At 66.1% G+C, this 57456-nt stretch carries 52 protein-coding genes and 1 tRNA gene (2 of these 53 cut by a window edge); 25 read left to right on the top strand and 28 right to left on the bottom strand.

The genetic code is table 11. From position 1 onward, the window contains the following. The 5 genes from ACIBW7_RS22565 to ACIBW7_RS22545 all read right to left on the bottom strand — a co-directional run. Positions 1-306, bottom strand: the 5' portion of a protein-coding gene (locus tag ACIBW7_RS22565) for a lytic transglycosylase domain-containing protein (protein ID WP_397049259.1). The gene continues 420 nt to the left of window position 1, outside the view; only the first 306 of its 726 coding nucleotides appear in the window; it begins with the start codon at positions 304-306; the stop codon falls past the left edge of the window. Between the two features lie 211 nt (positions 307-517). Then, on the bottom strand, positions 518-2116 hold the full coding sequence (locus ACIBW7_RS22560; RefSeq protein ID WP_397049257.1) for an ABC transporter ATP-binding protein: 1599 nt from the start codon (positions 2114-2116) through the stop codon (positions 518-520). After that, entirely contained in the window at positions 2113-2988 is an 876-nt protein-coding gene (locus ACIBW7_RS22555) for an ABC transporter permease (RefSeq protein WP_397049255.1), read from the bottom strand. Before ACIBW7_RS22555 ends, ACIBW7_RS22560 begins: the two co-directional genes overlap by 4 nt. 44 nt (positions 2989-3032) lie before the next feature. Beyond that, positions 3033-3956, bottom strand: coding sequence for an ABC transporter permease (locus ACIBW7_RS22550; RefSeq protein ID WP_397049253.1), 924 nt, complete (start codon positions 3954-3956; stop codon positions 3033-3035). Continuing rightward, entirely contained in the window at positions 3956-5473 is a 1518-nt protein-coding gene (locus tag ACIBW7_RS22545; protein ID WP_397049251.1) for an ABC transporter substrate-binding protein, read from the bottom strand. Before ACIBW7_RS22545 ends, ACIBW7_RS22550 begins: the two co-directional genes overlap by 1 nt. Positions 5474-5787: 314 nt before the next feature. On the opposite strand from ACIBW7_RS22545, the gene ACIBW7_RS22540 reads away from it, so the two are divergent. From ACIBW7_RS22540 to ACIBW7_RS22515, 6 genes are all read left to right on the top strand, one after another. Beyond that, positions 5788-6981, top strand: coding sequence for a TauD/TfdA family dioxygenase (locus tag ACIBW7_RS22540; RefSeq protein ID WP_397049249.1), 1194 nt, complete (start codon positions 5788-5790; stop codon positions 6979-6981). Further along, positions 6953-7963, top strand: coding sequence for an ornithine cyclodeaminase family protein (locus ACIBW7_RS22535; protein WP_397049247.1), 1011 nt, complete (start codon positions 6953-6955; stop codon positions 7961-7963). Before ACIBW7_RS22540 ends, ACIBW7_RS22535 begins: the two co-directional genes overlap by 29 nt. A gap of 161 nt (positions 7964-8124) precedes the next feature. Further along, positions 8125-9474: an alanine racemase gene (locus ACIBW7_RS22530; protein WP_397049947.1), complete on the top strand. Its 1350-nt coding sequence runs from the start codon at positions 8125-8127 to the stop codon at positions 9472-9474. Between the two features lie 51 nt (positions 9475-9525). Beyond that, positions 9526-10557 carry a PLP-dependent cysteine synthase family protein gene (locus ACIBW7_RS22525; RefSeq protein ID WP_397049245.1) on the top strand — a complete coding sequence of 344 codons (1032 nt, stop codon included), beginning with the start codon at positions 9526-9528 and terminating at the stop codon, positions 10555-10557. A gap of 151 nt (positions 10558-10708) precedes the next feature. After that, the gene (locus ACIBW7_RS22520; protein ID WP_397049243.1) at positions 10709-12133 is read left to right on the top strand and encodes an MATE family efflux transporter; all 1425 of its coding nucleotides are present in this window, start codon (positions 10709-10711) and stop codon (positions 12131-12133) included. A gap of 45 nt (positions 12134-12178) precedes the next feature. Next, positions 12179-13093 (top strand): putative PEP-binding protein, encoded by a 915-nt coding sequence (locus ACIBW7_RS22515; protein WP_364471323.1) that lies wholly within the window; start codon positions 12179-12181, stop codon positions 13091-13093. On the opposite strand, the gene ACIBW7_RS22510 is transcribed toward ACIBW7_RS22515, so the two are convergent. Further along, positions 13075-13650 carry a TerD family protein gene (locus ACIBW7_RS22510; protein ID WP_040695304.1) on the bottom strand — a complete coding sequence of 192 codons (576 nt, stop codon included), beginning with the start codon at positions 13648-13650 and terminating at the stop codon, positions 13075-13077. The two genes, ACIBW7_RS22515 and ACIBW7_RS22510, sit on opposite strands and share 19 nt — an antisense overlap. A gap of 75 nt (positions 13651-13725) precedes the next feature. Continuing rightward, the gene (locus tag ACIBW7_RS22505) at positions 13726-14169 is read right to left on the bottom strand and encodes a hypothetical protein (RefSeq protein ID WP_063036657.1); all 444 of its coding nucleotides are present in this window, start codon (positions 14167-14169) and stop codon (positions 13726-13728) included. A 710-nt stretch (positions 14170-14879) separates the two neighbouring features. Here ACIBW7_RS22505 and ACIBW7_RS22500 point away from each other — a divergent pair. Next, entirely contained in the window at positions 14880-16331 is a 1452-nt protein-coding gene (locus tag ACIBW7_RS22500) for a stealth family protein (protein ID WP_397049945.1), read from the top strand. Here the strand turns inward: ACIBW7_RS22500 and ACIBW7_RS22495 are convergent. From ACIBW7_RS22495 to ACIBW7_RS22470, 6 genes are all read right to left on the bottom strand, one after another. After that, positions 16282-17232, bottom strand: coding sequence for a phosphodiesterase (locus ACIBW7_RS22495; protein ID WP_397049240.1), 951 nt, complete (start codon positions 17230-17232; stop codon positions 16282-16284). The two genes, ACIBW7_RS22500 and ACIBW7_RS22495, sit on opposite strands and share 50 nt — an antisense overlap. A 172-nt stretch (positions 17233-17404) precedes the next feature. Further along, positions 17405-18496: a glycerol dehydrogenase gene (locus ACIBW7_RS22490; RefSeq protein WP_397049238.1), complete on the bottom strand. Its 1092-nt coding sequence runs from the start codon at positions 18494-18496 to the stop codon at positions 17405-17407. 131 nt (positions 18497-18627) lie between these two features. Next, positions 18628-19260 (bottom strand): MazG family protein, encoded by a 633-nt coding sequence (locus ACIBW7_RS22485; protein ID WP_397049943.1) that lies wholly within the window; start codon positions 19258-19260, stop codon positions 18628-18630. Positions 19261-19448: 188 nt separating this feature from the next. Continuing rightward, on the bottom strand, positions 19449-23063 hold the full coding sequence (gene mfd, locus ACIBW7_RS22480) for a transcription-repair coupling factor (protein WP_397049236.1): 3615 nt from the start codon (positions 23061-23063) through the stop codon (positions 19449-19451). A gap of 217 nt (positions 23064-23280) precedes the next feature. Next, positions 23281-23928, bottom strand: coding sequence for a TetR/AcrR family transcriptional regulator (locus ACIBW7_RS22475; protein ID WP_364341149.1), 648 nt, complete (start codon positions 23926-23928; stop codon positions 23281-23283). 181 nt (positions 23929-24109) lie between these two features. After that, positions 24110-24724 carry a TetR/AcrR family transcriptional regulator gene (locus ACIBW7_RS22470; RefSeq protein WP_397049941.1) on the bottom strand — a complete coding sequence of 205 codons (615 nt, stop codon included), beginning with the start codon at positions 24722-24724 and terminating at the stop codon, positions 24110-24112. A gap of 419 nt (positions 24725-25143) precedes the next feature. On the opposite strand from ACIBW7_RS22470, the gene ACIBW7_RS22465 reads away from it, so the two are divergent. From ACIBW7_RS22465 to ACIBW7_RS22435, 7 genes are all read left to right on the top strand, one after another. After that, positions 25144-25214: transfer RNA gene (locus ACIBW7_RS22465), tRNA-Gln, on the top strand. Positions 25215-25330: 116 nt separating this feature from the next. After that, a complete protein-coding gene (gene glmU, locus ACIBW7_RS22460) occupies positions 25331-26821 on the top strand; it encodes a bifunctional UDP-N-acetylglucosamine diphosphorylase/glucosamine-1-phosphate N-acetyltransferase GlmU (protein WP_397049234.1) in 1491 nt (496 codons plus the stop codon). Beyond that, positions 26818-27798 (top strand): ribose-phosphate diphosphokinase, encoded by a 981-nt coding sequence (locus ACIBW7_RS22455; RefSeq protein WP_397049233.1) that lies wholly within the window; start codon positions 26818-26820, stop codon positions 27796-27798. The genes glmU and ACIBW7_RS22455 overlap by 4 nt, the downstream gene beginning before the upstream one ends. 115 nt (positions 27799-27913) lie before the next feature. Next, the gene (locus ACIBW7_RS22450; RefSeq protein WP_397049231.1) at positions 27914-28489 is read left to right on the top strand and encodes a hypothetical protein; all 576 of its coding nucleotides are present in this window, start codon (positions 27914-27916) and stop codon (positions 28487-28489) included. A 57-nt stretch (positions 28490-28546) separates the two neighbouring features. Continuing rightward, on the top strand, positions 28547-28807 hold the full coding sequence (locus tag ACIBW7_RS22445) for a hypothetical protein (protein ID WP_397049230.1): 261 nt from the start codon (positions 28547-28549) through the stop codon (positions 28805-28807). Between the two features lie 27 nt (positions 28808-28834). Continuing rightward, on the top strand, positions 28835-29392 hold the full coding sequence (locus ACIBW7_RS22440; protein ID WP_397049228.1) for a hypothetical protein: 558 nt from the start codon (positions 28835-28837) through the stop codon (positions 29390-29392). Between the two features lie 76 nt (positions 29393-29468). After that, positions 29469-30119 (top strand): DUF2461 domain-containing protein, encoded by a 651-nt coding sequence (locus ACIBW7_RS22435; RefSeq protein ID WP_397049226.1) that lies wholly within the window; start codon positions 29469-29471, stop codon positions 30117-30119. On the opposite strand, the gene egtD is transcribed toward ACIBW7_RS22435, so the two are convergent. The 4 genes from egtD to egtA are packed head-to-tail and all read right to left on the bottom strand — an operon-like array spanning position 30116 to position 34673. Further along, on the bottom strand, positions 30116-31087 hold the full coding sequence (gene egtD / locus ACIBW7_RS22430) for an L-histidine N(alpha)-methyltransferase (RefSeq protein WP_397049224.1): 972 nt from the start codon (positions 31085-31087) through the stop codon (positions 30116-30118). The two genes, ACIBW7_RS22435 and egtD, sit on opposite strands and share 4 nt — an antisense overlap. After that, entirely contained in the window at positions 31084-31917 is an 834-nt protein-coding gene (gene egtC, locus ACIBW7_RS22425; protein ID WP_397049222.1) for an ergothioneine biosynthesis protein EgtC, read from the bottom strand. Before egtC ends, egtD begins: the two co-directional genes overlap by 4 nt. 28 nt (positions 31918-31945) lie before the next feature. After that, positions 31946-33286 (bottom strand): ergothioneine biosynthesis protein EgtB, encoded by a 1341-nt coding sequence (gene egtB / locus ACIBW7_RS22420; RefSeq protein WP_397049220.1) that lies wholly within the window; start codon positions 33284-33286, stop codon positions 31946-31948. A gap of 55 nt (positions 33287-33341) precedes the next feature. Beyond that, positions 33342-34673 carry an ergothioneine biosynthesis glutamate--cysteine ligase EgtA gene (egtA, locus tag ACIBW7_RS22415; protein WP_397049217.1) on the bottom strand — a complete coding sequence of 444 codons (1332 nt, stop codon included), beginning with the start codon at positions 34671-34673 and terminating at the stop codon, positions 33342-33344. A gap of 267 nt (positions 34674-34940) precedes the next feature. Between egtA and ACIBW7_RS22410 the strand changes: the two genes are divergently transcribed. Together ACIBW7_RS22410 and ACIBW7_RS22405 are read left to right on the top strand one after the other, a co-directional pair. Further along, the gene (locus ACIBW7_RS22410) at positions 34941-36119 is read left to right on the top strand and encodes an aminotransferase class V-fold PLP-dependent enzyme (protein ID WP_397049938.1); all 1179 of its coding nucleotides are present in this window, start codon (positions 34941-34943) and stop codon (positions 36117-36119) included. Next, a complete protein-coding gene (locus ACIBW7_RS22405; RefSeq protein ID WP_397049215.1) occupies positions 36119-37036 on the top strand; it encodes a ribonuclease Z in 918 nt (305 codons plus the stop codon). Before ACIBW7_RS22410 ends, ACIBW7_RS22405 begins: the two co-directional genes overlap by 1 nt. A gap of 87 nt (positions 37037-37123) precedes the next feature. Here ACIBW7_RS22405 and ACIBW7_RS22400 read toward each other — a convergent pair whose 3' ends face one another. After that, positions 37124-37702, bottom strand: coding sequence for a TetR/AcrR family transcriptional regulator (locus ACIBW7_RS22400; protein WP_397049213.1), 579 nt, complete (start codon positions 37700-37702; stop codon positions 37124-37126). A 113-nt stretch (positions 37703-37815) separates the two neighbouring features. Here ACIBW7_RS22400 and ACIBW7_RS22395 point away from each other — a divergent pair, with 113 nt between their 5' ends. Next, positions 37816-38493, top strand: coding sequence for a lysophospholipid acyltransferase family protein (locus ACIBW7_RS22395; protein WP_397049936.1), 678 nt, complete (start codon positions 37816-37818; stop codon positions 38491-38493). 123 nt (positions 38494-38616) lie between these two features. Then, positions 38617-40254 (top strand): fatty acyl-AMP ligase, encoded by a 1638-nt coding sequence (locus tag ACIBW7_RS22390; protein WP_397049211.1) that lies wholly within the window; start codon positions 38617-38619, stop codon positions 40252-40254. 18 nt (positions 40255-40272) lie between these two features. On the opposite strand, the gene pth is transcribed toward ACIBW7_RS22390, so the two are convergent. Together pth and ACIBW7_RS22380 are read right to left on the bottom strand one after the other, a co-directional pair. Further along, positions 40273-40854: an aminoacyl-tRNA hydrolase gene (gene pth, locus ACIBW7_RS22385; protein WP_397049209.1), complete on the bottom strand. Its 582-nt coding sequence runs from the start codon at positions 40852-40854 to the stop codon at positions 40273-40275. Positions 40855-40878: 24 nt separating this feature from the next. Next, positions 40879-41484 (bottom strand): 50S ribosomal protein L25/general stress protein Ctc, encoded by a 606-nt coding sequence (locus tag ACIBW7_RS22380; protein WP_397049207.1) that lies wholly within the window; start codon positions 41482-41484, stop codon positions 40879-40881. Between the two features lie 302 nt (positions 41485-41786). On the opposite strand from ACIBW7_RS22380, the gene ACIBW7_RS22375 reads away from it, so the two are divergent. Next, a complete protein-coding gene (locus ACIBW7_RS22375; protein ID WP_397049205.1) occupies positions 41787-43430 on the top strand; it encodes a peptide chain release factor 3 in 1644 nt (547 codons plus the stop codon). 10 nt (positions 43431-43440) lie between these two features. Here the strand turns inward: ACIBW7_RS22375 and ACIBW7_RS22370 are convergent, their stop codons facing one another. Beyond that, on the bottom strand, positions 43441-43995 hold the full coding sequence (locus ACIBW7_RS22370; RefSeq protein WP_397049203.1) for a nuclear transport factor 2 family protein: 555 nt from the start codon (positions 43993-43995) through the stop codon (positions 43441-43443). A 100-nt stretch (positions 43996-44095) separates the two neighbouring features. Beyond that, the gene (locus tag ACIBW7_RS22365; protein WP_397049201.1) at positions 44096-44974 is read right to left on the bottom strand and encodes an Abi-alpha family protein; all 879 of its coding nucleotides are present in this window, start codon (positions 44972-44974) and stop codon (positions 44096-44098) included. 331 nt (positions 44975-45305) lie between these two features. On the opposite strand from ACIBW7_RS22365, the gene ACIBW7_RS22360 reads away from it, so the two are divergent. Beyond that, a complete protein-coding gene (locus ACIBW7_RS22360) occupies positions 45306-46628 on the top strand; it encodes a hypothetical protein (RefSeq protein WP_387293386.1) in 1323 nt (440 codons plus the stop codon). Continuing rightward, the gene (locus ACIBW7_RS22355) at positions 46625-47548 is read left to right on the top strand and encodes an Abi-alpha family protein (RefSeq protein ID WP_397049198.1); all 924 of its coding nucleotides are present in this window, start codon (positions 46625-46627) and stop codon (positions 47546-47548) included. Before ACIBW7_RS22360 ends, ACIBW7_RS22355 begins: the two co-directional genes overlap by 4 nt. A gap of 124 nt (positions 47549-47672) precedes the next feature. On the opposite strand, the gene ACIBW7_RS22350 is transcribed toward ACIBW7_RS22355, so the two are convergent. Beyond that, positions 47673-49529: an ABC-F family ATP-binding cassette domain-containing protein gene (locus tag ACIBW7_RS22350; RefSeq protein WP_397049196.1), complete on the bottom strand. Its 1857-nt coding sequence runs from the start codon at positions 49527-49529 to the stop codon at positions 47673-47675. Between the two features lie 380 nt (positions 49530-49909). On the opposite strand from ACIBW7_RS22350, the gene ACIBW7_RS22345 reads away from it, so the two are divergent. Continuing rightward, complete coding sequence (locus ACIBW7_RS22345) at positions 49910-50758, top strand: LLM class flavin-dependent oxidoreductase (RefSeq protein ID WP_397049194.1); 849 nt, start codon at positions 49910-49912, stop codon at positions 50756-50758. Positions 50759-50769: 11 nt separating this feature from the next. Here ACIBW7_RS22345 and ACIBW7_RS22340 read toward each other — a convergent pair whose 3' ends face one another. Together ACIBW7_RS22340 and ACIBW7_RS22335 are read right to left on the bottom strand one after the other, a co-directional pair. Continuing rightward, entirely contained in the window at positions 50770-51705 is a 936-nt protein-coding gene (locus tag ACIBW7_RS22340; protein WP_397049192.1) for a 4-(cytidine 5'-diphospho)-2-C-methyl-D-erythritol kinase, read from the bottom strand. 76 nt (positions 51706-51781) lie between these two features. Continuing rightward, on the bottom strand, positions 51782-52552 hold the full coding sequence (locus ACIBW7_RS22335; protein ID WP_397049190.1) for an SDR family oxidoreductase: 771 nt from the start codon (positions 52550-52552) through the stop codon (positions 51782-51784). A gap of 76 nt (positions 52553-52628) precedes the next feature. Between ACIBW7_RS22335 and ACIBW7_RS22330 the strand changes: the two genes are divergently transcribed. The 3 genes from ACIBW7_RS22330 to ACIBW7_RS22320 all read left to right on the top strand — a co-directional run bounded on the left by ACIBW7_RS22330 (position 52629) and on the right by ACIBW7_RS22320 (position 54484). Next, positions 52629-53234, top strand: a complete 606-nt coding sequence (locus ACIBW7_RS22330; protein ID WP_397049188.1) for a TetR/AcrR family transcriptional regulator — start codon at positions 52629-52631, stop codon at positions 53232-53234. A 147-nt stretch (positions 53235-53381) separates the two neighbouring features. Next, positions 53382-53588, top strand: a complete 207-nt coding sequence (locus ACIBW7_RS22325) for a heavy-metal-associated domain-containing protein (protein ID WP_397049186.1) — start codon at positions 53382-53384, stop codon at positions 53586-53588. Then, positions 53588-54484, top strand: a complete 897-nt coding sequence (locus ACIBW7_RS22320) for a hypothetical protein (protein ID WP_397049184.1) — start codon at positions 53588-53590, stop codon at positions 54482-54484. The genes ACIBW7_RS22325 and ACIBW7_RS22320 overlap by 1 nt, the downstream gene beginning before the upstream one ends. A 276-nt stretch (positions 54485-54760) precedes the next feature. Here ACIBW7_RS22320 and rsmA read toward each other — a convergent pair whose 3' ends face one another. From rsmA to ACIBW7_RS22305, 3 genes are all read right to left on the bottom strand, one after another. Further along, a complete protein-coding gene (gene rsmA, locus ACIBW7_RS22315) occupies positions 54761-55642 on the bottom strand; it encodes a 16S rRNA (adenine(1518)-N(6)/adenine(1519)-N(6))-dimethyltransferase RsmA (RefSeq protein ID WP_397049182.1) in 882 nt (293 codons plus the stop codon). 31 nt (positions 55643-55673) lie between these two features. Next, complete coding sequence (locus ACIBW7_RS22310; protein ID WP_397049180.1) at positions 55674-56801, bottom strand: transglycosylase family protein; 1128 nt, start codon at positions 56799-56801, stop codon at positions 55674-55676. Positions 56802-57005: 204 nt separating this feature from the next. Beyond that, on the bottom strand, positions 57006-57456 hold the 3' portion of the coding sequence (locus ACIBW7_RS22305) for a TatD family hydrolase (RefSeq protein ID WP_397049178.1). The gene runs 398 nt beyond the window's last position; the window shows 451 of its 849 coding nt (coding positions 399-849); its start codon lies off the right edge, out of view; its stop codon occupies positions 57006-57008.

Below are 57456 nucleotides of genomic sequence, written 5' to 3'. Positions count from 1 at the left end.
GATCCCCGCGATGGTGGTCCAGGCGATCCCGCAGTCCGGCCGGGACCGGCCCATGATCGCCGCCGCATAGCCGTACGCCTCCAGCGAGACACTCGGAATGCCGAGTTTGTCGGATTGCTCGTCGGCCCAGTCGCGTAACTGCACGGCGGTGCGGCCGGGCGCATCCAGATCGATCAGCGGCAGCGGCGTACCGGGACCGGGCGGGATGCCCTCGGGAATGGGCGGAAGATTGCGTTCGGCGCCGCAACCGGCGAGTAGAAGGATCACCATTGCGGCGACCAACACGCCGGTCAGCTTCGCGAGCATTCCTCCATCATCCAGATCCGAATGACCACCCCCGCGATGCACGCGTCGCGGCAAGCCCAGCGCCATATATCCCTCCCCCTGCAGACCCCGCATGCCCGGTGGTCACGCGCTCCGTGATCCGAGATTACCGAGCAGTTCGCCGATAACGCAGCCGCCGATTCGTCCTCGCAGAACTGCCGTGCGTCACGCACAAGCTGTGCGCGAGAAACGCCTAGCCGAGGAGTTCGCGGGTCGCGGTGTGCGCCGGGGCGGTGAGGACCGCTGTCGCCGAGCCGGATTCGACAATGCGGCCGTGGTCGAGGACGACGAGGTGGGAGCAGTGTCCGGTGACCAGTGTCATGTCGTGGGTGATGACGAGCAGGCCGGTGTCGTGTTCGGCGCGGATGCGGTCCAGCAGGGTCATGATCGAGACGGCGGTGTTGTGGTCCAGGGCCGAGGTGATCTCGTCGCAGACCAGCACGGCTGGTTCGGCCGCGAGCGCTCTGGCGAGGGCCACCCGCTGGCGTTGGCCGCCGGAGAGTTCGTGCGGGTAGCGGATGGCGAGCTCCGGTGCGAGTTCGACCGAGTCGAGCAAGTCGGTAATGCGCTGCGCCAGTTGTCGTTTCGGTACCCCGCCGATTCGGCGCAGCGGACGGCCGAGCGTCTGGGCGACGGTGCGACGGGGATTGAGCGCCGACCGTGGGTTCTGCGTGACCAGCTGAATACCATCGCGGCCATTGCGAGCTCGTCGACGGGGGCCGACCGGGATCGACTCGCTTCGCAGTTCCAGCGATCCGGTCGCTTCTCGGTGCAGACCGGCGACAACCCGCGCGAGAGTGGTCTTTCCAGCTCCTGACGCCCCGACGATGGCCAGTGCCGCGCCGCCCGGCAGCACGAAATCGATGCCCGCCAATACCTCGTACCCGTCGATCGAGGCACCGATGTCCTGACCACGTAGGACAGGTTCCGCAACCAACTCGACCGTCCTGGAGCGCAAAGCTACCGCCCCCTGACCTTCGCTGGGCCGCAGAGCCGAGTCCCCGCTGTCGGCCGCTGGGCCGAGTGGCATCTCCGGAGCCATCGCCACTCGCACGATCGACGCGGCACCCCCGTTCGATTGCGGTGAATTCGATATACCCGAACGAATCGGCACCGGTGTGCGGCCGATTACATCGGTATGCACCGCACCCAACTCGACCACGTCATCGGCGATCGTATGAATAGTCGCGGTGTCGTGCCCGGACAGCAAGATCGCGGCAGAGCGCTGAGTGGCGATATCGGCCAGCAGACGAGCGATTTCGGTGCGCAGGGAGCCGTGCAGCCCGGCCAGGGGCTCGTCGAGAATGAGGATCCCGGTGTGGCGAACCAGCGCACGTGCGAGGGCCACTCGGCGCTGCTGACCACCGGAGAGTTCGCCAGGCCTGCGACGCAGGTGTTCGCCGGATAGGCCGACCAACTCCAGCGTTTCGGCCACGGCGGCAGCGGGGTGGCGAACCTCGTCGAGCAGGGAACGCACCCGCATCAACGGATTGAGGGCCGAGCCGGGATCCTGTCCGACATAGGCGATGTGGTCACGCCGGAACCGTTGCAGTGCACCAGGATTCAATGCGAATACGTCCTGCCCCGCTACCACGGCCGAACCCGCGGATCGCCGGGCTCCCGTTGGCAGATGCCCGAGCAGTGCCCGCATCAACGTGGTCTTGCCCGATCCCGACGGACCGGTCAGAGCGGTGACCTTACCGGCCGCGACGCTGAAACTGGTGGGCTCGAACAACTCCTGACCATTCGATCCGCAAACGGTCAGCGCATCGACGACAACAGACGCGTTCATCCCCGCTCCTCCAACGCATTGCCTGGGACCGGCAAGTCCGCGCCGGCCGGTCCGAGCGACTCGGAACCGCGCGTCCTCCGAACTGCCCAGCGGCGCGGGCGGTGCTGCTCGAACGAGGTCACCGCGAGATTCACGCTGACCGCGACCACCGCGATCGCCAGGCTCGGAGCCAGCACGGACCAGGGGTTGAGGAGCATGCCAGAAGAGTTCTCGCGCACCATGACCGCCCAGTTGCTCGCGCCGAGCGTGGTCGGCAGTTGCAGGAACGATGCGGTGCTGACCACATACACACCCTCGACAAAGCGAAGACCGAGCTGCGCGGCCGAGACCGCGCGCAGATTCGGAATCACCTCACGGAATACCAAGTGCGGCAGCGTTTCACCGCTCGCCTGAGCTGCCTCGACATAGCCGCTCGCCGCGACCCCCGCCGCAGCCGCCGCGAAAACTCTTGCACAGTACGGAGTTCCGAAGAGCAGAGCCACCACGACGAGCCCGTAGACGCCCGCATCCGGCCAGGCCGTAAGCACCAGCAGGATGCCGAGTACGGCCGGGAGCAGGATCGCGAAATCGGCGACGCCCTCGATCAACGCACCAACCCGGGGACGCAGTGCCGCGACCGCGCCGAGCACGCACGACAACCCGGTCACCACGACCGCGATCACACCCGCCAGCAACAGCAGACCCCAACCGCCGTAGAGCAGTTGCGCCAGCACATCCCGTCCGAGCCGGTCCGTGCCCAATAAGGTGTCGGCACCCGGCCGCGCGAACGGTATCCCGACCGCCTCCTCGGCAGGCCGCGTTGCCGAGCTGGGCCCGAGCGCGGCGGCGATAACCACCACCAGCGCAGGCAATACCGTGAGGAATCTCTGCACCGGCGACCTCCCGAGCCGAGCCGCAGGATTCCGCTGCACATCGGTCATATTCGCCCCCGCAATGCCCAGGCCCGAATCCCGTCCGCCATGGCCAGCATCGCCATGATGACGATCCCGGTGAGCGCGACCACCGCGGCGATCAACGAGGTGTCCCGATCGGCGACCGACCCGGCGAGCAACGCACCGAGTCCCGGGTAGTTGAAGATGGTCTCCACCACCAGCGCACCACCGAGCAGCATGCCGACCGTGGTCGCGAAACTCGCCACAATCGTCGGCAGCGCGAACGGCAGCACATGCCTGGTCAGCACGGTGGTGGTCGAAAGCCCGTCCAGCACCGCACTTTCCACATGCGGCGAGCGCGCGGAGTCGAGCAGGGCCGCGCGCACCACCCGGGTGTTCCAGCCGGTCTGCGGTATCGCCAGTGCGAGCACCGGCAGCACCAGCATGTCCGGACTGGCCGGAAATCCGGAGCGCCCGGTAATGGTGACAGCGGGCAACCAACCGGTGCCCAAGGAGAACACCAGGATCAACAAGGTTGCGATGACGAACTCCGGAATCGCCGCCGCCGCAGTGGTAGTCGGCTGCAGGAACCGGGTAGCCGCACCCCGCCGGGTCGCCCACCAGCCGCCGAGCAGCAGCGACGCGACCACGGTCACCAGGAAGGCGAGCCCGCCGAGCAGCAGCGTCGGCGGAAACTTGTCGGTCAGCAGCTCATTGATCGATCGCCCACGCGCGGTGCGGCCGAAATCACCGGTCGCCACACCTGAGATCCACTCGACGAACCGCACCGGCAGCGGCCGGTCCAGGCCCAGTTCGTGTTCCTTCGCCGCGATCTGCTCCGCGGTGGCGTCGCGGCCGAGCACCGCGCGGGCGGAATTGCCCGGCAGCAGACCGACGGCCGCGAACACCGTCGCCAGCAGCGCGACCAGCAGCAGGACGCGCCGAATGAGGAGTCGGGCGAAGGACATCACTCCGCGAGCCAGGCCCGTTCCAACTGCACCCTGGCGAAGCCGCCCAGGGTCGGCACATCGCGCACCCGGGAGGTCGCGATATCGATACCGTCCGCCATGCCCCACACCAGATAACCGCCGCGGGCGTACTGGATCCGCTGCACGTCACGGCAGGCGGCCGCGTATTCCGAGTCATCGGATGCGGCTATGGCTTTCGCGGTAGCCGCATCGAATTCGGCATCCTTGAAGGCGGTTTCGTTGCGATTGGATGTCGAGGACATCAGCTTTGTCGCGAAGAACAGCGTGGAATCATTGGTGCCCCAGGAGACCGTGTAAAACGGCGCCTTCAACCAGGTCTGGTCGTAGAAGGTATTCGACTCCTGCGTTACGACATCGAGGCGCAGCCCGATATCGGCCAGCTGGGTGGCGATCACCTTCGCCGATTCGACCTCGCCAGGGGCCTCGGCCTTGGTGCGGAACTGGTAGCTGCGCCCGGTATCGAATCCGGCATCTCGCAGCAGCGTCCTGGCCCGGTCCACATCGCGAGTCCGCTGCGCAATGGTGTTGTCGTACAACGGATCACCGGTGCCGAGGATGTCGTTCGCGACGGTGCCGTACCCCGAATGCACCTGATTCACCAGGGCCTTGCGATCGATGCCCGACCGGATAGCCTCGCGCACCCGCGCATCGGCGAACGGCCCGTCGGAGGTCCGCATCGCGACCCCGACCATGGTGTCGTTCGACCGCCGCACCACCCGCAGATCACCGCGCCCCTCGGCGGTACGTCCCGCGATCGCGCCGACATTCGAGGCCAGATCGATCTGCCCGCCGAGCACCGCATTGCCCAATGCGGTCACGCTGTCGAACATGGTGACCTCGATGGCATCCAGCAGTGGCGCCGGACCGTACCACCGATCGTTGCGCACCAGCCGGGCATTGCCACCCTGATAGGACTCCAACCGGAACGGCCCGGTGCCGATGGCCTTGGTGAAATCGGTGGTGTCCTTCTTGACGGTGAAGGTCATCAACCGAACCAGCAGCGGCAGTTGGGAATTCGGCTCGGGCAGCGCGACTACCACCCGATTCGGACCGTCCGCGGTGATGTCATCAACGGCGGCAGGCATTTTCGACGCACCGCCGACGGTCCGCAGGCGACGCAGCGACCACACCACATCATCAGAGGTGACGGGGGTTCCGTCGTGGAAGGTCGCGCCGTCGGCGATGGTGAAACTCCAGCGCCGCCGCTGCGGGTCGGCTTCCCACCGACTGGAAAGGCGCGCAGCAACATTCGGGTTCGCGCCCGGTACCGTGAGCGCGTCGTACACCAGCGAGGTGATGAGGAAGTCGCTGTCATTGCTCAGATTCGCATGCGGATCGCGTTCGATTCGCGCCGCGCTGCCGAGCGCACCGACCCGCAAGGTGCCACCGCGCCGCGCCGGGCCGTCCGAATTGCCGCCATCCGAACATGCGGCGACCAACAGCACCGCGCCGACACCGAGTCCCGATCGCAGGAGTTGTCGTCGATTCCATTCCATGGTGCTGCCTTCCTCGAACCTCAACGAGTTACCCGCGCGCGACTGCGAACCCTAGCGAATCTAGCTAGGACAGGCTAGCCTAATAGGGTTCCGGCCGTTGAGTTTTGCCGCACCCCAGCTACCAGTCATCACCCCGAAGGCAATGCCGCAAATTAGCTACAGCTAGCTGCAACAGGCTTCGACCCCAGTCATACGCGCTCGCATTTTTACGACTCGCTTAGGTAAGCCTTGCTTAACGCGGCCGGAGCCACTAGCTTCGCAGATCGAATCGTCATACCCCCGCTTTTCGACCCGATGCGAAGAAGGGATCCCTGGTGAAAGGCGTTCTCTCCGAACGTAAGACGCTTCACCCACTAGATATCGAACGGCGCGAGCTGCCGACCACCGCCGGACATGCGGTGCGCGCTCTCGCTCGCGAGATATGTATCACAGTCGACTCATGGCCCGATGGCGCCACCGACCTCGCGCACACGCTGACCGATCCGGCATTGCTCGAGCAAATCGATGCGTGCGTCGGCGAGTTGCCCGATGCGGTGCGCGTCGCCCTGCGACCGCCCGCCACCGCGGCCGGTGCCACCATCGTCGGCAAACTGCCTTTGACCGATGCCGAATTCGGCCCGACCCCGCCGAGCTGGGTCGAGGCGGCCCGCTGGAGTGGTGAAATCGACCGCCGCGCGAGCTCATTCGAACTCGATATCGCGATGCTGCTGCTCGCCCGCAGCGCGGGTGAACCGTTCGGCTGGCAGGGCCAGCAGGGCGGGCGGCTGGTCAACAACATCGTGCCCTCGCCCGGTCACGAACACGAACAGTCCGGCGCGAGTAGCAAAACCCTGCTCAGCCCGCACACCGAGGACGCCTTCCACCCGGACCGGGCAAACCTGTTGATGCTGGCGTGTCTGCGTAATCCGGACGGCGTCGGCACCACCGTCTCCTCGGTGCGCCGGACCGAGCTCTCCGATGACGAGCGCCGGCTGCTGGGCACGCCGACCCTGCCGATCCTGCCCGACGTCTCCTACGGCACCGGTCACGAGCGCTACTCCGCACTTCCGTTGCCGACGCTGTGGAGCGCCGAATCAGCCGAGGACACAGCGGATTTGACGCTTCGCTACGATCCGGCATACACCCCGCTCGACGATGCCGATGCCGAATTCCGGCTGGCGTACGCGCGCCTCACCGCGGAGCTCGAACGCGTCTGCATCACCGCCGCACTGACCCCGGGCGAGCTATTGCTGGTGGACAATGACGTGGCCGTGCACGGTCGGGTACCGTTCACCGCGCGCTACGACGGCACCGACCGCTGGCTCAAGCGCGTCAATGTCCGCCTGCCCGAACGCCGACGGCGGGCCGCCGAGGCCGACGAAAATGGTTATGGGCAACGGATCGTCGCCCCGTTCCGAGCGGCAAGCAACCCGCTCGCGATCGACGGTGTACCGGCCCGGGCTACCACCCGGACCGCAGTAAGGCTGGATACGACACAACATGATCGAGGAACCGTTGAGCACTCGTGACCGGAGCACACCACTGCGTGTGCTGAGCCGCAGCGATCTCGCCGACGTGCCCATCACGCCCGCCGATGTGGTGCGCGCGGTAGAGGAAGCGTATCTCGCCTTCGCCGCGGGTGATTCCGATAATCCGCGCAAACTCAGCGTCGCCAATCCGGACGGCTGGTCGGTGGCCTACGCCATGCTCGGGCGCGACGGCCGACGCCGGGTGGTCGCGATGAAGACCTCCTACAAATTCGATCCCGGCCACGACCGCAGCACCAAGCGCTACTACACGACCATCACGCTCTACGACGACAGCACCGGCGCGCCGATCGCCATGATGGACTGTGCCAGGGTCGGCGCGCTGCGCACCCCGGCGGTGTCGGCGTTGTTGGTGCGCGAGACCGCACGCCGCGGCGCGGAGAGCGTGCTGCTGATCGGCACCGGTACCCAGGGCCGAAATGCCCTGCCGCACTTGCTCGCCGCCAATCCACAGCTGCGCAAACTGATGCTGTACGGCACCCATCCGGAGGGTCTGGCAGCGGTGCGCGATTACCTCGCCGAATACAACCCGCACGCATTGCTGGAGACCGTCGAGGATCCGCGCGCGGCCGCCGGTACCGCCGATGTGGTGTTGGCGACGGCCGGCCCGGGCACCGAGGTCGGGATCGAATCCGAGGATCTCGCACCGGGATCCACCGTTGTGCTCGTCGGCTACGGTTTGGCGCCGTCCACGCTGGTCGACGCCGATCGCGTAATCGCCACCAGCGCCGAGCAAATGGCGCTGACCGGTACCGATATGGCCGGTCCCGACGGTAGGTTGCGCACCGTCGATGCCGAACTGCCACAGATCCTGAGCCGTCGTGCGGTCGCCCGACGCTCCGACGACGAGCGGATCTTCGTCTACAACAGCGGGTTGGTGCTGACCGATATCGCCGTCGCACACGCACTCGCCGAACGAGCCATTGCCGAGGGCCGTGGCACGGAGGTGCCCCTGTGGGACTAGACATCGGCGCCGTCGAGTTCGGCAAGAAGGTGCGCGCCCCCGGCACCGCCGAACCCGACGGCACGCTGCTGTTCGACGGCGGCTCGACCCGCGACAAGATCGAACTCGGCGATCATCCGTCGAATACCGGAACTGCGCCCGATCCCGCCGTACTGGCGGCGGTGCGCGGCCTGCTGAGCATTTGCGCACCTACCCTGCCCGCACACACCGACGACTGGGAGCGCAGGTTGCTCGCCGATCCGAATGTGCTCGGCGATATCGCTTTTGCGATCAGTGGGCCGTTTCATGTGATGTATCCGGCACGAGTCGCGGTGAATATCGACGGGTTTCAGCAGGTATTCGAGCAGGCCGGTGTGGATGGAGTCGTCTACTTCGGCAAGAAGGCCAACAAGGCGGCCTGCGTTGCTCGCGCCTGCGCCGAATATGGTGCGGGCGTCGACGTTTCCAGTGTTGGCGAGCTGAATGCCGCACTGTCACAGGGTGTTCGCGGTGACGAGCTGATGGTCACCGGTCCCGCAAAATCCGACGATCTCCTGTGGCTTGCGGTACGGCACCGCGCGTTGATCGCCGTGGACAGTCTCGACGAGCTCGACAGGTTGGCGGCATTCACCACCCCGGCCGCCCCGGCCCGCGTACTACTTCGCGTGCTGCCCAATGGATCCGCGAGCCGATTCGGCATGACCGCCGAGGAATTGGACCGCGCGATTTCGGTGATCGGCGCGTCCGGCACCGTCGGCCACGAATCGATTCGCCTGCAGGGCTTCAGCTTCCACCTGTCCGGCTACGATGCCGTCGCACGCGCCGAACAGGCCGACGAATTGATCACCCGCTGCCTGGACGCGCGCACACTGGGCCATCCGGCCGGCACCATCTCCATCGGCGGTGGATTCGGCGTCGATTACGTACCCGCGAGCGCCTGGTCGGAATTCACCGATCACGCGAACGGCCAGTGGTTCCACGCCGGGAAGTCCTTCGATTCGTACTACCCCTACCACTTCCCGGCCCCCGGCCCGGCCATGCTCACCGCCGTCCTCGAGCACAATGCACTCGCGGAACGGTTGCGCGACAACGATATCCGGCTCGCCATCGAACCCGGCCGGGCACTGCTCGACCGCGCCGGATCCAGCGTCTTCCGGGTGCAGGGCAGCAAGACCCGCCACGTCGACGGTCACCCCTACCAACTGCTCACCGTGGACGGCACCAGCCTGAGCCTGTCCGAGCAGTGGTTCGACAGTGAATACCTCCCCGATCCGATACTGTGGCCGCCGCGCCCCGGCGAGCTCACCCCGACCTGCGTCGGTGCGGCCAGTTGTCTGGAGTCCGACATGCTCAGCTGGCGGCGCATCCCGTTACCGAGACGCGCCGAGGTCGGCGATCTGCTGATCTATCCGAATACCGCCGGTTACCAAATGGATTCGAACGAATCAGCCTTTCACGAACTGCCGATTCCACCGAAGGTCGTGCTGCACGACACCGGCGATCGACTCCGCTGGACGCTCGACGCCGGATGATCCGGCACCCATTCGACCAATACCCTTACGGCCCCGAACGAGGAGACCTCCATGCCGCTCGTCACTCGCGTGACGGATCTGATCGGTCGCACCCCGCTATTCGAACTGGCGACCACCGCGACCGGCACCCGACTGCTGCTCAAACTCGAGCAGTTCAATCCGACGGGTGCGGCCAAGATCAGGATGGCGCGCGCGATGATCGACGATGCGGAGCGTCGAGGTTTGCTGGGCGATGGCGGGCATATTATCGAGTCGACATCCGGGAATACCGGGCTCGGCCTCGCGGTAGTGGCTGCCGAACGTGGGTATCGCTTCACCGCGGTGGTCGATCACCACGCATGTAAGGACAAGCTGCGCGCGATGCGAGCAATGGGTGCGGAATTGGTATTCGTCGCCGACGACGGTGACGACAACCTGGCAACCTCGGCGCGAGAAGACCTGGCCGAGGCGATGGCGGCCGGACAGTCCGGCGCGTACTTCACCGAACAGCACAACAACGACGCGAACGCGGTCGGCTACTACGCCGTGGCCGAAGAATTGCTGGCGGACCTGGAGCGCGTCGATATCCTGCTCTCTGCGGTGGGCACCGGCGGTTCACTGTTCGGCACCGCGACCCGACTGCGCCAACTCGGCTGTACACCACGGGTGATCGGCGTGGAGCCGGTCGGATCGATCGCCTTCGGCGGGCCGGGCGGACCGTACTGGCAGTCCGGTACCGGCACCCCGCCCGGCGCCACCATCGGCACCGCCGTGGACTATTCGCTGCTCGATGAGGGCGTCAAGGTTTCCGATGTCGCGGCCTTCGCCACTGCTCGCGCGGTCGCGGCCAAGCTGGGCCTGATGATCGGCGGCTCCGCGGGCGGCTCGGTACACGCCGCGCTGACCCGCCTCGAGGAATTCCCGCCCGGCTCGACCGTGGTCACCATCGTCTGCGACGGCGGCGAGAAGTATCTCGACACAGTCTTCGACGACGAGTGGATGGGCGAACGCGATCTTCTCGACGCCGCCACCGAACGTGATGTGCACACCATGCTCGACCGCTACGCTCCCACCCGACGCGACCAACTCGTCGAAGCGCGATGAAGCACATGCGCGCTTTCGATCACCGTTGCGCAACAACCCGCACGTCTGAAATGATCACCTTGTTAGGGTCGCCTAACCTATATGAACCTAAGCGACGTGTTGGGACGAGGCGCATGGCGATCGATTTCGGGATTCGACCGGTAGAGGTGCGATGGTGAATCTGTCGACCTTCCGTGCCGATGGGCGACAGCTAACCGCGCTGGCGACACCGATCGCACTCACCCAACTCGCGCAGATCGCGGTATCCACTACCAATATCGCACTGATGGGCACCCTCGGTGTACGCGAGGTCGCCGCGGGCGGGCTGGCGATGGTGCTGTTCAACCAGATTCGCACCATGTGCGTCGGTCTGATCACCGGGACCGGGAATCAGATCGCGTCCTCGGTGAGTGCGGCGGATAAGCGTGGTGAGCCCGCGGACGGGGAGGTCCGCGATATCGTCCGCTCGAGTTTCCTGATCGCCACCTTCGCCGGAATCATCGGCGGCGCAGTGCTGATCGGACTCGGCTGGGCGCTGCAATGGCTCGGCCAGGATGCGGGCGTACTCGCCGACGCGCGACCGCTCATGCTCGCACTCGCGCCCGGACTGCTGCCCTGCCTGTGGTTCCAAGTACTGCGGCAGTACACCGTCGGTATGCAGCGTCCACAGGCCCTGCTACTGGTCACCCTCGGCTCGGTGGCGCTGAATCTCGTGCTGGCCCTTACCTTCATGCACGGCTGGGTCGGACTGCCCGCACTCGGACTGACCGGCATCGGCGTCGCAACCTCACTGGTCTTCCTGATCACCTTCGGCGTCTTTTTCGCGATGGTGCGCGCCGACACGGCACTCGGCGCCACCCTGCCGCCGCGTCCGTGGCCGGTGCACGTGCCGACCATCCGGGCCGAGATCGAACTCGGTGCGCCGATCGCACTCACCTACGGTTCGGAAGCCGGCATGTTCTCGGTGCTCGCCCTGGTGATGGGCAGTATCGGACCGGCCGCGCTGGCCGCGCACAATGTGGTGTACCAGATCATCTACATCGTCTTCCAGGTCGCGATCGGCCTGTCGCACGGCGCGTCCATCCTGGTCAGCCATGCCGTCGCGCGTGACGAGTACAGCCACGCCCGCGCACTGGCCTGGTTGGCGCTGCAGCATGCGGGCATCGTCGCCGCGGTCACCGGCGTGGTCTATATCGCCGCGCCGAAACTCGTGCTGAGCCCCTTCCTCGAACCGGGCGACACCACGACGATCGAACTGGCCCGCTCGCTGTTGCTCATCGGCATCGTGCTCCAATTCTTCGATGCCGCACAGAACATCGGCACCGGCCTGCTGCGCGGTCTGAAGGAAACCAAGGCGGGCTTCCGCCTGTCGCTGGTCGGCTACTGGCTTGTCGGCCTGCCCACGGCCCTGCTGCTGGCCTTCCCGCTCGGCCTCGGCGCCGCGGGCGTCTGGTGGGGTCTTACCGCCGGTCTGGCCGGCACGGCCGTCCTCATGCTCCGCCGCTACTTCGCGCTGCTGGGCACCGCCGCCTCGACCCACCCCCACCTCCCACAATCCCTACCCACCCCTTCCCGACCTCGTGAAATCCGGACTTAATGGGCGGCGGAAAGTGTTGTGCAGCAACCTGATAGCGTGCGGGGAATGCGGCAGAGCCTGGCATTGAGTTGTGAGCGGATCTCCGCTGAACTGCTCGACCACTTCGACGGGGTCGGGATGGTGCGCGGCGAGTACGTGTTCCGCGCGGCCGGGAAATATCCGACACCCGAATCGGTTTCGGGTTATCTCGTGCCATATCTGCGCCATATCGCGAAGCGGGCCGACGGAACGATCTGGTATCGCACCATGGAAGCCGATACCGCCGAATGCAATATCCTCGACGGCGTCGAAGAGATCATCGACGAGCCGCATAAACTGCTCGGCCTACGCGGTATTCGCCGAGCGCGTCGCTTTCCCGACGCATTCGTCGCCGAACTCGAGGGCATTGCGCAGGTGCGCGACGAGGGCGCGGATATCGGTGTGCTTTTCCCCTTCGTCACCTATGTCGACGAATTGCAGTGGGCCATCGAGCAAACCAGGGCCGTGATCGGCGACTGCCCGGTCGCCACCATGATCGAGATCCCGTCGCTGCTGCTAGAGGTCGACCGGGTCGTGACCACCGGGGTGTCACGGGTCGTGATCGGCTGCAACGATCTGTCCTCGCTGCTGCTCGGCCAGGCGCGCGCCAGCCTGCGGCCGGTTCGCCCGGTTCCGCCGCTGCTGCGCGCGATCGAGCGCGTCACCATGGTGGCCGCCGCCGCGGGCGTGCGGACCGCGGTCGCGGGTTATCTGCATCCGGACCTGCTCGCGGCCTGCGCGAACCTCGGCGTCGATGAATGCGTGCTGCACTATTCCGATCTGCCCGAAGTGCTGGGTGAGCAGTTCGCGGACCTGCCGGATCTCGATGTGCTGCAAGCGATCAAGCGCAAGACGCGCGCCGCGATCGCGGTATACGAGGCGGAGCGGGCGGCCGGTTCCGATCCCGACCACCCGCACGCCCATCAGACGTTGACGCCGTAATCGCGGGCGATACCCGCGAGCCCGGAGGCATAGCCCTGACCGATGGCACGGAACTTCCATTCGTTGCCGTACCGGTACAACTCCCCGAACACCATGGCGGTCTCGGTGGACGCATCCTCGGTGAGGTCATACCGGGCCAGCTCGGCGCCCGTGGTCGCGTCGACCACGCGGATGTAGGCGTTGCGGATCTGGCCGAACGACTGTCCGCGCGCATCGGCATCGTGAATGGAGACCGGGAAGAAGATATTGGTGATCGTCGGCGGCGTCGCCGCCAGATCGACATTGATCACCTCGTCATCGCCTTCACCCTCACCGGTGAGATTGTCACCGGTATGTTCGATCGTGCCCTCGGGCGAGCGCAGATTGTTGTAGAACACGAAGTGCTGATCGGACAGCACGCGCTGATTCGGCCCGGTGGCGAGCGCACTCGCATCGAGGTCGTAATCGGCCCCGGTGGTCGTTCGCACATCCCAACCGAGCCCCACCGCAACCTTGGTGAGGTTGGCGGCCTGCTTCGACAGCGAGACATTTCCGCCTTTGGCCAATGTGACGCTCATGATCCCCTTCCATTCGACGCGTTCGCGCCGCCTTTCATCACGGTTATTACTCTGTACCGGACAGCTTGTGCCGGTTCAGTTCTCGATATCGGCCCACGCGCGCAGCGTCTGCACGCGCCCTTCGAGCGCATGCAATTCGCTCGCGTCGAGGACGGTGCGCTCGATTCCGTGCGCCACCGCGAAGGCCGACTGCCGGTGGTCATCGATGACTTCGACATCGATCTGGACCGCGACATAGTCTGTCGCACCGGGCATTTCCTCGGCGATAACCCGCGCCTGCCCGCGCGCACACAGCGCGACATTGCCACCGCCGAGAATCAGCAGTGCGACATCGGGCCGTTCGCGCAAGCGCGCCAGCGAACCGCGATCGAATTTCAGGCTGAGCAGAATCCGCCGATCATCCGCACGCACCGGCCAGGACACCGGAATCGCATGCGGCGCTGGGTCGGTGGTGACCAGCACCGCGATCGTCTCCTGGGGCCATTCCGGAAGTACGTCCAGTTCGGGATGATCGGCCATAGAGTGGTCCTGACGTTGCACGGGGCTCGCTCCGGCTGCCATGTTCGTCACCTCTTGATCGCTGCAACGCGGCGGGCTGTGCCACGTTGCCTGCAAGTCTAAGGTGCTGCGGCCCTTGTTCGCTGGCGCTGCGACCTTTGTCCGAAGTGCTCACAGGCACCTCTCAGGACACCGATACGGGTCGCTGGTGATGGGCAGCGCCCCGGCCCAGGCGCGGAGCCATCTCCTCGCTCGGCATTATGCGGTAAGGCTACCCTAATTTCAATCGGACAAGTTGGCGAGCCCCCTGTCCGGGACACCCTTCGGCTGTCCGGATTGACGGGTCGGCACAGTCGATGCATCATTGCTGATAGACCCTGCTCAGCAGGGCTTCTCCATTCGCCGGCCGATGTCTGTCCGGCCCGCGTGCTGCTCTCGGGCCCGCTCGGCCGCCGCGCCCTGCCCGCACCGACAGCACTACCCCAAAAGACGCACTGGCGTCCGGCCGTGAGTGAGGTGAGAACGACATGGTGTACCGATCGTCTGAGACCCGGCTGATCACTTCGTTCCTGCACTACGGCATCGTCCCGAATTTCTGAATTCAGCCGCGCCGGGCACGGCAACCGCAGACGACGTCCGTCGACGCCGTCCGCGGCGGTGCCCGGGTTGTAGCGCGGCGCCACGGGACATTTCGGCACACATACGGACGTGGGAGCAGACACATGGTTGATATGAGGGCAACGAATTCCGGCGCGGTCGATATGGTGGCGTGGCCGACGGCAGGCAATCTCGTCGTCTCGCCCGCGATGCTGGACGACCTGGGCTATCTGCGCGGCGAGTTGGCGGCCGCGGAGGTGCCGTTCCTGCTGATTCGCGATGGCGGACATCGGCTGGCACTGGCCGCGGATGCCGCGCACCAGACGATGGTGCGCCGGGTGGCGGCCACCGCGATCGCCGCGGGTTTCGCGTGTGCCGAGGTGCAGCACAATGTCTTCCGGCTCAGTCGCGATGCCGATCCGGCGCATTATGTGGATCTGGAGTTGTGGGAGTACCACGGCGACACCGTCGAATGCCCGCGGCCGAATGCGTTCACCCGCAATGTCTTCGACCTCGCCGATGTCGAGCACACGGAAGTTCGCCTGTTCGACCGCAATTGGCCGACATTGACGGATATGTTCGCACCACAGCCGACCGATGTCGGCTTCGATATCGATCTGGTGTTCTCCTGGGTCGATGGCACCGATCCCGAATTCCGCGCGCGCCGTGCGGGAATGCTGGCCCAGGTCGTGGTCGGCGAGGGCGATGACGCGGATGCTCGGATCCGGCAGATCGACGAACTGAAGTACGCACTGCGCTCGGTGTACAAGAACGCGCCGTGGATTCGGCGGATCTTCATCGCGACCGATTCCGCGGTGCCGGAATGGCTCGACGAACATCCGCGGGTGACAGTGGTGCGCGCGGTCGATCACTTCAGCGATACCAGCGGGCTGCCCACCTTCAATTCCCATGCGGTGGAATGCCAACTGCAGCATATCGATGGGCTCAGCGAGCATTTCCTGTACTCGAACGACGATATGTTCTTCGCCCGGCCGGTGCGTCCGTCGATGTTCTTCAGCCCGGCCGGGGTGAGCCGGTTCATCGAAGCCGGCACCCGCATCGGACCGGGCCGAAATAACGAGTGGCGCAGTGGCTTCGAGAATGCGGCGCGGGTGAACCGGGAATTGCTGGCCAGGCGGTTCGGGCATGTCATCATCCGGCATCTGGAACACACACCGGTTCCGTTGCGGCGCAGCGTATTACTCGAGATGGAGCAGGAGTTCGCGACCGACTTCGCGCGGACCAGGGCGAGCAGATTCCGTGCGGCCACAGATATTTCGGTGACGAACTCGCTGTACCACTACTACGCCATGCTCACCGGGCGCGCGGTGCCGCAGGAGATGGCGCGGATGCGCTATGTCGACACCACGAGTCAACGCGGGCTCGCCCTGCTCGACGCACTCGCCGAAAACCGTGAGGTCGACTTCTTCTGCCTCAACGACGGCAGTTTCCCCGAAGTCACGGAGGCCGATCGAGTGCGCGCGGTGTCGGAGTTCCTGTCCGCTTACTTCCCGGAGCACGCGCCGTGGGAACGGGTCAGTGCACGGCCTCGTCGTCTTCCGGAGTCTGCGCCTGGCGCCGCATAACCCGCGGGATGCGCGCGGCGGGCGGGATCACGATGCCCTCCTCGGCCAGCTTGCGCGCCACCTCTTCCGGGGTGGACGGGGAGCCGACGGTCGGGCCGCGATCGATCGGGACCACCGAGTGAACGATGGTGTCCGGGTAGATGTGCACGTAGTTGAAGGCCTGCGCGCCGTCGCGGCCGCGCAGGCCACCCTCGGCGACGGCCAGATCCTGGCTGTAGCAGGTCGCCGAGGCGACCGAAACCGGGATGCCCGCGAAGGTGGCGCTGGTCGAAAAGTGCAGGTGCCCAGCCAGAATCGCGCGCACGTCGGTACCGTCGAGCACATCGGCCAGCCTGCGCTGATCACGCAGTTCGACGGTGACAGCGAGATCGAGCACGCACGGCACCGGCGGGTGGTGCATCGCCAGAATCGTGCCGAACGGGGCGGGTTCGGCGAGTACCGATCGCAGCCAGGCCAACTGTTCATCGCGGATTTCGCCGTAGTGGTGGCCGGGGACGCTGGTGTCCAGGGCGATGATGCGCAGGCCGTCGATCATGTGCACCCGATCCAGCGGCTTGGTCGACGGGCGCTCGCCGAGCAGGGTCCGGCGCAGTTCGCCGCGATCGTCGTGATTGCCGGTGACCCATACGATCGGCGCGCGCAATCGGCGCGCGAACGGTTCCACGATGGCGCGGAGCTTCTCGTATGCGTCCGGCTCGCCCCTATCGGTGAGGTCACCGGTGAAGACGATCGCCGTCGGCCGGATGCGGCTGGCCGCGGCCTGGTCGAGCAACTGTCGAAGACGCAGATCCGCGTCCACGTCGCCGTACAACTCGCCGTCGTCGGCGATCAAATGAGTATCGCTGAAATGGAACAGCACGTGATTCGGTCGCGGGTGCTCCGCGACTCTGCTGGTGGGCACCGGACCGAACGTCCTCCCCGGCGGATTTGCCCGCCATTGGCTTCGGGTTCCATCGCCAGGATAGCGAAGCCGTATTGACAGACTGCCCGCCCCACGGTGACAAACTGCTTGCGGGTAGGTGAGGGTTAGGTGTCATCACGCCCGGTCCGGGAGTTTCCGGGCACGACTGTTCTCAGCGGGTGCCGAGGCTGTCGGCGGTGCGGAGGGCGTCCAGGACCATGGGGGTGTCGACGGTGAAGGGTTCGTTGTGAATTGTTTCGCCGGGGGCGGTGGCGCGTTCGGCGATGGCGGTCAGGGTTCGGTTGTCGGGATCGGTCAGGCCGAGTGCGGCGAACGTGGTTGGTAGGCCGACCGATGTGCAGAACTCGAGGACCGTTGAAATCTCTCGGGTGGGAGCGCCTTCCAATACCAGCTGGGTGAGGACGCCGAAGGCTACCTTTTCGCCGTGCAGGTATGGGTGGGTTCGGGGGGCGGCGGTCAGGCCGTTGTGGATGGCGTGGGCGGCCGCGAGACCGGAGGATTCGAAGCCTAAACCGGAGAGCAGGGTGTTGGCCTCGACGATACGTTCGAGGGCCGGGGTGACGGTGTGATTGCGGACCGCGGCGAGGGCGTGGATTCCGTCGGCGAGCAGGGTGCTGTAGCAGAGTTCGGCCAATGCGGTGGCACTGCGGGTGGAGGCGCCGCCGCGCATATTCCGGACCCGCGCGGCACTGCAGGTCCGCGCCTCGAACCAGGTCGCGAGCGCATCGCCCATCCCCGCGGTGAGCAGCCGCGCCGGAGCCTGCGCGATAGCGGACGTATCGACCAGCACCAACGCCGGATTCCGCCGAACCAGCTGATAGGCCTCGAACTCCCCGGCGTCGGTATAGATCACCGACAACGCACTGCACGGCGCGTCACTGGACGCCGTCGTAGGGCAACTGATCATCGGCAGTTCCAGATCATCGGCCACCGCCCGAGCCGTATCGAGCACCTTGCCCCCACCGGCCCCCAACACCACCGTGCTCCCACTCTCCTGCACAGCCGCGGTCACCCGCGCGATCTCGGCCCGACTGCACTCACCCCCGGAGCGATGTACCGAATACTCGATCTTCGCCTCGGTAAGCGACTCCTGCCACGTCTGCGCCAACAACCGATGCGCACTGGCCCCCGCCACAATCATCACCGGCCCCGCGATCCCCAACCGCGTCATCTCCGCCCCGAGCGCCCCCGTCGCGTCCCGCCCCTGCACATAATGCCCCGGCGAAGAAAACACACTCAGCATCTGCCACCTCCCGATCGCGGGCACCGCCGATTCGCCCACACCACCGCTGCCCGACCGCCGACTCCGTATCGCAAACGCTACGCGCCCCCGATTGAGCCATCAGGTGTATTCGAAGCTTGCCCGACGCCCGGCTACTGCAACCAGTACTTGCGCCAATCGGCGGCCGATAACGGGACACGTTCGCCGCGGGCGGCTTCGGCGGCGTCTTCGGTGGCGCGGATTTCCGATGCGAAAGACAAGGTGGCCTTGCGGAGGCGTTCTTCGGCGCTGTCTTCGCCGCCCAAGTCGACGGTGTGGAGGGTGTCCGGGATCAGGTCTTCGGGCAGGCCTGCCTTGAGGCTGCGGGCGCGGATCTTCTCGGCCAGGGCCAGGGCGGGTTGGGCCATGGCTATGCCGTCGAGGCAGGAACGGCGGGATTTTTCGGCGGATTTGCGTTCCTCCCAGGCTTTTTCCTGGGCGGCGATCTTTTCCGCGACAGTGGCCGACGGATCGATGGGTTCGTCGGCGAGGTGCGGGCTGCGGTTGACGAGTTTAGCGACCAGTGCGGCGGCCACATCGTCGACGGTGAATTCGCCTGCGGCCTGGGCGATTCGGGAGTGGAACAGTACCTGCAGCAGCAGGTCGCCGAGTTCTTCCTTGATAGTTTCGGCGTCGTTGTGCTGGATGGCGTCGAGCAGTTCGTAGGTTTCCTCGAGCAGATAGGGGCGCAGCGAGTCGTGGGTTTGCGTCACCTCCCAGCCGCCGAAGTTCCACAGCCGGTCCATCACCTCGACGGCGTCGCCCAACCCCGCCGCCAACAGAGCGGCATCGGTTCGGCCGGATTCGGCCGCCGCCCGCTCGAGATCATCGGCGATCGCTTCGGGCGCCGCGTGCTCATGGGCACCATTGGCCCGTCCCGCCTCCACCGCCGCATGCCGGGCGGCCCGCAGAACGGCTTCGTCGCGGTCCGAACTCATCGAGCCGCCGTGGCTTCGGTGGCGACCCGCAGCTCGACGAAGCCCTTCGGCTTGCCATCCAACTGCAGCAACAGGTCGGCGACGAATTGCAACAGGACGACGTCGCGCACCCGGTCGGCGCCGACACTGTCCTCGACCCGGGGCAGCGGCAACTGCACCACCCCACTCGCCGCGCGATAGCCCGCGCTCGGGTACAGGCGCTTCAACCGCATCTGCTTGGAATCGGGCAGGCTCATCGGCGAAACCTTCAATGTGGTTCCGGTGACCGCGATTTCGGTGAGATCGTATTCCCGAGCCAGCAGGCGCAGTTTCGCCACCGACACCAACCTGCCGACCTCGACGGGCAGCGGCCCGTACCGGTCGACGAGCTCCTCGACAACCGACTCCAGCCCCGGATCATCCTGCGCCGCAGCAAGTTTGCGGTAGGCCTCCAACCGGAGCCGATCGCTGGTGATGTAATCGGGCGGAATGTGCGCGTCCACCGGGAGGTCGATGCGAACCTCCTTGACCTCCTCGGTCGTGATCGGCTTACCGTCGGCGGCGGCCCGATACGCCTCCACCGCCTCACCGACCAGCCGCACATACAGATCGAAGCCGACACCGGCCACATGCCCGGACTGCTCGGCGCCCAGCACATTTCCGGCACCACGGATTTCGAGGTCCTTCATGGCCACCGCCATACCCGCGCCGAGATCCGAGTTCTGCGAAATGGTGGCGAGCCGGTCGTAGGCGGTCTCGGTGAGGGGCTTCTCCGGCGGGTAGAGGAAGTAGGCGTATCCGCGTTCACGGCTGCGGCCGACGCGCCCACGCAACTGGTGCAGTTGCGAAAGACCGAGAGCGTCCGCGCGTTCCACGATCAACGTATTCGCATTGGAAATGTCGAGCCCGGTCTCGATGATGGTGGTACAGACCAGCACATCGAATTCACGCTCCCAGAATCCCTGCACGGTCTGTTCGAGCATGTCCTCGTTCATCTGACCGTGCGCGACCACCACCCGCGCCTCGGGCACCAGATCCCGGATCCGCTTTGCTGCCTTGTCGATCGACGAAACCCGGTTGTGCACGTAGAAGACCTGGCCGTCGCGCAGCAGCTCACGCCGAATCGCCGCGGTGACCTGCTTATCGTTGTACCCGCCGACATAGGTGAGCACCGGATGCCGCTCCTCCGGCGGCGTGAGGATGGTCGACATCTCGCGAATGCCCGCCAGGCTCATCTCCAGGGTGCGCGGAATCGGCGTAGCGGACATGGTCAACACGTCGACGTGCGTGCGCAGCGCCTTGATGTGCTCCTTGTGCTCGACACCGAAACGCTGTTCCTCGTCCACGACGACCAGGCCGAGGTCTTTCCACCGCACACCGGTCTGCAGCAGCCGGTGCGTACCGACCACGATATCGACGGCGCCGTCCGCCATCCCCTCCAGCACGGCGCGCGATTCGGCCGGATCGGTAAAGCGGGACAGCCCCTTCACGGTCACCGGGAATCCGCCGACGCGCTCGGTGAAGGTCTGCAGATGCTGTTGCGCCAGCAGGGTTGTCGGCACCAGTACAACGACCTGTTTACCGTCCTGCACCGCCTTGAATGCGGCGCGCACGGCGATCTCGGTCTTGCCGTAGCCGACATCACCACAGACCACGCGGTCCATCGGGACCGCCTTCTCCATATCGGCCTTCACCTCGGCAATGGCGGTCATCTGGTCGACGGTCTCGGTGAACGCGAACGCGTCCTCCATCTCCTTCTGCCACGGACTGTCCGGACCGAACGCATGTCCGGGCGCCGCCTGGCGCGCCGCGTACAGTTGCACCAGCTCGCCGGCGATCTCGCGAACCGCCTTGCGCGCCTTGCGTTTCGTATTCGCCCAGTCGGATCCGCCGAGCTTGGACAGACTCGGCATCTCACCGCCGACATAGCGCGAGAGCTGATCCAGCGATTCCATCGGCACGAACAGCCGGTCACCGGGCTGACCGCGCTTACCGGGCGCATATTCGATGACCAGGTATTCCCGCCGCGCCCCGCCGACGGTGCGTTCGATCATCTCGACGAACCGGCCGATGCCGTGCTGATCGTGCACCACCATATCGCCGGCGTTCAGCGCCAGCGGGTCGACTTGGTTGCGGCGCTTGGCCGGTAGCCGCTTCCCCTCCGCCGGTGCGGTGACCCGGTTGCCGGTGAGGTCGGATTCGGCGACGACCACCAGACCGGCGTCATCGAAGACCAAACCGTCGTGCAGCGAACCGCACAGCACACCGACCAGCCCGGGCGTCGGTTCCGCACCGGCTGCCAAGGTAGCTGCGGGCACGTCGGCATCCGAGAGCCGTTCCAGAATGCGTTGCGCCGTACCGTGACCCGCCACGACCACGACCGCACGCCCACCGGTCAGCACATGCGCGCGCAGCGATGCGAAGATCGTCGCCACCAACTCATCGGATCCGCGCGCCGCCGGACCGGCCAGCACCGGCAGCACGACCTCGGCGGGATCGCCGGAGGTCAGCGGGCTCAGACTCCACCACGGCAGCCCGTGTGCATTTGCGCTGTCATGGATTTCGGGCAGCGCGCGGTAACCAGAGGCGGCCAGATCGAGTCCGTGCCCGCCCAGCGGCGCGGCACCGCCGAACGAGGCGGCGGTCCACGATGCCTCCAGGAACTCCTCGCCGGTGCGCACCAGATCGGCTGCGCGCGTGCGGATCTTCTCCGGATCACACAGCAGCAGCTGGGTGCCCTCCGGCAAAATCTCGGTGAGCAGCCGCAATTCGCCGGGCTGCAGCACCGGCAGCAGCGCCTCCATGCCCTCGACCGGAATGCCCTCGGCAAGCTTCTCCAACATCTCGACCAGCGCCGCGTCGGCGGCATTCGCCACCGCGACCTCGGCGGCGCGCTCGCGTACGGCCTGGGTGAGCAACAGTTCTCGACACGGCGACGCGACGACAACATCCACCGTCAGATCGGTCAGCGAGCGCTGGTCGGCGACCGCGAAGGGCCGCAGCTCGGTCACCTCGTCACCCCAGAACTCCACGCGCACCGGATGATCCGCGGTCGGCGGGAACAGATCGAGGATGCCGCCGCGTACCGCGAACTCACCGCGCTTGCCGACCATATCGACGCGGGTGTAGGCGAATTCGATCAGGCGCAAGAGCAATTCGTCGAAATCGAACTCCGCGCCGACGCGCAGCACGATCGGTTCGATATCGCCGAGGCTCGCGGCCATCGGCTGCATCAGGGAGCGAACGGTCGTCACCACGACCCGCAGCGGTTCCGGAAATACCGGATCCTCCGGATGCGCCAGCCGCCGCAGCACCTCGAGCCTGCGCCCCACGGTGTCGGCACCCGGCGACAGCCGCTCATGCGGCAGCGTCTCCCAGGACGGGAACTGCGCGATCGCCGCGCCGAGGATTTCCTCCAGCTCGACCGTCAGATCGTCGGCTTCGCGCCCGGTCGCCGTCACCACTACCAGCGGCCGCTGGGCCGCGATCGTCGCCGCGACGAACGGCCGCACCGCCGATGGCCCGACCAACTCGACCGGCGACTTCCCGACCAGGTCAGCGACGGTCCGCAAGGCCGCATCGGCCCCGGCCACCGCGGCCAGTCCGGCAAGAGGTGGACGGTGGGTGGACATCGAACACTCCTGAGCTCAGGCGAGGTTTTAGGACGGCCAACCGAGTCTAGGCTCCCCCGCCTCCCCGAGTCTTTTGCCGGTCGTCAGGTGCCACGACACAGGCGTAGCGGGCCGGCGGTCGAGCGGGAGGTCGAGTTCTGGGCGTACCCGATGAGTTACCCATGTGCTCACGAAATCAGTCGACACGTCACAACCTACCAACGCGCTATGACACGTTTTACGGCACGTAGCGGCGTAGGCGGCGGGCGGCGAATTCCCGGAAGTACGAGAGCTTCTCCGGGGGCACGATCGACGGGAGCAGGAAGTACCAGGCCCGTTCCATCCGGGTGGCCATCTGATCGATCGAATCGGTGCCGACCGCGGTGATGTGCACGCCCGCGGTCATTTCCTGCAGTAGCAGGCCGATCACCTCGGCGTCCAGATCGGCCTCGAGGTCACCCTGGGCGATGGCCCGCTCGGATAGTACGCGGTAGGTATCGCCCCAGGTCTTGGCGATATTGTCGCCCTGGGCGCCGCGGTAGTCGCCGATCTGATGGGTCAGCTTGAGCATCGCGCCGACCATCGGATCGTTCATGGATAGGTCCGCGACGACATAGGTGATCCCGATACATGCCTCGAGCGCGGGCACTCTCGGATCGAAGAAACCCTGGCACGAACTGACCAGACGCTCATTGCCCTGGTCGACCACGGCGCGCGCTAGCTCTTCCTTCGAACCGAAGTGAAAGTACAAGGCGCCCTTGGTCACGTTCGACTGCGCGATGATCTCGCTCAGGCTCGCATTCGCATATCCCAAGCGCAGAAAGACATCGGCAGCGCCCGCCAGGACGGAATCGCGGGTGATCTCCGCGCGCGCTTGCCTAGCCATCAGATCCGCCTGTCATCCCTAAAACCAGCCATCCTGAAGTAGACCGACATCCCGAAGTAGACCGACTTACCGCTCGAACAGCACCCTGAGGATGGGTGAACCGTACCACCAGGTGAGCGCGCGCCAGCGAATTCGAGCATTCGGACGGGCATCCTGCGCAATTTTCTGGCAACCAATGCGGTCAATCCCCTGTACCGGCACGCCATTCCGAGCTCAGCTGCGGTCGGGCCTCCAGATGACTGAGGCCGTTCCAGCACAGGTTCACCAGATGTGCGGCCACAACCTCTTTCGACGGTTTGCGCTCGTCCAGCCACCAGGTCGCGGCGGTCGAGACCATGCCCACCAATGCCTGCGCATACAAACCGGTCAGGCTGGTATCGAAACCGCGGGCCTCGAAATCGCCGCCGAGAATATGCGCGACCTGGTTGGTGGCCTCGTTGAGCAGGCTCGAGTAGCGGCCCTCCGCGGTGGCTGCGGGCTGGTCGCGCACCAGGATTCGGAATCCGTCGGTGCGTTCCTCGATATAGGTCAGCAGTGCGAGCGCGACCTGTTCGAGCCGAATTCTGGACCGATTCTGGGTGAGCGAGGAGGTGATCATGTCCAGCAGCATCGACATCTCGCGGTCCACGACCACGGCGTAGAGCCCCTCCTTGCCGCCGAAGTGTTCGTACACCACGGGTTTGGAGACCTGGGCCCGCTGTGCGATCTCCTCGATCGAGGTCGCGTCGTAGCCGCGCTCGGCGAATAATGCGCGACCGATCTCGATCAACTGCTGCCGCCGCTGTGTACCCGTCATCCGCGGCCGGGAAACCCTGGGCGGCTCACCCGAAGACACCGTCCCGCCTCCTCGCGCATGCCAATAGTCGTCGGCCACAACTGTTCCAGACAGCTCCAACTCCCCTACCGTCACCCCCGTCCGGCCCGAGCGATAACTGATCTCGCACGAATATGGGTAACTCGCCGAGTACGCCCAGAATCCAGCCCCGACCTGGCCATCAGCCCGCGACGGAAACGGTCGAAGCGCCCAACGGCCGGCAAAAGTTCCGGGGCGGCGGGGGAGCATTTGCCCAGATAACGCGAACGGTGCGGACAGACGGCGACGATGGGTACCCCCTAATTCGGCGAAGCAGTTCGACGAACGGGAGGTCTTCATGCGAGGATTCATGCCGTGCCGCTGGCGCAGTGGCGGGTTTCGCAGATCCGCCGGTGTGACAATCCGCCGTAGTGTAATGGCAGCACCTCTGATTTTGGTTCAGATAGTTCAGGTTCGAGTCCTGGCGGCGGAGCACACCGGCACGATGGCTTATCGTTGGCCGCGCACATCGCTGAACAAGCACGACGACAGCGCTGACCAAGCACGACGACAGCCCCAAGCACGATGACAGGCAGCCGAGGGAGATCCATGCCACAGCAGACCGCCGTCGTCGTTCTCGCAGCCGGTGCCGGGACGCGAATGCGGTCGAAGACTCCTAAAGTGCTGCATTCGCTGGCCGGTCGAAGCATGCTCGCGCACGCGCTGCATGCGGCCAACGAGATCGACCCCGCGTTCCTCATCACCGTGGTAGGACACGATCGGGAACAAGTCGGCGCCGCGGTCGCCGCCGTCGCCGCCGACCTCGGCCGCGACATCACCACCGCCATCCAGGAAGAACAGCTCGGAACCGGCCACGCGGTGCAGTGCGCACTCGCGGCGGTTCCCGAGGATTTCACCGGTGACCTGCTGGTCACCTCCGCCGACGTGCCGCTGCTGGACGGGCACACCCTGTCCGCACTGCTCGACGAACACCGCAGCTACACCGAACGTTCCGCGGTCACGGTGCTGACCTTCGAACCGGACGACCCGAACGGCTACGGCCGCATCGTCCGCAATGCCGACGGCCAGGTCACCGAAATCGTCGAACATGCCGACGCCACCCCGGCGCAGTCGGCGATCACCGAGGTCAACTCCGGTGTCTACACCTTCGACGCGACCGTGCTGCGCACCATGATCGGACGCCTGTCCACCGCCAACGCCCAGCACGAGCTGTACCTGACCGATGTGCTGCGGCTGGCTCGCGAGGCCGGACATCCGGTGCACGGTGCACGCCTGCTCGACTCGGCCAAGGTCACCGGCGTCAACGACCGGGTGCAGATGTCGGAGGCCGCGCGCACCCTCAACCGCTACATCCTCGAACGGCATATGCGCGCCGGGGTCACGATCATCGATCCCGCGACCACCTGGGTGGACGCGAACGTGAAAATCGCCAGGGACGCCGAAATCCGGCCGGGTGTGCAGTTACTCGGCGGCACCGTCATCGGTGAGGACGCCGTGATCGGTCCGGATTCCACGCTCACCGATGTCATCGTCGGCAACGGCGCGCACGTCGTTCGCACCCACGGTGATCAGGCCGTGATCGGTCCCGGTGCGAATATCGGGCCGTTCAGCTATCTGCGCCCCGGCACCGTTGTCGGCGATTCCGGAAAGCTCGGCGCATTCGTCGAAACCAAGAACGCTTCGATCGGCGCGCACTCCAAAGTGCCGCACCTCACTTATGTCGGCGATGCCACCATCGGTGAGCACAGCAACATCGGCGCCTCCAGCGTTTTCGTCAATTACGACGGTGTGAAAAAGCACCACACCGTGGTCGGCTCGCATGTGCGGACCGGCAGCGACACCATGTTCGTCGCACCGGTGACGGTGGGTGACGGCGCTTATACGGCGGCGGGTACTGTGCTGCGTAGAAGCGTTCCGCCGGGGGCACTCGCGGTTTCAGGTGGGCCACAGAAAAACATTGAGGGCTGGGTGCAGCGCAACCGTCCGGGGACGGACGCGGCACGGGCGGCGGCGGAAGCCATCGCGACCAAAGAGATGTCGGGTCAGGCAATCGAGCAAAAGGATGGCAAACAGCAGTGACCGCGTCATGGATCGACAACCAGAAGAACCTGATGCTCTTCTCGGGACGCGCTCATCCTGAGCTGGCCGAGCAGGTAGCCAAGGAGCTCGACGTCCACGTCACCCCGCAGACCGCGCGCGACTTCGCCAACGGCGAGATCTTCGTCCGGTTCGAGGAGTCCGTGCGTGGCTCGGATGCCTTTGTGCTGCAGAGCTTTCCGGCCCCGCTGAACCAGTGGCTGATGGAACAGCTCATCATGATCGACGCGCTCAAGCGCGGTTCGGCCAAGCGGATCACCGCGGTGCTGCCCTTCTACCCGTACGCCCGTCAGGACAAGAAGCACCGCGGCCGCGAGCCCATCTCCGCCCGCCTGGTCGCCGACCTGCTCAAGACCGCAGGCGCGGACCGCATCATCACCGTCGACCTGCACACCGATCAGATCCAGGGCTTCTTCGACGGCCCGGTCGATCACATGCACGCCCAGCTGCAGCTGGCCGAGTACGTGCGCAACAACTACAGCCTCGAACACATCACCGTGGTCTCCCCCGATTCCGGTCGGGTGCGCGTCGCGGAGAAGTGGGCCGACTCGCTGGGCGGCTCGCCGCTGGCGTTCATCCACAAGACCCGCGACCCGCTGGTGCCGAACCAGATCAAGGCCAACCGCGTAGTCGGTGAGGTCGAGGGCCGCACCTGCATCCTGATCGACGACATGATCGACACCGGTGGCACCATCGCCGGCGCGGTCAAGGTGCTCAAGGAGGCCGGCGCCGGTGATGTCGTCATCGCCGCGACGCACGGCGTGCTGAGCCATCCGGCCGCCGAGCGCCTGGCCACCTGCGGCGCCAAGGAGGTCGTGGTCACCAATACGCTGCCGATCGACGAGGACAAGAAGTTCCCGCAGCTGACCGTGCTGTCGATCGCGCCGCTGCTGGCTCGCACGATTCGCGAGGTCTTCGAGAACGGTTCGGTCACCGGACTTTTCAACGGCAACGCATAAGTTTCACACTTCGTCGCGGCTCGGACCCAGGTCCGGGCCGCGACGTTTCTGTTTGTAAGGCTCGCTTCGGCGTGGTACCCATGGCGGGTAAGGATGACAACCAGGGGGGCGCGCCATGTCGGATTCGGAACCGAATATCAATCTCGGGAAGTCGCAGGACCCGACGCCTGCCGAGCCGCCGCAGGACAACGCGGACGCGACCGAGGTCTGGTCACCGGAGCCGGGTGTCGATCCGACGATGGCTTATCAACCGGGACAACAGTTTTCGCCGGAAACCGCCCCACCGTACACCCCACCCGCGGGTTATCGGCAGCCCACCGCCTATCCGCCGCCACCGTATCCGCCGAGCTACCCGCAAGCCGGTCCGTACGTCGGACCACCCGGCTATCCGCAAGCGCCCGGCGCGTATCCCGGTTACCCGTACCAGCCCTATACGCCACCTCGGCAATCCGATGTCCAGATCTTCTCGATCATCAGCTTCTCCTGCCTGGCGGCGACCGCACTGTCGGTGGTGATGTTCTGTGGCCTGCCGATCGTGGTCACCGGACCGGCGGGCATCGTCCTGGGCATCATCGGCCACAACAAGGGCGAATCGCTCGGCAAATGGGCGGCCATCACCAACGGCGCGGTGCTGGCGATCGCGGTCGTCCTGGTCATCGCCTTCGTCGGTTTCCTCGGGGCCCTCAGCTGACGGATTCGCACGCGTCGGATCCCGTTTGCCCCCGATGTCGAGGGGGATACTGGGGGTATGGACCGTGACCCGCTTGATATGGACATGGGGGACGACGACCAGGAAGACGAGATCCGCGCATACCGGCGAAATGTCGAGGACCCGCCCGCTGACCTGCGCATTCGCTATCACGAAAGTGAGGACGACGGCCGACTCGGTATCGGCGATGAACTCGAACAGGAGTGGACCCGTCATCGTAAGGCCGCCGAACTCGCCGATGAGGACGAGCGCCCCGCCGAGGTCGCCGCGATGGAGATCGTCGACGATTCCGACCTATAGCCCGCTCCCCGCCGACAGGAGAGTTCGATGAGCACGCCGCAGCAGGGACCCGAGCGAGGCGATACGTCGCCCGAGAAACCGGCCGGCGAATCCGAGCCGCTCGAATCGTCGGACGAACCCGGCGCGCAGACACCGGCCCAGCGGGCGGCCGCCGAAACCGCGCCCGATCTCGCCGTACAACCGCAGCCGTCGAGTGACCCCGCGCAATCGGAACCGTGGAATGACAATGCCGCGGCACGGTACGACCAGGACCGGCCCGGCACCGTCTATCCGCCGATCAACGACGCCACACCGGACACCCCATACGGTGGCAATCCCCCCTACACCCCGCGGCCGTACACCACGCCGGGACCGCGATCGGGTTCGCAGACCCTGTCGATCATCGGCTTCGTCTGTGCGGGCATCTCATTGCTGTTCTGCCCCTACCTATTCGGCCCGGTCGGCATCATTCTCGGCATCATCGGCCACAAGAAGGGCGAATCCCTCGGCAAATGGGCCGCCTTCGTATCCGCCATTTCCCTGGTTATCGGGCTCATCCTGGTCTATGCCGTCTTCAGCGGCAGCATGATCCCGGACTCCGACTGACCGTTCGCTGCACACGCACCGTAGGGGGATGGCAGCCGGCGGAGCCGGTGGGATGGGTACGGCTAGCGTGGTCAGCATGAGTCGATTCGGTGGGTTCCCACTCGCGGGGCTGGACTTCTACGAGGATTTGGAAGCCGATAATTCGAAGACCTTCTGGACCGCGCACAAGGATGTCTACGAGGAGTCGGTCAAGGCGCCGATGATCGCGCTGACCGCGGAGTTGGAGGCGGACTTCGGGACCGCCAAGATTTTCCGGCCGTACCGGGACGTGCGCTTCTCCAAGGACAAGGTGCCCTACAAGACGGCGCAGGGCGCGGTGGTCAGCGTTGCGCCGGGTACGGGCTGGTATGTGCAGATCAGCGCGGCCGGACTCTACGTCGGCGGCGGGTTCTATGCGGGCTCCCCCGCACAGATCGCCCAGTTGCGCGCAACCATCGATGACGAGGTCCGCGGCCCGGAGCTGGAGGCAATCCTGGCAAAGCTCACCAAGGCCGGATTCACCATCGGTGGCGAGCAGCTCAAGACCAAGCCGAAGGGTTACGACGCCGACCATCCGCGCATCGATCTGCTGCGGCACAAATCGCTGACCTGCAGTAAGGAATACGGCGCACCGGCCTGGTTGGACAAGCCGCGCGCTGCGAAGGAGGTCCGCACCGCCTGGGAGACGATGCGGCCCTTCATCGACTGGCTGGGCGCGGTGGTCAGTGGTGCGCCCGCTCGGACCTAACGGCGAGCGGCGAGGACAAGGGCGAAGCGGTCGTCCGGATCGGTCCAGACCTGTTCGGTCTCGAATCCCGCTGCGCCCAGTTCGGCGTCCAATCCGTCGATACGGAATTTGGCCGAGATTTCGGTGCGCATCTGCTCGCCGCGCGCGAACTGGACGGTGAGGTCCAGTTCGCGGACCGTCACGGTCATATCTTCGGTGGCCTCCAGGCGCATTTCGATCCACTCGTGTTCGGTATCCCAGACTGCGACGTGGGCGAAATTGTCCGGCTCGAAGTCGGCGTCGAGGCGACTGTTCAAGACATGCAAGACATTTCGGTTGAATTCGGCGGTGACGCCGGCCGCGTCGTCGTAGGCGGGGACCAGTACGGCGGGGTCGATCACCAGGCCCGCGCCGAGCAGCAGTTGTTCACCCGGCTCCAGCACCTCATGGATGCTGGACAGGAATTCGGCCCGTTCGGCGGGGACGAGGTTGCCGATGGTGCCGCCGAGGAAGGCGATCATGCGGCGACCGCCGCGCGGCAGATTGTGCAGGGTGTCGGTGAAATCGCTGACCACGCCGTGCACCGCGAGGCCAGGGAACTCGGTCGCGATCTCCGCGGCGGCGGCCCGCAGCGCCGAGGACGAGACATCCTGCGGAACATAGGTTTTCAGCGGTCCCTCGGCGGTCAACGCGGCTAGCAGCAGCCGTGTCTTGGCGGCCGAACCCGAGCCGAGCTCGACCAGAACCTCGGCCTGCGCGGTGCGGGCGATCTCACCGACTACCCGCTCCAGCAGCGCGCGTTCGGTGCGGGTCGGGTAGTACTCGGGGAGTTCGGTGATCTGCTCGAACAGTTCACTGCCGCGGGCGTCGTAGAACCACTTGGGTGGCAACCACTTCGGGTCCGCGGTCAGGCCGAGCCTGGCATCCGCGCGCAACCCCGAGGTGAGGTCGTCATCGGATAGGTGGATCTCCAGCGTGGATGCGGTCATAGGAGCGAGCCTTTCGTGCTTGGAACGTCGAGTAGAGGTGTGACGGACAGCGCGCCTGGGCGGGCGCTGACCAGCCGGCGATCCGGAATCGGCTGCCAGCGCGGGTCGTCGTCGAAGGGCTCCGAGGACAGGATGGCGAAATCATCGGTGACCAGAGCGGACAGCGAGTGGTAGACGGTGGTCGCCCACAACTGCCTGCCGTCACCGAGCAGGAAATTCAGTCGGGCGCCCGGGGATCGGTCCAGTACGGCCGAGACCAGCAGACTCAATGCCGCCGGCGCCGCCGCCCACGAACCATCGGGAGTGTCGGTCGAGAGCAGACTGCGCAGGATCACCCAGAGCGTCGCCGCATCGGTCGCGGATTCGGCCTCCAGCAACTGCACCGGCTCGAACAGCGGACCCGCGCCCAGTTCGGTTGCGGTGGAGCCGAATTCTTCGGCGACCGCGCTGAGTGCCCGCCGCCAATCGGGCACCATGCCGTTATGGCTGAACGCCCACCGACCGTGCGTGAACGGCGCACAGGCATTCCGCTCGACCGGCATACCCACGGTCGCCGACCGAACCGCCGCCAATACCGCCCACGACTCCAGTTGCGGCAGAACCTCTTCCACCGCCGGATCGGTCCAGATGGGCGCTGAGTTGCGATACCGGCTGACGGTCACGCCATCGTCGTCACGCCACCAGGCCACCCCGAACCCATCCGCATTGATCGTCCCGCCCCCGCGCATATCCTTGGGCGCCCACGCCTGGGTCCGCAGGGAATGCGAACCGAGCGTCAACATGTCGCCCACGCGTACCGGCGGGCCGACGTAACCGAGTTGACGACACATCAGCGTCGCCCTTCCGCCGTCGAGACCCTCACTCGCCCTCGCCTTTTCGCAGGTCTCGGGCCAGGCGGAAGCCGGAGAAGATCTGGCGGCGGATGGGGTGGTCCCAGTTGCGGAAGGTGCCGCGGCACGCGACCGGATCGGTGCCGAAGGAGCCGCCGCGCAGAACTCGGTAATCGCCGCCGAAGAACACATCGGAGTATTCGGCGTATGGGAAGGCGCGGAAGCCCGGATACGCCTCGAACCCCGAGGCGGTCCATTCCCATACGTCGCCGATGAGCTGATGCACACCGGCCGGGGAGGCACCGGCCGGATATGCGCCGACCTCGGCGGGTTCCAGGTGCCGCTGGCCGAGATTCGCGGTGGCGGAATCGGGTTCGGTATCACCCCACGGGTAGCGGCGGGACGTACCGGTCTCCGGATCGAAGCGCGCCGCCTTCTCCCATTCGGCCTCGGTGGGCAGGCGCTTGTCGGCCCAGGCGGCATACGCCTCGGCCTCGAACCAGCAGACGTGCACCACCGGCTGCTGCGGGCGCACCGGCGTCATCACGCCGAATCCCCGACGCCACCAGTGCCCGGCCGGATCGCACTCCCAGAACTGCGGTGCCACCAGGCCCGCTTCCTGCCGGTGCGCCCAACCATGTTCGGACCACAGCTCGGGCCGGTCGTAGCCGCCGTCGGCAATGAAGGCCTGGTACTGCGCGTTGGTGATCGGTGCGACGTCGATGGCGAAGGCGGGCACATGCACCGGATGCGCCGGACGCTCATTGTCCAGTGCCCATGGGTCCGTCGACGTGCCCATGACGAATTCGCCTGCGGGAATGACGACTTCGCCACCGACCGGAGCAGCCGCCGTCGGTGCGGCGGGTGCGGACAGCACCGCGGGGCCGGTGCGCAATTGATGGGTGCTGAGCATGGTTTCGTCGTGCTGCTGCTCGTGCTGGGCGATCATGCCGAATGCGAAACCGCCGTCGACCAGCGGATCACCGTGTAAGGCGCTGGTTTCCAACACATCCCACACCTTGTCGCGCACGGTGCCGACATAGCCGCGGGCCTGGGTGGGGTCGAGCAGCGGCAGTTCGGGGCGATTGGCGCGAGCGTGTTTGAAGGCGTCGTACAGCTCGTCGATATCGGCGCGCACCGCGTCGCGTCGGCCGACATCGCGCACCAGCCAGAGCTCTTCCTGATTGCCGATATGGGCGAGATCCCAGACGAGCGGGCTCATCAGTCGCGAATGCTGGGCGACCAGCTCTGCTTCATCGAGGGTGGTGAGGCCGATGGTGCGATCCCTTGCGCGGGTGAGCACTTCGGCGATCCGGTCACGCAGTTGTTCGGTGCCGGAATTATCCGTTGCGGGGTACTGAATGGTCACGATGGGTATCTCCCGAACTCGTTCTGGTCGGCGACTCGAGGCTGCGGTGCCGCGGTCACGAATGCTCCTCGGGCTGATCCGCACTGCGCGAAACGAGTTCATCGGTCGGGGTGCGACCGCTGCGACATCGTTCGGCGGCGGATTCGATCTCGCGGGCCGCCGCGGGACTCGCCGCGTGTGCCGCGGCCAGGGTCAGCAACTCGACCGCGACGCCACGGATCTCCGGATCGGCCAACCCGCAGCGCGCCGCGTCGAGCCAGCGGCCCGCGAGTGGCGCGGCGAGCGCCGTCGCCTCGGCGACAACCGCCGGAGCCGACAGCAGGGCGTCGAAGATATGGATCGGGACGGTCCAGTCGTTGTCGGGCTGAGCGTCCAGATACCGGACCTCGAGGTGTCCGGAGGCCCGTACCGGTGGGAACAGCGTGGTCAGGTGGTAGTCGAGATCGCCGACATCGGGACGCCGCCCGATCTCGTCGTCCAGGGCACCGGACAACCAGTCCGCAAAGGTCGCCTCCGGCGGCGCTGACCAGCCGATATCGCCGCCGTTGCCGGATACGCCATCCGGGCGGCGAACGCACAGCAGCGGGACATCCAGGGCCCAACGCGCATAGCCGGCGACCGGATCCGGCCAGGACTCCACCGCGGGACGGGTGCGAGCGTGGTCGAGACGCAACCAGGTCCGCATGCGCTGGGATGCCCAGGCACCCACTGGTGCCCCGTGTAATTCGGGCGAGCAGGCGAAGGCGGCGAGTAGCGCGGGACCGATCGTGTACAGCGCATTCCATCGGGCGGTGACCTCGGCGCGGTCCGCACCGGCATCGACGCTGACCTGCGTCGCGGCGGTATTGCACATCATCAATTTGCCGAAGGGGCCGATACCGCTGAAGGACTCTTCCATGGCGCGATAGCGCGGTAACCGCAGGACCCGTTTCGGGCGGCGGTCCGCATCGGCGGCGGCGGAGACGGTGCGGATGGATCGGGATTCGAGTAGATCCCGCAGCATCCGAGCATCGGCGTGCAAACCCTCGCACAGCTGCGCGGCAGCGGCGAACGGGGCACTGGAGAGTTCGATCTGACCGCCGGGTTCGATGGTGACCCGGCTGCCCCCTGGCAGCGGAAGTGCCGGTGAATCGGGGGCGATGGACCGCGGTGCATAGGGTCCGAGTGCATCTGCGAATGCAGCCAGTTGCGGGCGGGGGGCGGCCGATTGGCCGGGCGACGAACACTCACCCTGCACGGTGAGCCATTCCAGTTCGGCGCCGATGAGCGTCGGTGGGCCCAGTTTGAAACAGATTTTTTCGAGATAGGCCTCGGCCGCGGCCCGCGAGGAGAGTTCGCCGTTTTCCAGCGCGATGACTCGCTTCGGATGCTCGAGCGTGACTGCCATACCAACCTCCACCATGTGAAACAGGTAACCGTGGCTGTGCTGCGTGTGTATCGCCGACAGTTGTTCAGGTAGTTCTGTATCGCCTCGGGCGCCGGTCGTATTCCAGTGCAGCGACCCAAACCAGCGTAGCGAGGGGCACCGACAAGAAATGTGACAAGAATCTGAATTCGTGGTCATGCACAGCGCGGGACTCACGCACGGCGGCCCGGACCTGCGCCGACTCGTGCGATGGCCCAATCCGCCGTTTTCGGCGATACTGTCGAGGCCATGCTCGACGAGAATCGCGTACGCGCCGACATACCGGCCTACGGCGCCGGATCCGATCTGGTCTTCCTCGACAGCGCGGGCTCCTCGTTACCACCCCGAGTCGTCGTCGATACCGTTGTGGCACATCTGCGTCGCGAAGCCGAAATCGGCGGCTACCGCGCGGCGAACGAGCGACTCGACGATCTCGCCGCGGTGAAAACCGATATCGGCCGACTCGTCAACGCCGATCCGACCGGCATCGCGCTCAGCGATAGCGCGACCCGCGCGTGGGCCGACTTCTTCTACTCGGTCCCACTCGCACCCGGCGACCGGATCCTCATCTCCGGCGCCGACTATGCGAGCAATGCCATTGCGGCGCTGCAGCGGGCCAGGGCGACCGGCGCGGTGGTCGAACAGATTCCCAGCGACGGCAGCGGCCAGATCGACCTCGACGCACTCGCCGACATGGTCGACGAGCGGGTCCAGCTGGTGTCGGTGTTGCACGCCCCGACCAATGGCGGCCTGGTCAACCCGGCCGCCGACGCCACCCGGATCGCGCATTCGGTCGGCGCGCTGGTACTGCTCGATGCCTGCCAGTCGGCCGGACAGTTGCCGATCGATGTGGCCGAACTCGACGTCGACGCGCTCTCGGTCACCGGGCGCAAATGGCTGCGCGGACCGCGTGGCACCGGATTCCTTTATGTGCGACCGGAATTGGCCGCGTCGATGGAGCCGCAGCGGCTGGATCTGCACAGTGCGCAGTGGACCGGCCCGCAGGAATACGCCCTGGTGCCCGATGCGCGTCGCTTCGAATTCTGGGAATGCGATGTCGCGGCGCGACTCGGTCTCGGTGCGGCCGTGCGGTATCTGCTCGAGCTGGGGCCCGAGGACGTCTACGACGCGATCGCGGCCCGCGCGGAGCATCTGCGCAAGTCGCTGCCGGAAATCGACGGAGTCACGGTGCGCGACATCGGAATTCGGCACAGCGGCATCGTTTCGTTCACCGTCGACGGTAAATCCGCGGTCGAGGTGCGCGATCGCCTTGCGGCGCAGAATATTACGGTGACGGCGAGCCATGCCAGCTCTACGCTGCTGGATATGACCGCCCGTGGCCTGGACTCGGTGGTGCGCGCCTCGCCGCACTGCTTCGTGAGTTTCGAGGAGCTGGACCGGTTCGTCGGCGCGGTCGCGACGCTCTGATGTCACCTCGCGAACTGGTCGTCCTCGGCACCGCGAGTCAGGTTCCGACCAAGCAGCGCAACCACAATGGGTATCTGCTGCGCTGGGGCGAGGAGGGCATCCTCTTCGATCCGGGCGAGGGCACGCAGCGGCAGATGACGTACGCGGGCGTATCGGTCACCGATATCACCCGGATCGCGGTGACCCATTTCCACGGCGACCACTGCCTCGGACTACCCGGCATCATCCAGCGGATCAATCTGGACAAGGTCGCCCATCCGGTCGATGTGTACTACCCCGCCTCGGGTGAGGCCTTCTTCGATCGCCTGAGCACTGCCAGCTCGTTCTATCGCACCGTCGAGCTCCGGGCGCATCCGATCGCCGATCCGGGTGCGCTGGACGCGCCTGGTGCGCCGTTCGTCCTCGAAGCGGTCGCGCTATCGCATCCGGTCGATGCTTTCGGCTACCGGCTCACCGAACCGAGCGGTGTGCGCATCCTGCCGGAGCGGCTCGCCTTATTCGGCCTGCACGGCCCGGCGGTCGGACAACTGCAGCGCACCGGCAGCATCGAATTCGACAGACGCACAATCACGCTGGCCGATGTCAGCGAGCCGAGGACGGGCCAGAGCTTCGCATTCGTAATGGACACCCGCCTGTGCCCGGGCGTGCTGTCCCTCGCTTCGGGCGTGGACATGCTGGTGATCGAGGCGACCTTCCTGGACGTCGATGCGCAGCTCGCCGAGCAATACGGCCACCTGACCGCGGGCCAAGCCGCCCGAGTCGCCGCCGAAGCCGGTGTGCGCACCCTGGTCCTGACCCACTTCTCCCAGCGCTACCGCGACCTCGACGCCCACCTCGCCGAAGCAGCACTGCACTTCACGGGCGAGATCGTCATCGCCACCGATCTTGCGAGAATCCCTCTCCCGCCACGACATTGAGCCTCGAGCGTCCTTTGTCGAGGGGAGTCGAATTCGCTAGTGGTGGGGTTTTCAGCAACCATTCGACTGCGCTCGATGGTGGGCGCGTCAGGTCAGGTGCAGCTGGATTGCGTGGGCTACCAGGGTGCGGAGGTCGGCGGTGGGTGCCACCAGGCGCAGGCTGCGGTTGGCTTGGAGGGCGGCGATGCCGTGGAGGTTGGTCCACAGATTGATCGCGGGGTTGCCGGAATTCGGGGCGGCGGCCTCGACCAGAGCTGTGAAGCGCTCGAAGAGCGGCAGGGTGATCTCGCGGAGATTCTCGCCGGAGCCCTCGAGTAGGTCGTGGCGGAACATCAGCGTGAACATTTCCGGGCGCTCGCCGGCGAATTCGACGTACTCGGCGGCCATCCGTTCCAGATGTTCCCTCGGCGTGCTCGCGCCCACCTCCACCTTCGCGAACCGCTCGATGAGATCGGCGAAACCACGCGCGGCGATGGCGGCCAAGAGTGCGCGGTGCGTCGGAAAGTGCCTGCGCGGCGCACCGTGGGACACCCCGGCCGCACGGGTGATCGCACGCAGACCCAACTGGGCCGCGCCGACCTCCTCGAGCATGTCGACCCCGGCGCCGACCAATCGTTCCCGCAACGGTTCGCTTCCGACCATGGAGACATTGTCTACGGCGCTCATCGAATCACTCCTTCCGACTGCGTCACATAAGTAGAAATCCGCCACAGATGATCGTAGACAATGTCTACGATCTTTGGTAGACATTGTCTACGGCAACTTTCTCGGAGGCTCATGTGTGGTACCGGTTGTTCAAGTACGTTCTGGTCGGCCCGCTGCTGCGGCTGCTCGGCCGCCCCGAGGTGGAAGGGCTGCGGCACGTACCCCGCACCGGACCGGTAATCATCGCGGCCAACCATGTCGCGATGCTCGACTCGATGTATCTCGCGCTGGCCCTGCCGCGCCGGGTCACCTTCCTGGCCAAACAGGAGTACTTCACCGGGACCGGATTCAAGGGCCGGTTCCAACGCTGGTTCTTCACCGTCGCGGGTCAGGTCCCGGTGAACCGCACCGGCGGTACCGCCGCCGCGGACGCACTGACCGCCGCGACGAAAATCCTGGAATCCGGCGACGTCTGGGCCATCCATCCGGAGGGCACCCGCTCCCCGGACGGCCGCATCTATCGCGGCCGCACCGGCGCACTGCGCGTCGCCATGGCCACTGGCGCTCCGGTCATCCCGGTCGTGCTGTCGGGCACCGACAAGGTGAATCCGCGCGGCCACCGGTTGCCGCGCTTCGGCAAGGTGCACATCAGTTTCGGCACGCCGCGCTACTACCCGCTCACCCCGACCCACCCGGCACCGGACACCTGCCGGGTCCGCGCCGCGACCGACGAACTGATGCGGGAATTGGCCGCCCGATCCGGCCGGAACTACGTCGATCGCTACGCGGCAACTTTCTCGAATCGCCCATAACGCCACCGCGACACGGGCGTGTCCTCGGAATGGTTAACGCCGGGACGAATTGGCGGGATAGTTGGGGAGCAGGCCGTTCACCCATGTCCGGCCACCGCATCGGGGTGACAAGGGAGTTGGACTTTGAGCAGGTTCACCGACGAGATGTACGCAACGGCACAAACCTCGAGTCGCGGATTGGTGACCGGGGAGCCGAACGCGCCGTTTCGGCAGACCTGGGGTGAGATCCATCGAATCGCACGACGGATGGCGGGCGGACTCGCCGAAGCCGGCATCGGACACGGTGACGCGGTAGGCGTGCTGGCCGGGATGCCGGTCGATATCGCACCGGTCTGTCAGGGCATCTGGATGCGGGGCGCGTCGATCACCATGTTGCATCAGCCGACGCCGCGCACGGATCTGGTGGTCTGGGCCCGCGATACCGAGACCGTGCTGTCGATGATCGAGGCGCGCGCGGTGGTACTCGGCGCGCCCTTCGAGGCCGCCGAACCACTGCTGCGCGAGCGCGGCATCGCCGTGGTGCGCATCGATCAGCTGCGCGAGAGCCCGGAGACCGATCCGGTGCAGACCGTCGAGACCGATATCGCGTTGCAGCAGTTGACATCCGGTTCGACCGGATCGCCGAAGGCGGTGCGGATCACGCACGGGAACTTCTACACCAACGCCTACGCCATGTTCGACCGGGTGAAGTTCCAGCTCGACGACGATGTGATGATCAGCTGGCTGCCCCTGTTCCACGATATGGGGATGGTCGGATTCCTCAGCGTCCCCATGCAATTCGGCGCCGAAGTGGTCTGTGTCACGCCGATCGACTTCCTGATGCGTCCACTGCTGTGGGCCGAGCTGATCGACAAGTACCGTGGCACCGTCACGGCGGCACCGAATTTCGCGTACTCACTGCTGGCTCGCCGACTCAAGCAGGCCGAGGACGGCGCCTACGATCTCAGCAGCGTCCGATACATGTGGAACGGCGCCGAACCCGTCGATCCGGACACCATGGAGACCCTCGCCACGGCCGGCAAACGCTTCCGACTCAATCCGATGGCGCTGACCCCGGTCTACGGCATGGCCGAAACCACACTGGCCGTATCGGTGCCCGATCCCGGACACGGCCAGGTCCTCGACATCATCGATGCCGATCTGCTCGAGGCGCTGGGCAAGGCCGTGCCGGCCCACGATCACCACGGCAATGTCCGCCGCATGCCCACGCTCGGCTATCTGGTCGACAATCTCGAGGGGCGGGTCGTCGATGCGGAGCGCCAGACGCTGCCGCCCCGTTCCGTCGGCGTGATCGAACTTCGCGGTCCCGCGGTCACTTCCGGCTACGTCACGGTCAACGGGTTCCGCCCGGCACAGGATGCGGACGGCTGGCTCGACACCGGCGATATCGGCTACTTCACCGATGAGGGCCTGATCGTGGTGTGCGGCCGGATCAAGGACGTCATCATCATGGGCGGTCGCAATATCTACCCGACCGATATCGAGCGTGCCGCGATGCGCGTGGCGGGGGTGCGCCCCGGCAATGCCGTCGCGGTCCGTTTGGACGCGGGAGAGAAACGCGAAAGCTTCGCCGTCGTGGTGGAAAGCAACGACCACCAGAATGCCGATGAGGTCAAGCGCATCGAACGCGAAATCGTGCACGCGGTGTTCTCCGAAGTCGGCGCCCGCCCGCGCACCGTCGCAGTGCTCGGCCCCGGCGCCCTCCCGAAAACCTCCTCGGGCAAGCTGCGCCGCTCCGCCACCGCGATCCACCTGCGCTGAGCCGCAGTCGAACTCGGCCTAGTGCAGTTGGTTCTGGGCCGGTTCGAGCCCGACGCGCAGTAGCAGTTCGACCGCGTCCGCGGCCTGTTCGACGATCACCGGTACTTCCTTGCGCTCCGCCGACGAAAACGGTTTGAGCACGTAGTCCGCCGGGTCCTGGCGACCCGGCGGGCGGCCGATGCCGATGCGGGTGCGCAGATAGTCCTTGGTGGTCAGGGCACTGGAGACCGAACGCAATCCGTTGTGCCCGCCCTCACCGCCGCCGCGCTTGAGCCGGACCTGACCGAACGGCAGATCCAATTCGTCGTGCACGACGATCACCTCGGTCGGCGGCACCGAGAAGAACTTCGCCAGCGCCGCGACCGAGCGCCCGGACAGATTCATGAACGAGCGTGGCTTGGCGATCAACACCTGACGCCCGTCCAGCCTGGCCTGCAATAGATCCGCACCGGACTTCTTGTGCACAGCAAAACGGCCGCCGACGCGCTGCGCGAGCACGTCGGCGACCAGAAAGCCGATATTGTGCCGGGTGCGCTCGTACTCCGAACCTGGGTTGCCAAGTCCGACCACGAGCGCGGGCCCGGTCGAGGATTCGGTCATCCGGACAACCGATCCGGGGAGTTCTTACTCGGCGCTCTCGGACTCCGCGGCGGCCGCGGCAGCCTCTTCGGTCTCCTGCGCGGAAGCCGGGGCCGCGATGATGTTGACGATCAGGGCCTCCGGGTCACCGGCCAGGGTGACACCCTTCGGCAGCTCGATCTCGCCCGCGGTGATCTGGGTGCCCGCTTCGACGCCCTCGATCGAGACCTCGATGGACTCCGGAATGTTCAGCGCGTCGGCCTCGATGGACAGCGTGGTGACGTCCTGGGTGACCAGGGTGGCCGCGCCGGCCTCACCGGTCAGCGCGATGTTCACATCGGCGGTGACCTTCTCGCCGCGCTTGACGATCAGCAGGTCGGCGTGCTCGATGTAACGGCGAATCGGGTGCACCACAACGGATTTGGTCAGCGCGAGCTGCTTCTTGCCGTCGATGACGAGGTTCAGCACCGCATTGGTGCCGTGCTCGCGCAGGATGGCGGCGAAGGCCTGGGCGTTGAGCGAGAGGTGCTGCGGGTCGGCGGCGTGGCCGTACAGCACGGCGGGAACGTTGCCCGCGCGACGGGTACGGCGGGCGGCGCCCTTGCCGAACTCCGTGCGGACGGCGGCTTCGAGAAGGTTGGCGTCGGACATGACTGGATCTACTCCCTACGGCTCTTCCGGGCTGTCAACAGTGCGCCAGGGACTGTTATCCCCCCTGGCAAATGGTTGGTCTACTCGTCGGGCGAAGACCGAACGAGGACGGCCGAGAGCCGAGCCGCGTCGATCACGGTGAACGCATTACGTCTGCGGTCACCCTCGCCGAGACAACCCGAACACCATAGCGCAAGTGTTTATGTCCAGCTGAATCGGGTGGTCGGACTGGCCGGATTGTCGTCACCCCGGTCGCGTACGCTGGAGCGGTTGCCGATCGGCCGTCTGAAAGGTTGTTGCAGTTGACCGCCTCCACTGAGGGTGTCGTCACGCCCGCCCCGCGTGGGCTGCCCGCCGAGGTCGCCCGGCGACGCACATTCGCGGTGATCTCCCACCCCGACGCGGGCAAGTCGACGCTCACCGAGGCGCTGGCGTTGCACGCCAGGATGATCTCCGAGGCGGGCGCGATCCACGGCAAGGCCGGACGCAAGTCCACCGTGTCGGACTGGATGGAGATGGAGAAGGCGCGCGGCATCTCGGTGAGTTCGACCGCGCTGCAGTTCAACTATCGCGCCGCCGGCTCCGATATCGATAATGTCATCAATCTGGTCGACACCCCGGGCCACTCGGATTTCTCCGAGGACACCTACCGTGTGCTCACCGCCGTCGACGCCGCCGTCATGCTCATCGACGCCGCCAAGGGTCTGGAGCCGCAGACACTGAAGTTGTTCCAGGTGTGTCGCCATCGCGGCATTCCGGTCGTCACCGTGATCAACAAGTGGGACCGTCCGGGCCGCGCGCCGCTGGAACTGCTCGACGAGATCAGCGAGCGGATCGGCCTCACCCCGACGCCGCTGTTCCTGCCGGTCGGCATCGCCGGCGACTTCCGCGGTCTGCTACGTCGCGGTCCCGAGGGGGCGGCCGTCGAATACATCCACTTCACTCGGACCGCGGGTGGCGCGACCATCGCGCCGGAGGAGTCGGTAGATCCGGAATCGGCCGAGACCCGCGAGGGTGAGGCGTGGACGACCGCCGCCGAGGAGAGCGAACTGCTCTCGGCGACCGGGCAGGACCACGATCAGGAGATGTTCCTGGCCGGGCAGACCTCCCCCGTCATCTACGCCTCCGCCATGCTGAATTTCGGTGTGCGACAACTGCTGGAGACCCTGGTCGCGCTGGCGCCGGCGCCCGGCTCGCGTGCCGATATCGGCGGCACGCCACGCAACACCACCGATCCGTTCAGCGCGGTCGTATTCAAGGTGCAGGCCGGAATGGATGCGGCACACCGGGATCGGCTCGCATTCATGCGGATCGTGTCCGGCGAATTCGAGCGCGGGATGGTTGTCACGCACGCGCAGACCGGTCGGCCGTTCGCGACCAAATACGCGCTCACCGTTTTCGGGCGGGAGCGCTCGACCGTCGACACGGCCTACCCGGGTGACGTGGTCGGCCTCGTGAATGCCACCGCGCTGGCGCCGGGGCACACACTGTTCGTGGACAAGAAGGTGGAGTTCCCGCCGATCCCGTCCTTCGCGCCGGAGCATTTCGCGGTGCTGCGGGCGCAGAGTGCCGGTAAGTACAAGCAGTTCCGCAAGGCCATCGACCAGCTCGATTCCGAAGGCGTGGTGCAGGTCCTGCGCAATGATGCGCGCGGCGATGCCTCACCCGTGCTCGCGGCGGTCGGTCCGATGCAGTTCGAGGTGGTCACCGCGCGGATGCTCGCGGAGTTCAATGTCGAGACGCACATGGAGCACCTGCCCTACACGCTGGCCCGGCGCACGGATGCGGAGTCGATGGCCGAACTCGATCGGCAGCGCGGGGTCGAGGTGTTCACCCGCTCCGACGGGGCGCTGCTGGCGCTGTTCAGCGATAAGTGGCGGTTGCAGTACATCGAGAAGGAGCATCCGAAGCTCACGCTCGAGCCGCTGGTCGCCGCGGCGGATTAGGGATCGCCGTTCATCCGGCCTCGGGCTCCGCGGCCTCTGGCGCGGACTCCCGCCGCAGCGGGGTGGCGCCGGGCTCGCGCTCGACCGACGCGATGCCGTCCTCGCGCGTGATCAGTCCCCAGCGACTCGATGTCAGGCGCAGGCTCGGCAGATCGCTGAGCGAGAGCACCACCTCGTAGGTGCGCTCGTATCCGGTATGCGCGATGCGCCAGCGACCGTCATTGCAGCGGACGTAGCGATCGGTGTAGAAGGCCGCGCCGCGCAACAGCATGTTGTGCGCCGGTATCAGCACGGTGTCAGCGAGATACCAAGTGCCGGTGGCGTTATCACCGTCGACATCGATCTCCGGATGGTCGCATCGATGCTCGGTGATGACGTGCGGACCGAGGGTGTTGCGCATGAACGCCATGAACGCATCCCGCGACTCGAACTGCAGGTATTCGCTGTAGGTGGCGGTCGCCTCCGGGATCATGGTGTCCGCGAATTCATCCCACGACTTGGTGTCGAGGGTGCGCAGATACCTGAACTTCAGGCGACTGATCGCTGACACAGCATCCTGGTCCATATCTCAACAATCCCATTCGAAGTCGCCGCGCTACGGAGATTGGGAGATTTGTATCAGATTGCTATCACTTCGAGCCGAAATCGGCGGTCGACCGCACGTGTCAGTTTCCGATGGTGAAGCAGGTGTTGCAGAAATCGCTGCCGAATTCGGTCAGCCGCAGACTCTTGCGCACGATCTTGGGGGCGCGTCCGGCCTTCTTCAGCGCCGCCTCGACCACCGGCTGCACCTCGAGCACCATGTACCGGCTGAGCACCACCGGGTCATCGGAAACCTGGGTCAGGCCGAGACGGTTGAGGTTGATCAGATAGGTGCGTGCGCGGTCCGGATAACGGACACCGGCCTGTTCCGGAACCGAGGTGAGATCACCGGTCACCAATTCCGAGCCGATGCCGAGCGGACGGTTGGTGCGCACATCGACCGACGGCTGCGGACCGTTCAACGCCATGAACCGCAGAATGCGCGCCTCGTCCGGAGCCAACTCGTCCAGGATCCGATCATAGGCGGGGTGCACGTCCTCGGTGAAGTAGACATCGGCAGAGCGGGCGAGCAACGCGTCGCCGCGCCGGCGCAACTCTTCGCTGCTCGCCGAACGCAACGGCGCGCCGATACCGACCGGCGCAGGCTGCGGCGCACCGTTGGAAGTCGGTACGTAGCTGACGATTTCGCGCACCGACCCCTCGGTGACGCCGAGCGCGCTGCGCGCGATGGAGCGCAACGCATTACCGGTGCGCTCGGCGATATCCGCAGACGACTCACCGTCGAGCGCGGCCTGGGTGATCTCCTTGGTCACCTCATAGGTCGTCTCGACGGCCCACTGGCTGCCGCGCACCATGGTGCCCGCCGCGAGCCCCGCCGCTCGGAACACACCGCGAATCAGCCGCGCCTCGTTGCTGATCTGCCGCTGTTCGACATCCGAGCTGCGCTCCACCGAGCGGGAACCGGCCCGGGCTACGTCCTGTCCGGTCCTGTCGTCTGTCACGTTCTCTCCGATGTATTGCCAAGTGAACGAATACGCCCACAGATTATTGCCCGCCAGCCTTCCAGGTATGCCTTACCGCGAGCCGAGTGGGCTGGCAAACACGCCGACCCCTGCTGCCGGACGCGTGAATGTCGCCATTGTCTCCGCCGCCCGTTGACACTACGACATTCTGGACACACAGTGTGACTGATGTCTCAGACAATCCGCTGTGGCCCGGGACACTCGCGATAGACCGGCGTCTCGACCTCACAGTAGGGTCCGTCTGCCGACTGGGTGCTAGTTTGGGTTGCCGGTGAGGCGGCGGTCACCGGTATATCGGCAGGAGGGTGTCGTGTTGGAGAGTGTTTTCGGGGTGCACCCGACGGTCCTCCTGGAGTTAGTGACTATCCCCCTTTTCACTGGCATCATCGGATACATCACCAACTGGACCGGCATCCTGATGTTGTTCAAGCCGGTCGCCTTCCACGGTATTCGTTTACCCGGATTGCGCGCACTGTTTCCCTTCCTGCCCAAGCGAATTCAGGTGCTGCCGCTGCTGAGCTACGACGGCCGAATGGGCTGGCAGGGCATTGTGCCCTCGCGCGCGGACAAAATGGCGAGCATCGCGGTCGACAAGGGGCTGGCGAAACTCGGCAGCGTCGCCGATTTCTATCGTGAGCTGGAGCCGGACAAGCTCGCCGAACACCTCGCCACTATCGCCGACGCGCAGATCAAGGACATAGTCGAAGAAATCCTGCGCCGCGAACATCCGCAACTCTGGTACAACCTGCCGACCGGTGTGCGCGAGATGATTCACGCGCGGGTGCGTCAGCAGCTGCCCGATATTCTGCGCGAGCTGACCGAGGAATTGGGCGCCAATATCGATCAGTTGCTGGACGTCAAGCAGATGGTCATCCGTTATTTCCAGGCGCGTCCACATCTGCTCAACACCCTTTTCCAGGTGCTCGGCGCCAAGGAACTGCGCTTCATGCAGAACTTCGGTTTCTACTTCGGCGCGCCGATGGGTGTGGTGCTGGTCGCCGTGTTGCATGTGACCGGCTGGTCGTCACTGGTGGTGCTGCCCATCGGCGGTGTCATCATCGGCTGGGTGGTCAACTGGATCGGCCTGAATATGATCTTCGCGCCCGCGTACCCGAAGTGGTGGTGCCCGTGGCGACAGGGTCTGCTCATCAAGCGGCAGCTCGAAATCACCGACGGCTACGCGGAATTGGTTTCCAGTCAGGTGATGACCGTCGCCAATATCGGTGACGAGCTGCTGAACGGCCCGCGCTCGGACCGGACCATGCAGATGCTCGAGGACACGCTGCGCCCGGCCGCGGACCGGGCGCTCGGACCGGCGCGGCCCGCGGTGAAGTTCATGCTCGGCAGCCGGGAGTACGACTCGCTGCAGTCGACGCTGACCACCGAGGCGATGACCATCGCGCCGATCGCCTTCGCGGATCCGGACTTCAATGTCCAGCAGGGCAGGCAGATCAACGACTACATCGCCAAACAGATGTCGGCGCTATCGCCCCCCGACTTCGTGGATATGCTGCGAGCGGCCATCAAACAGGACGAATGGCTCCTTTTTCTGCATGGCGGCGTGTTGGGGCTCTTCGCCGGATACGCTCACATCCTGATCTTCGGAACGGGAGTGGCGACAACATGGCTATGACGGATGCTGGCGGCGACGATCTGCGGGCCGCCGGGCAGGGCGCCGAGCGAACCGAGCAGTCCGAAGTGGCCGAAACCGCAAGAACTTCCGAGTCCTCGACATCCGGGCAATCGACGGAGATCGCGCGCCTGCATGTCGGCGCGGTCGAGCCGAAGCAGCAGGTCAGCTCGGTGCGCAAGACCGTTCGCGCAACCACCGGGGTTGCCAGGGTCGCGGTGAGCGCGGCCGCCGAGGTGACCGCGTGGGGCATCGACACCGCCCTCGGCGTCGGGGCCACCGTGGTCCGCGGCAGTATCGCGGGAACTCCCCCGCGCGAGGTGCTCGCCGAGGCGGAGGCGGAGGTTCGTGACGCGGTGCGGCGCGCGTTGCGTCTGCCCGCGACGCCCGAACAGCCCACGCCCGATGCCGTTCCCACCTTGCGTGAGCAGGGGGCCGCACTGCTGCGGCTGTCGGCGAGCACGCAGGGCGAACACCACGAAAGCCACCCGGCCTTCGCGCGCATGCTGGAGGAGCTGACGCCCGATGAGGCGCGCATCCTGCGCTTCCTGCACCTCGACGGCCCGCAGCCCTCGATCGATATCCGCGCCGGTCGGCCGCGCGGCATCGGTGTCGAGCGAATCATCTCCGGACTCAACCTGATCGGTGAGCACGCGGGCCTGCGCTTCCCCAACCGGATCCAGCAGTACCTGCCGAACCTGCGCCGCCTCGGACTGATCGAATTCGTCAAGGAACCGGTGGGCAATCCGAACCGCTACCAACTCCTCGAAGCCCAATCCCCGGTCCGAGAAGTGTTGAAGCGCTCCGGTTTCGGCACGAAGGTCTACTACCGCAGCATCGCGCTCACCGGCTTCGGCGCGGATTTCGTGCAAACCTGCCTGCCGGTCGTGGTCCAGGACGGGCGCGTCTCCGGCACCAGCTAGACCGGCGCAGTCGAGGCGAGTCGAACACAGTCGACTGGCTGTTGTTGCGTTCTCGAGGGTAGTCGAATGGTGGTTGTGGGCGGGGTTTCGAGCGACCATTCGACCAACGTCGATGGGGTGGGGATCAGGCGGTGTCGGCCAGTTCCAGCCAGCGCTCCTCGGCGGATTCCTTTTCGGCCAGGACCTGTTTCAGTTCGGTGCCAAGGGTGATGAGTTTGTCGGGGTCGGTAGCGGCGTCGGCGAGGGCGGTGTGGAGGCGCTGCTCGCGTTCGGTGAGTTTGTCGATGGTGCGCTCTAGCTTGGCCAGCTCCTTGCGGGCGGCACGGTAGGCGGCGGCGTCGGTCGCGGGGGCTTCGGCGGTCTTGGAGTCGGTGGCTCGCGTTGCGGCCGAGCTCGATGCGGCGCGCTTTTTCAGGTATTCGTCGATACCGCCGGGCAGATTGGTGAGTTTTCCATCGCCGAACAGCGCCCAGGTGGAGTCGCAGATGCGCTCGATCAGATAGCGGTCGTGGCTGATCACGACCAGCGTGCCCGCCCAGTTGTCGAGCAGGTCTTCCAGTTGTTGCAGGGTGTCGATGTCCAGGTCGTTGGTCGGCTCGTCGAGCAGCAGGACATTCGGTTCGGACATCAGGATCCGGGTCAGTTGTAGCCTGCGGCGCTCGCCACCGGACAGGTCACCGACCGGGGTGCGCTGACGTGCCGGGGTGAAGCCCAGGCGCTCGGCCAGCTGGCCCGCGGAGATTTCCTTATCGCCCAGCATGATTCGCTGCGCGATCTGCTGTACCGCCTCCAGCACGCGAAGATCGATCGGCAGGTCGTCGAGTTCCTGACGTAGCCAACCGATCTGAACCGTCTGGCCCTGAATGCGTTTGCCCGCAGCGGGTTCGACGGCACCGGCCAGCGTGCGTAGCAGGGTCGTCTTGCCGGAGCCGTTCACACCGACCAGGCCGACTCGCTCCCCCGGCGCCAAGCGCCAGGTCAAGTCGCGCACCAACTCGCGGCCGTCCGGGGTGGTGAGGGTGGCGTCCTCGAGTTCGACGACGACGCGGCCCAGTCGCTTTCGCGCGAATGCGGCCAGCGAGACGCTGTCGCGCGGCGGCGGCACATCGGCGATCAGCGCCTCGGCCGCCTCCACCCGATAGCGCGGCTTGGAGGTGCGGGCCTTCGCACCACGCCGCAACCAGGCCAACTCCTTGCGCGCCAGATTCGCGCGCCTGGCCTCGGAGGCATCGGCCTGCCGCGCCCGCTCGGCGCGCGCGAAAATCCAGTCGCCGTAACCGCCTTCATAGCTTTCGACCTTGCCGCCGACGACCTCCCAGGTGTCGGTGGCGACGGTATCGAGGAACCAGCGATCGTGGGTCACGACCACCAGCGCGCTGCGACGCTCCAGCAGATGTTGCGCCAGCCACTGCACGCCCTCGACATCGAGGTGGTTGGTCGGCTCGTCCAAGACGAGCAGATCGAGGTCGCGGACCAGCGCGGCGGCCAGTGCGACGCGGCGGCGCTCGCCACCGGAGAGATTGTCGACGGAAGTATCCAGACCGAGGCCCTCGATCCCGATGCCCTCCATCACCGAACGGATGCGCGAATTCGAAGCCCATTCGTATTCGGCCACGCCGTATTTATCTAGGCGCTCCCCTCCGTGGTCACGCGAGCTGCCGCCACCGTGCCCGCCGCTCGTGCCGGGGGTCATCGCGTCATCGGCCAGTCCCGCCAGCACCACGGATCCGACGGTCGCGCCCACGGGAAGTACACCGCGCTGGGTCACCACCGCCATGCGCAACCCGCCGACCCGGCTCACCCGGCCGCTGTCGGGCGGCTCGAGACCGGTCAGCACCTCCAACAGGGTGGTCTTGCCGCCGCCGTTCAGGCCGACGACACCGATCCGCTCGCCCGCGTGAATGCCGAGCGAAACATTGTCCAGGAGCGGTTTGATACCGAAGCTCTTGGAGACCTGTTCGAGATTGATCAGGTTGGACATGGATCCTTCCGAGTCATGCGCCGGGCGAGTACTCGCCCCGCGCAAGCGTACCGAGCATCCCGAACCACCCGCCGCCCCACTGAACGCCCCAGCGGCCATCCAGGTGCCGCGGCCCGGAAACCACTGCACGCCGTGCACTTGTTCTCCGCTCCGACGGCCTCGTCCGATCCTGCTCAGCGCAGTCCGCAACGGTGCCCCCGGCAACTGTCGGGTTTCGCAGACTTGCGCGACGAACGGCGTTCGTTTACAGTCAGGTTTAGCGAACAGTGTTCGTTACGAACGTTGTTACGGCGCTCCTGAGACACAGCCGCAGAATGGGAGCCCCGCCTCGAGATCGAGGTGAGTGGGGCGGCACGGTTTCAACTACCTTGGAGGTTTTCATGCACGTCGGACTCGGTCTGCCCATTTCCGATCCCGCCGCCCTGCTCGACTGGTCCCGCCGCGCCGATGCGGGCCCATTCTCCACCCTCGGTCTGCTCGACCGGCTCGTCTACGACAATCCCGAACCACTGGTCGCCCTCGGCATGATCGCCGGTGCCACCAACCGCATCAAGGTGCAGACCGAAGTGCTCATCGCGCCGCTGCGCGAGCCGACGCTGCTCGCCAAGCAGGCCGCCACCCTCGATCGCATGTCCGGCGGCCGCCTGGTGCTCGGCCTCGGCGTCGGCGGTCGCGCGGACGATCACATCGCCTCCGGCACCGAGCTGCACTCGCGCGGCCGTCGCATGGACGAACAACTCGAGATCATGCGCCGCCTGTGGTCCGGCCGGCCGTACGGCACCGACTGCGGACCGATCGGTCCCGCACCGCTGCGCCCCGAGGGACCCGAACTGCTCTTCGGCGGCTTCCAGCCCGCCGCCATCGATCGCGTCGGCCGTTGGGGCGGTGGCTTTCTCTCGGCCGCCGCACCGTCGTGGGCCGGTGGCCTGTTCGACACCGCCCGCCGCTCGTGGAAGGAACACGGCCGCGACGGCGAGCCCCGCATTGTCGCCCAGGTCAATGTCGCGCTCGGCGCACCCGACCTGATCGAAGACGCCCGCATCTCGATGGGCGCCTACTACGAATTCAGCGGTCGCGCCGACTCCATGCTCGCCGGAATGCTCACCACACCCGACGAGATCCGCACGGCCATCAGCCAATTCGAGGATCTCGGCGCAGATGAGGTCATGCTCTACTGCTACGGCCGCGACGCCGACCAAGTGGACCGCCTCGCCGACGTCATCGCATAGCCGGCGAAACGTCAGCGCTTGCCTGGCGCGTCGCTGCTGATGACGCGAGCGCCGGGCACCGGTCCGCTGGCCGTGCGCACGCTACGGCACACACCGGCACCCGCGAGCTCGGCCGCGACCGCCACGGCGCCGTCCTCGCTGTCACACAGGAATGCGCAGGTTGGGCCGGAGCCCGAGACCAGCCCGGCAAGCGCCCCGGCACCGACGCCCGCACGCAACGTCCGTCGCAACTCGGGCTTCAGCGAGAGCGCGGCCGCCTGCAGATCGTTACCCAGCAGGGGCGCAAGCTGTTTCGGGTCACCGGAGGCCAGTGCCTGCATCAGCGCCTGCGGCTCGCCGAGCCGGGGCGGGGTACCGTTCTCGCGTAGTCGGTCGAGTTCGGTGAAGACCGCGGGGGTGGACAATCCGCCCTTGGCGAGCGCAAGTACCCAGTGAAAGGTATTGCGGGACAACACCGGAAGCAGCCGCTCGCCCCGGCCGGTACCGAGCGCCGTTCCGCCGTGCAGCGCGAACGGCACATCGCTGCCGAGTTCGGTTGCCACCGCGAACAATTCGTCGCGGGTCAGCCCGACATCCCAGAGTTCGTTCAGCCCCACCAGCGCCGCGGCGGCATCCGCACTACCGCCGGCCATTCCACCGGCTACCGGAATGCCCTTGTTGATCGCGATTTCCACCAGCGGTGCGCGGCCAGCCAGATGGGCGACGCGCACAGCGGCCTTCCACACCAGATTGGTGCGATCGGTCGGCACATCGGCGGCGCCCTCGCCGCTGACCCGCACGGCGAGCGAGGCCGCCGGTGCGAGTTCCAGATCGTCGCTGAGCGAGAGGGCTTGGAACACCGTGGTCAGATCGTGATAGCCGTCCGCGCGCACGTCACCGACGCCTAGGTGGAGGTTCACCTTGGACGGCGCGCGCACAACGACGGGACTTGGCACAACTGACAACACGGTGCTCAAGCCTATCCCGTGGGTACGACAGGTGCTCAGCTCGAGATGAGACATTCACCGCCCATGTGTCGGACGGTTACAACAGCGCCCCGCCGGTGGCATCGATCCACTGTCCGGTGATCCACCGGGAATCGTCCGAGGCGAGGAATGCGGTGATATCCGCGATATCACCGGGTTGGCCAACTCGATTCAACGGCGACATTCCGGCCACCAACGCCTCGGTCTCGGCATTGCGCAACCAGTTCGCGTTCATATCGGTATCGATCACGCCCGGCGCGACGGCATTCACGGTGATGCCGCGGGCACCGAGTTCCTTTGCCAGCGTTTGGGTGAAGCTATCGATCGCGCCCTTGGTCATCGTGTAGGCGATCAGCTGCGGCATTCTCGCCCCGTGTGTGAGGCCGGTGGAGACATTGACGATGCGGCCGCCGTCGCGCAGCCGATCCAGGCCCAGCTTGGTGACGAAGAACGGCGCCTTCGCATTGACGGCGAAGACTCGGTCGAAGGCCGCCTCATCGGTGCCGCCGATCGGTTCGCGAATGCCATCGATGCCCGCGTTGTTGACGATAACGTCCACGCCGTCGGCCTGTGCGTCGAATGCGGACCACAGCGTCGCGGCATCTCCGGGTACGCCGAGTTCGGCCTTGATCGCAAAGGCCGAACCGCCCGCCGCTTCGATGGCGACGACGGTTTCCTTCGCCGCCTGCTCATTGCCGTTGTAGTGCACGGCGACCCGCGCCCCGTCCCGGCCGAGCCGCTCTGCGATGGCCCGGCCGATGCCGCGGCTTGCGCCGGTGACCAGCGCGGTCTTGCCGTCGAGCCGGCCGGTTTGCGGCAGTGCACCCATCACGGGTTCCTTTCTCTAGCGATCGCTACAGAAAGGACGTTAACACATTCTCTAGCGAGCGCTATAAAATGCAGACATGAGCGCACCGACCAGGGGACGCCCCCGCTCGTTCGATCGGGACGCCGCGCTGGAAAAGGCGCTGCGACTGTTCTGGGCGCGCGGTTACGAGGCGACCTCGATCGGCGATCTGACCGCGGCGATGGGTATCGGCGCGCCGAGCCTGTACGCCGCATTCGGCGATAAGGCGACACTGTTCAACGAGGTAGTGCAGGTCTTCGGCACGCGCTACGGCAGCTTCATCCCGCGCGCGCTCGCCGAGGAGCCGACCGCCGAGGCGACGGTTCGCCGCATCCTGCGCGAGGCGGCGACGGAGTACACCCGACCCGATTGCCCGCACGGCTGCCTGGTGATCAGCGCCGGACTCAATACCACCAGCACCGAGATCGCCGACATGCTGCGCGCGCTTCGCAACCAGAATGTGGCGGCCTTCGCCACGCGCATCCAGGCTGATATCGATGCGGGTTCATTGCCGCCGGAGGCCGATGCCGCCACGCTCGCGCGGTATGTCGGCACCGTCATGCAGGGCATGTCGCAGGCGGCCCGGGATGGCGCGAGCGCCGCGGAACTGGAGCGGGTTGCCGAAATGGCCATGCACGGTTGGCCTTCCGCCGTTCGAGGCTGATTCGGGAACTATCCGGCCCCCGGCAGCGACTAATCGACCGAACCTCGGCATAACCCACCCTTGCGCTCAATACCCTCCGGGGGTATTTTGATTTGCGTCGGGGATACCCCCGCACCGTATGATCGAATGTGAGCGAAGGAGTCGGAGATGGCCACGAGCACCTACACCGTCACGGGGATGACCTGCGGACATTGCGTCAGCTCGGTCAAGACGGAGATCGGCAAGATCGATGGCGTGACCAGCGTGGACGTCGACCTCGCCAGCGGTGCGGTCCGAGTGGACAGCACCGCACCGCTCTCCGACGCCGATATCGTCGCCGCCGTTGACGAGGCGGGGTACGAGGTCGCCGTCTGATGCAAGCCCGGCTGAGATTCGCCGCGGTCGGCGGCGGTCTCGTCGCGCTGTTCGGTGTCGCGCTCGGTATCGGCGCCCTGGTGGGCGATCCGACCGGGTCGACACCGGACCACGGCGCGATGGCACACACCGAACAGGACACCGGGCTGTCGGATTCGCGATCCGGCTACACCCTGACCGGCCTGAGTGCACCCGCGGACCCGAATCGAGCCGGGGCCCTGCGTTTTCGGATCACCGGACCGGACGGAGTTCCGGTCACCCGATTCACCACCCAGCACGACAAGAAGCTGCACCTGATCGTGGTCCGCTCGGATACCACCGGATATCGGCACGTGCACCCGGCCATGGACGACACGGGCACGTGGTCGATCGATTGGAATTGGACAGCGCCCGGCACCTATCGCGTCTTCGCCGATTTCGTTCCCGAGCAGGGGCCCGGCGATCTGGTCCTGAGCCGCGCCGTCACGGTTGCGGGACCGGCTGAGCTCCAACCACTTCCACCCGAGTCCCGGTCGGCGACAGTGGACGGTTACCAAGTGCGCATGGCGGGCGATCTGAGCACCGCGGGCAGCGAACTTCGTTTCACCGTGACGCGCGACGGCGTGCCGGTGACGGACCTCGAGCCATACCTCGGCGCGTACGCGCATCTGGTGGTCTTGCGGGCCAACGACCTTGCCTACCTGCACGTCCATCCGCAGGGCGAAATCGGCCGCACCCCAGCGGGTCCAGAGGTCGGCTTCCATGCCCAGACCCCGGGTGCGGGCGCATTTCGGTTGTATCTAGACTTCTCCCACGGCGGTGTCGTACATACCGCCGAGTTCACCGCGCGCGTCGAATCATCCACAGCGCCATCCACATCCGATGGTGGACACCATTCGGGTGGCGGTCACCCCTGACCGCATGCGCCGACCACCGCGTGCTCGAGCTGCCATTCGGCTCGATGACCTGCGCTTTCCGTGCGGCACGCGGAGTGTGGCGGCACGCGTGCGTTGATTGCCGCAGCGCATGAATCCGGTTTCGCGACCAACAAGACAAAAGTTGGTTATCCACAATCTGTTTCGCTTGCGGCGACGCCTCAGCAAGCGAACCGAGTGGATAACGCGATGCATCATCCCGCCTCACCCGCCACAGAAACCGACCAGTCCGGCATCACGCGGCGCCGCCGACGCGAGTTACGTCTGGGCGGCGAGGCGGACGAAGGCTGCGGTGTCCAGAGTTTCGCCGCGGGCCGTCGGATCGATTCCGGCGGCGACCAGGCGGCGTTCGGCTTCGGCGGGGGAACCGGCCCAGTTGGCGAGGGCGGCGCGGAGGGTTTTGCGGCGCTGGGCGAAGGCGGCGTCGACTACCTCGAAGACGCGGCGGCGGTGCGCTTCGTCCATCGGCCAGGGCGATTCGGCGTAGCGCTCGACGCGGACCAGACCGGAGTCCACACGCGGCACCGGCCAGAACACCTGGGTGCCCACCGCGCCGGCGCGGCGCACGGTGCCGAAGAAGCCCGCCTTGACGCTCGGCACGCCGTAGACGCGACTGCCGGGCGCGGCGGCGAGACGATCCGCGACCTCGGCCTGCACCATCACCAACGAGGTTGTGATGCTGGGCAATTCGGCGAGCAGGTGCAGCAGCACCGGCACGGCGACGTTGTAGGGCAGATTCGCCACCAGCGCCGACGGTGCCGCAGGCAGTTTGTCCGCACGAACCCGCAGCGCATCGGCCTCCACGACGGTCAACTGCCCGGCCAGTTCCGGCGCGCGATCCCCGACGGTCACCGGAAGATGTTTCGCCAGTACGGGATCGATCTCGACGGCGATGACCGAATCCACCACATCGAGCAGGGCCAATGTCAGCGAACCGAGTCCCGGCCCGACCTCGAGCACCGTATCCCCACGCCCGACCCCGGCCGCCGCGACAATCCGCCGCACCGTATTGGCGTCGTGCACGAAGTTCTGTCCGAGCTGCTTGGTCGGCCGCACGCCGAGTCGCTCGGCCAGCGCCCGCACCTCGGCGGGCCCGAGCAGCGCAGCACTCCCACGGGCGGAAATATCGGGTTCGGACACGTCCGACAACGTATCAACCCGCCCGCTGTGATCAGCCGATGCCCAGGCGACTGGTGCAGGCGGGCCAGGCGCCCCAACCCTGGCGGGCGCGGGTGACCTCGGCGATGGCGATCTGTTCTTCGCGGGTGGCCAGGTCGGCGCGCGGGGCGTATTTGAGACCGCCCTGACGTTCCCAGGTGCCCTGGTCGAATTGGATGCCGCCGAAGTAGCCGTTGCCGGTATTGATGCCCCAGTTACCGGTGGACTCGCAGCGGGCCAGCGCATCCCAGATATCGCCATCACGCACCGGCGGCACCTCGGTACCGGGCTTGGCGCCCTTGCGGACGGTCTTCGGCTGAGCCGTCACCTTCACATTGGAAGCGATCGGTCGCCGACTGACCTCCTGGCCATTGACCATGGTCACCGCGAACGTCACGTCCTGCACGCCGGGCGCACCCGGGCTCTCCACCACGGTCCGGCTCATATTCAGGGTCGGATCCTCGATCACATTCTCCGGCGGATCCAGCGGCACCGTCTCGACCTTGTTCTCGACGCGCTGGCGGGTCACCACGATCCGCAGCCCATCGGTGAGCGGCGTGGTCGCCGCGGGCTCGACGGTGTCCTGCTCGATCAGCGGAATGCCCGCCGCGGTGAGGAATTCACCGACGGTCGGCGCGGCCAGTCGAACATCGACCGGATTGCCGATGCCGTCGAGTAGCGATACCGCACGCGGGCTGGCGATCTGCAGCGCGGCGCCCTCGAGCGGCAACTTCTCGTTACGGGCCGGGGAAACGAATACCTCGCGGGGCAGGTGCAGTTGGTCGACCACATCGCCCGCGGTCAGACCGGTCGACCACACCTTCTCGGCCTTGCCGTCCAGCGATATCGCGACCTCGCGTGCCCGGTTGTAGGTGATGGTCGCGCCATCGGCGATCGTCGCGGCCAGTGCGGGCCGGACCAGGTCGCGGTCGTTGACGTCGAACCCCGCGGCCTTCAACACTCCGCTGACATTGGGTGACATGGTGGTCTGCGTCATCTGCTCACCGTCCACGACGACCGTGACCGTCTTGCGGTTCACGATCGCCATCGCGGCACCGACGATCAGCGTCACCAGCAACGCCGCAACCGCCGCGTACAGCAGCGGCGAGCGGGACTGGTTGATCCTCGTGAATGGAGACATGGTCACAGTACGATAACGAAGGGGTCAGCGGTCTACAACCGTAGTGTTACGAGCGGCGGGTATCAATATCACAAACCAATATCGACGCCGCAGGTAAATCACAAAACGTGCCGAGCAAAGTGACCTAGGACACACTTACCGGCCAAATGTGAAACAAGATCAGGTGAAATTGCGAGCCACTCGCGATTCCACCTGATCTCGAATTCAGATGCCGTAGATGCGGCGGGCGTTGGCGGTGGTGATTTCGGCGAGGGCCACGGGATCCTGTTCGCGCAATTCCGCCAGGGCGCGCACGGTGTAGGGAAGGCAATACGATTCGTTGGGTGCGCCACGGAATGGATGCGGCGTGAGATAGGGCGCATCGGTTTCGACCAGGATCTGGTCATCGGGCACGACCTTCGCGGCCTCGCGCAATTCGTGCGCGTTCTTGAAACTCACCGTGCCGGAGAAGCTGAGGATGTACCCCTCGGCGACACAGGACATCGCCATATTGGTGTCCGAGGAAAAGCAATGGAAGATCACGGTTTCCGGAGCGCCCTCGTCCAGCAATACCGTCAGCAGATCGTGGTCTGCCTCGCGGTTGTGGATCATCAGCGGCTTGCGCAGACGTTTGGCCAGGTCGATATGCCAGCGGAAGCCCTCGACCTGATCCTCG

The organism is Nocardia sp. NPDC049526, from assembly GCF_044465765.1.
Taxonomy (GTDB): domain Bacteria; phylum Actinomycetota; class Actinomycetes; order Mycobacteriales; family Mycobacteriaceae; genus Nocardia.
This window is presented reverse-complemented; position numbering and strand designations above follow the sequence as displayed.

Excerpts from the sequence above, each read along its gene's own strand:
- ACIBW7_RS22560 (WP_397049257.1), bottom strand. The coding sequence starts at position 2,116 with ATGAACGCGTCTGTTGTCGTCGATGCGCTGACCGTTTGCGGATCGAAT.
- ACIBW7_RS22550 (WP_397049253.1), bottom strand. The coding sequence starts at position 3,956 with ATGTCCTTCGCCCGACTCCTCATTCGGCGCGTCCTGCTGCTGGTCGCG.
- ACIBW7_RS22545 (WP_397049251.1), bottom strand. The coding sequence starts at position 5,473 with ATGGAATGGAATCGACGACAACTCCTGCGATCGGGACTCGGTGTCGGC.
- ACIBW7_RS22535 (WP_397049247.1), top strand. The coding sequence starts at position 6,953 with ATGATCGAGGAACCGTTGAGCACTCGTGACCGGAGCACACCACTGCGT.
- ACIBW7_RS22525 (WP_397049245.1), top strand. The coding sequence starts at position 9,526 with ATGCCGCTCGTCACTCGCGTGACGGATCTGATCGGTCGCACCCCGCTA.
- ACIBW7_RS22520 (WP_397049243.1), top strand. The coding sequence starts at position 10,709 with ATGGTGAATCTGTCGACCTTCCGTGCCGATGGGCGACAGCTAACCGCG.
- ACIBW7_RS22515 (WP_364471323.1), top strand. The coding sequence starts at position 12,179 with ATGCGGCAGAGCCTGGCATTGAGTTGTGAGCGGATCTCCGCTGAACTG.
- ACIBW7_RS22510 (WP_040695304.1), bottom strand. The coding sequence starts at position 13,650 with ATGAGCGTCACATTGGCCAAAGGCGGAAATGTCTCGCTGTCGAAGCAG.
- ACIBW7_RS22505 (WP_063036657.1), bottom strand. The coding sequence starts at position 14,169 with ATGGCCGATCATCCCGAACTGGACGTACTTCCGGAATGGCCCCAGGAG.
- ACIBW7_RS22500 (WP_397049945.1), top strand. The coding sequence starts at position 14,880 with ATGAGGGCAACGAATTCCGGCGCGGTCGATATGGTGGCGTGGCCGACG.
- ACIBW7_RS22490 (WP_397049238.1), bottom strand. The coding sequence starts at position 18,496 with ATGCTGAGTGTGTTTTCTTCGCCGGGGCATTATGTGCAGGGGCGGGAC.
- ACIBW7_RS22485 (WP_397049943.1), bottom strand. The coding sequence starts at position 19,260 with ATGGACCGGCTGTGGAACTTCGGCGGCTGGGAGGTGACGCAAACCCAC.
- mfd (WP_397049236.1), bottom strand. The coding sequence starts at position 23,063 with ATGTCCACCCACCGTCCACCTCTTGCCGGACTGGCCGCGGTGGCCGGG.
- ACIBW7_RS22475 (WP_364341149.1), bottom strand. The coding sequence starts at position 23,928 with ATGGCTAGGCAAGCGCGCGCGGAGATCACCCGCGATTCCGTCCTGGCG.
- ACIBW7_RS22470 (WP_397049941.1), bottom strand. The coding sequence starts at position 24,724 with ATGACGGGTACACAGCGGCGGCAGCAGTTGATCGAGATCGGTCGCGCA.
- glmU (WP_397049234.1), top strand. The coding sequence starts at position 25,331 with ATGCCACAGCAGACCGCCGTCGTCGTTCTCGCAGCCGGTGCCGGGACG.
- ACIBW7_RS22450 (WP_397049231.1), top strand. The coding sequence starts at position 27,914 with ATGTCGGATTCGGAACCGAATATCAATCTCGGGAAGTCGCAGGACCCG.
- ACIBW7_RS22445 (WP_397049230.1), top strand. The coding sequence starts at position 28,547 with ATGGACCGTGACCCGCTTGATATGGACATGGGGGACGACGACCAGGAA.
- ACIBW7_RS22440 (WP_397049228.1), top strand. The coding sequence starts at position 28,835 with ATGAGCACGCCGCAGCAGGGACCCGAGCGAGGCGATACGTCGCCCGAG.
- ACIBW7_RS22435 (WP_397049226.1), top strand. The coding sequence starts at position 29,469 with ATGAGTCGATTCGGTGGGTTCCCACTCGCGGGGCTGGACTTCTACGAG.
- egtD (WP_397049224.1), bottom strand. The coding sequence starts at position 31,087 with ATGACCGCATCCACGCTGGAGATCCACCTATCCGATGACGACCTCACC.
- egtC (WP_397049222.1), bottom strand. The coding sequence starts at position 31,917 with ATGTGTCGTCAACTCGGTTACGTCGGCCCGCCGGTACGCGTGGGCGAC.
- egtA (WP_397049217.1), bottom strand. The coding sequence starts at position 34,673 with ATGGCAGTCACGCTCGAGCATCCGAAGCGAGTCATCGCGCTGGAAAAC.
- ACIBW7_RS22410 (WP_397049938.1), top strand. The coding sequence starts at position 34,941 with ATGCTCGACGAGAATCGCGTACGCGCCGACATACCGGCCTACGGCGCC.
- ACIBW7_RS22405 (WP_397049215.1), top strand. The coding sequence starts at position 36,119 with ATGTCACCTCGCGAACTGGTCGTCCTCGGCACCGCGAGTCAGGTTCCG.
- ACIBW7_RS22400 (WP_397049213.1), bottom strand. The coding sequence starts at position 37,702 with ATGAGCGCCGTAGACAATGTCTCCATGGTCGGAAGCGAACCGTTGCGG.
- pth (WP_397049209.1), bottom strand. The coding sequence starts at position 40,854 with ATGACCGAATCCTCGACCGGGCCCGCGCTCGTGGTCGGACTTGGCAAC.
- ACIBW7_RS22380 (WP_397049207.1), bottom strand. The coding sequence starts at position 41,484 with ATGTCCGACGCCAACCTTCTCGAAGCCGCCGTCCGCACGGAGTTCGGC.
- ACIBW7_RS22370 (WP_397049203.1), bottom strand. The coding sequence starts at position 43,995 with ATGGACCAGGATGCTGTGTCAGCGATCAGTCGCCTGAAGTTCAGGTAT.
- ACIBW7_RS22355 (WP_397049198.1), top strand. The coding sequence starts at position 46,625 with ATGACGGATGCTGGCGGCGACGATCTGCGGGCCGCCGGGCAGGGCGCC.
- ACIBW7_RS22350 (WP_397049196.1), bottom strand. The coding sequence starts at position 49,529 with ATGTCCAACCTGATCAATCTCGAACAGGTCTCCAAGAGCTTCGGTATC.
- ACIBW7_RS22345 (WP_397049194.1), top strand. The coding sequence starts at position 49,910 with ATGCACGTCGGACTCGGTCTGCCCATTTCCGATCCCGCCGCCCTGCTC.
- ACIBW7_RS22335 (WP_397049190.1), bottom strand. The coding sequence starts at position 52,552 with ATGGGTGCACTGCCGCAAACCGGCCGGCTCGACGGCAAGACCGCGCTG.
- ACIBW7_RS22330 (WP_397049188.1), top strand. The coding sequence starts at position 52,629 with ATGAGCGCACCGACCAGGGGACGCCCCCGCTCGTTCGATCGGGACGCC.
- ACIBW7_RS22325 (WP_397049186.1), top strand. The coding sequence starts at position 53,382 with ATGGCCACGAGCACCTACACCGTCACGGGGATGACCTGCGGACATTGC.
- ACIBW7_RS22320 (WP_397049184.1), top strand. The coding sequence starts at position 53,588 with ATGCAAGCCCGGCTGAGATTCGCCGCGGTCGGCGGCGGTCTCGTCGCG.
- ACIBW7_RS22310 (WP_397049180.1), bottom strand. The coding sequence starts at position 56,801 with ATGTCTCCATTCACGAGGATCAACCAGTCCCGCTCGCCGCTGCTGTAC.